Genomic DNA, 56,577 nt, shown 5'->3' on the forward strand with positions numbered 1-56,577 from the left:
AGCCGGCCGTTCCAGGTGCGGGCTGTGCCCGCAGCCCGGCAGCGCCACCTCCCGGTACGCCCCGCCGGCCGCCGCGTAGCGGTCCAGCACCGCGCGGGTCTGACCCACCATCGGCTGCGGTGGGCACTCGTCCGCGCCCGGCCAGCCGGGCACGATCCCGAGCTGACCGAGGTACGCCAGGTCGAACAGCGAGGTGTCCGACACGATCACGTCGGCGTCACCGCGTACCCAGGTCACCGGCGGCTTGACCGGGACGGCGACCAGCTCGTCGGCGAGCCGGAAGTGGGCCGGGGCCAGCGTGTTGAGCACGCCGCGCGGCCCGGCGGCGGTCCCCGGCCAGTGGGCCGAGGCGACCGCCGTGCCGGGATAGTTGTCGTCCCCGGTGGCGGTGGTCAGCATGCTCTCCAGCAGCAGGTCCTCGTGCTCGCCGAGCGACGCCGGATCGGCCACGTACGCGGCCCGCAGCACGTTGCGCGGGCTGGTCGGGCCGTCCGCGCCCCGGTCACCGGCGGCGAGCCGGGCCACGAAGTCGGGGTTCGCGCCGCCCGCACCGGTGCCGGCGAAGTCGGGCGTGGTGGGGGTGCCGTCGAGGTCCCGGGTGCCGCCGAAGCCGTACGGGGAGACCGGCGCCTCCAGCAGCAGCCCGGCCACCCGCTCCGGCTGGTCGACGAGCAACCGCATCGCCACCCCGCCGCCGAGGGAGTGCCCGACCACCACCGGCCGGGCCCCGGGCGCGAACAGCCCGGGTGTGTCGAGCAGGGCGGCCACGTCGTCGGCGAAGTCCCTCAGCCCTCGGGTGGCGTCGACCGGGGCGGTGTCGGTCTCGCCGTATCCGCGCAGGTCGGGGGCGACCACCCGGAGCGTCTCCGGCAGCCGGGACAGCAGCGGCTCCCAGAACGCCGACGACGAGACGTTGCCGTGCACGAGCAGCACCGGCACGCCGTCCGGCGGCCCGGCCACCCGGACCGCCTGGGTGATGCCGTTCGCCTGGACCGTGTGCCGCGTGCTCCGCATCCGCGCACACTGACACACCACCCCCGCCGAGTTCCATGTCCCCACCCCACACACCCCGCCCCACTCCCCTGTTTCACGGGAAAGCGAGCGCGCGGGGCGCGTGCGGTCAGCTCGCGTCGGCGGGCTGCGGGGTGCGCGCCTCGATCGGATGCCTGGGTGCCGGGACCGGCAGCGGCAGCGTGGGCCGCTGGTCGCGGCGCGGGCGGCCGAAGTTCATCCCGACCGGGTCGGTCCGGGCCACGCCCGGGTCGTAGAGACGCAGGTCGGTCCGGCCGAGCCGGATCACGTCCCCGTCGGAGACCGGCACGCTGCCGACGACCCGGGTGTCGTTGAGCCAGGTGCCGTTCGTCGAGCCGAGGTCGGTGAGCAGCACCCCCTCGCCGGTGGCCTGGACGCTTGCGTGCCGCCGGCTCAGGTGCGCGTCGGCGAGCACGACGTCGGCTTCCGGCGCGCGGCCGATCACCTGCACGCCCCGGCCGATCCGGAAACTCAGCCCACGCATCGCCCCGCCGGACACCGTCAGCAACGGCATCAGCTCAGGATGCTCCTCCATCGACAAGTCGACCTCCACCCCACATCGCCCCGCGGTCAGCCTGCCACGTCACCGTAGTGGCTCCCCACCACCGCGTGGTCACCCCCGTGACCCCGGCCGGTCATCTCCCGTTCGCCGTTCGGGTGGGCGGGAAGGGCGCGATCGGCTATCACATGCGTCGATATGACGACCGTCGGTACGCCCTGCTTGCGCGGCCCGCGACACCTACCAGTGAGTAACGTTCGGGTTTACACTGCGGCCATGACCAGTGTGCATGTCCCCGGAACCCCGCTCATCGAGGCCGGTCGACTGGTGTCGACCAGCCCGGCGACCGGCGCGGAGGCCGGGCGGCTCCCGGTGGCGACCGAGGCGGACGTGCGCGCCACCGTCGACCGGGCCCGCGCCGCCGCCGACTGGTGGGCCGGGCTCGGCTTCACCGGCCGCCGGGACCGGCTCCAGCGCTGGCGCGGCGTGCTGGCCCGGCGCATCGAGGAGCTGGCCGACCTGATGCACCTTGAGAGCGGCAAACCGGTCGGCGACGCGGTGGTGGAGGTCCTCACCGCGCTGGAGCACATCGACTGGGCCGCCCGCAACGCGCGGCGGGTGCTCGGGCCCCGGCGGGTCCGCTCCCGGCTGATCCTCGCCGAGTTCACCGGCCACCTCGAATACCAGCCGTACGGGGTGGTCGGCGTGATCGGCCCGTGGAACTATCCGGTGTTCACCCCGATCGGCTCCGCCGCGTACGCGCTGGCCGCCGGCAACGCGGTGGTGTTCAAGCCGAGCGAGTACACCCCGGCCGTGGGCCAGTGGCTTGTCGACCGGTTCGCCGAGGTGGTGCCGGAGCAGCAGGTGTTCCAGGCGGTGCACGGGCTGGGCGACGTCGGCGCGGCGCTGTGCCGCTCCGGGGTGGCGAAGGTGGCCTTCACCGGCTCGACCGCCACCGCGAAGAAGGTCATGGCGGCCTGCGCCGAGACGCTCACCCCGGTGCTGCTGGAGGCCGGCGGCAAGGACGCCATGATCGTGGACGCGGACGCCGACCTGGACGCCGCCGCCGACGCGGCCGTGTGGGGCGGGCTGACCAACGCCGGGCAGACCTGCATCGGCATCGAGCGGGTCTACGCGGTCGACCAGGTCTTCGACGCCTTCGTCGACAGGGTGACGGCGCGGGCCGGCCGGTTGACCGTCGGCGCCGACGGGGCCGACCTCGGCCCGATCACCATGCCGGCCCAGATCGACGTCATCCGCCGGCACATCGACGACGCGGTCGCCCGGGGCGGCCGGGCGGTGCTCGGCGGCCCGGAGGCGGTCCAACCGCCGTACGTGCACCCGACCGTGCTCGTCGACGTGCCGGAGGACTCGACCGCCGTACGCGAGGAGACGTTCGGCCCGACGCTCACCGTCAACCGGGTCCGCGACGTCGACGAGGCCGTCGAGCGCGCCAACGCGCTGCCGTACGGCCTCGGGGGTTCGGTCTTCGGCCGGGCGCGGGCGGTGGCCGTGGCGCGGCGGCTGCGCTCCGGGATGGCCTCGGTCAACTCGGCGCTCACCTTCGCCGGCATGTCGACGCTGCCGTTCGGCGGGACCGGCGAGTCCGGCTTCGGCCGGATCCACGGTGAGGACGGGCTGCGCGAGTTCGGCCGGGCCAAGGCGGTCACCCGACGTCGGGCGCGCTCGCTGCTGCCGGCCATGACGTTCGAGCGCACCCCGGCCGACGTCGCGCGCCTGGTCAGGGTGGCCAAGCTGATGTACGGCCGGGGGCGCTGACCGGTCGGGTCACCGGCGACGCCGAGCGGCCCCGGCTCAGAACAGCGTCAGCTCGTCGCGTTCGATGCCACGCAGCTTGTCGTAGTCGACCACCACGCAGCGGATGCCGCGGTCGGTGGCGAGCACCCGCGCCTGCGGCTTGATCTCCTGCGCCGCGAACACGCCGGTGACCGGCGCGAGCAGCGGATCGCGGTTCATCAGCTCCAGATAGCGGGTGAGCTGCTCCACCCCGTCGATCTCGCCGCGCCGCTTCACCTCGACCGCGACCGCGCCGGCGTTGGCGTCCCGGCAGAGCAGGTCGACCGGGCCGATCGCGGTCATGTACTCCCGCCGGACCAGGGTGAAGCCCTCCCCCAGCGTCGTCGGGTTGGCGGCGAGCAACTCCTGGAGGTGCGCCTCCACGCCGTCCTTGCGCAGGCCGGGGTCGAGGCCCAGCTCGTACGAGGTGTCCTGGAAGATCTCCTCCAGGGTGATGCGCAGCTCCTCGCCGGCCTTGTTGACCACCCGCCACACGCCGGGGGCCTCCTCCAGCCGGCACGGCGGGCTCATCCAGTTCAACGGCTTGTAGGCCCGGTCGTCCGCGTGAATCGACACCGAGCCGTCCGCCTTCACCATGAGCAGCCGGGTGGCCGGCGGCAGGTGGGCCGAGAGTCGTCCGACATAGTCCACCGAGCACTTCGCAATGACCAACCGCACCCGACGAGGGTAGCCGAGCCCTCGGCCGGCGCCGACGAGCGCCACTGGCGTACCGGTGCCATATTGAGATCGTGCTCGAAGTCCTCACCGGTTCCGGCCTGGCCGCCTCGGCGGGCCTCAACGCCTACATCCCGCTGATGCTGATGGGCCTGCTGGCCCGCTACACCGACCTGATCGAGCTGCCGAGCGGCTGGCAGTGGCTCGGCAACGGTTGGGTGCTGCTGATCCTCACCGTCCTGCTCGCGGTCGAGGTGGTCGCCGACAAGGTGCCGGTGGTGGACCATGTGAACGACGTGGTGCAGACGGTGGTCCGGCCGACCGCGGGCGGCCTGGCCTTCGGCGCCGGCTCCGGCGCGGAGACGGTCACGGTCAGCGACCCGGACACGTTCTTCTCCACCCACCAGTGGGTGCCGGTGGTCGTCGGCGTGCTCATCGCGCTCGGCGTGCACCTGCTCAAGGCCGCCGCCCGGCCGGTCGTCAACGCGGCCACGGCCGGCTTCGGCGCACCTGTGGCCAGCACCGCCGAGGACGCCACGAGCGTGGTCATGTCGGTGGCGGCGATCCTGCTGCCGGTGCTGGTGCTGGTGTTCGCGGTCGGCCTGGTGGCCTTCGTGGCGTGGTTGTTCCGCCGCCGCTCCGACCGGCGTCGGGAACGCGCCGCGGCCCGCGCCGCCGGGTTCCGCGTCTGAGCCTGCCCCGGCTTCAGCGACTGCGGTAGGTCATGCAGTCGGCCATGTCCATGTCCGGGCCGACGGTGATGGCGGGGGCGTGGCACTCCAGGTCGGAGTTGTGCTGGCAGTCGGCACGTGAGCAGGCGCCCACCTGGGCGGTCAGCTGCTCGATGCCGCCGCGCACCGGCATGTCCACGTAGGTGTGGCAGTGCGCGTGGTCGCTGCTGCCGATCGTGATGGCGAAGGCGTGGCAGTCGTTCGTGTGGTTGTAGGCGCAGGACCGGACGGCGCACTCCTGGACCCGGGGCATCTCCATCGACGCGGTCATCTTTCCGCCCTTTCGTGGTTTCTTGCCCCCACTTTAGGCTTTTGCACGCGCTGCCGGGGCGGATCCGGTGTTAAGCGGGGGCCCCGCCTCTACCGAATGCGTTAAGCGGGGCCCCCTCCTTACATCCGGTCGCGGATGACGGTGACCAGCTCGTCGATGATGCCGGTGAGCGCGAAGTCCTTCGGCGTGAACACCCGCGCCACCCCGGCGGCGAGCAGCGCCTCCGCGTCGGCCGGCGGGATGATGCCGCCCACCACCACCGGCAGGTCACCCCGCCCGGCGGCGCGCAGCCCGGCCAGCACCGCCGGCACGGCGGCCAGGTGCGAGCCGGAGAGCACGGAGAGGCCGACCAGGTCGACGTCCTCCTCCACGGCGGCGGCCACGATCTGCCCGGCGGTCAGCCGGATGCCCTGGTAGACCACCTCGAAGCCGGCGTCGCGGGCGCGCACCGCGATCTGCTCGGCGCCGTTGGAGTGCCCGTCCAGCCCCGGCTTGCCGACCAGCAGGCGCAGGCGGCCGGTGCCCAGTTCGCGGGCGGTGGCGGCGACCCGCTCGCGGACCGCGGCGAGGCCCGGGTCGCCGCCCGCCCCGGCCGCGCCGGCCAGCCCGGTCGGCGCCCGGTACTCGCCGAAGACCCGGCGCAGCGCGCCCGCCCACTCCCCCGTGGTCACTCCCGCGGCCACGCAGGCGAGCGTCGCCGGCATCAGGTTCGTCGTGGTCGCGGCGTCCGCGCGCAGCCGGTCCAGCGCGGCGTCCACGGCCACCGCGTCCCGGCGGATCCGCCACTCGCGTACGCCGGCCGCGGCGGTCGCCTCGACGGCCGGGTCCACCTGCTCGATCGCCTCGGCGCCGGCCGCGGTCAGCGGGGACGGCTCGGTCTCGGTGAACCGGTTGACGCCGATCACCACGTCCGCGCCGGACTCCATCCGCCGGCGGCGGTCGGCGAGCGAGGCGACGAGTGCGCTCTTGAGGTAGCCGGACTCCACGGCGGTCACCACGCCGCCCATCTCCAGTACCTTGTCCAGCTCGACCCGGGCGCCGGTCACGATGTCGTCGACGAGCGCGGTCATCACGTGCGAGCCGTCGAACAGGTCGGGATAGTCGAGCAGGTCCGACTCGTACGCCAGGACCTGCTGCATGCGCAGCGACCACTGCTGGTCCCACGGGCGGGGCAGGCCGAGCGCCTCGTTCCAGGCGGGCAGCTGCACGGCGCGGGCCCGGGCGTCCCGGGAGAGCGTGACGCCGAGCATCTCCAGCACGATCCGCTGGATGTTGTTCTCCGGCTGCGCCTCGGTCAGGCCCAGCGAGTTGACCTGCACGCCGTAACGGAACCGGCGCTGCTTCGCCTCGGTCACGCCGTACCGGTCGCGGGTGATCTCGTCCCAGAGCGCGCCGAACGCGCGCATCTTGGCGATCTCCTCGACGAAGCGCACCCCGGCGTTGACGAAGAAGGAGATCCGCTGGACCACGTCGCCCATCCGCTCGGCCGGCACCTGGCCGGAGTCGCGCACGGTGTCCAGCACGGCGACGGCGGTGGCGAGCGCGAACCCGACCTCCTGCACCGGCGTCGCGCCGGCCTCCTGGAGGTGGTACGAGCAGATGTTCACCGGGTTCCACCGCGGCATCTCCCGCAGCGTGTACGCGACCACGTCGGCGGTCAGCCGCAGCGACGCGGCCGGCGGGAAGATGTAGGTCCCCCGGGACAGGTATTCCTTGATGATGTCGTTCTGCGTGGTGCCGGCGCAGCGGCGCAGGTCGGCGCCCTGCTCGGCGGCGGCCGTGCCGTAGAGGGCAAGCATCCACATGGCCGGCGCGTTGATCGTCATCGAGGTGTTCATCTCGGCCAGCGGGATGCCGTCGACGAGCGCACGCATGTCGCCGAGGTGCGCCACGGGCACACCGACCCGGCCCACCTCGCCGGCGGCCAGCTCGTGGTCGGGGTCGTATCCGGTCTGGGTGGGCAGGTCGAACGCGACCGACAGCCCGGTCTGCCCCTTCGCCAGGTTGCGGCGGAAGAGCGCGTTGGAGGCCGCGGCGGAGGAGTGCCCGGCGTACGTGCGCATCACCCACGGGCGGTCCCGCTCCGGCAGGCGTCCCGGCATCACGTCGTCCATGGCCGGAGTCTAAGTTACCGTTCAGTAAAAGAGGCTGTGCAAAACCACACAGTTGGATGGCTGCACCGGTGGGCCGACCGGGGCTCCGGGTGTGGTCGGCCCACCTGGCGGATCACTCGCTCCGGGCGGTCTGCGGACCGGTGACGCGTTGCAGCAGCGGCAGCGTGGCGGCGATGACGGCGAGGCAGCCGAGCAGCCCGACGGCCACCACGGCGGCGAACCCGACCCCGGGCAGGCGCAGTTCGTAGTGCATCTGCGCGCGCAGGAACAGGTGCGCGGCGATCAGTCCCATCCCGACCGCGACCGCGGCGACGGTCAGCATCGGCACCGCGCTCTCCAGCACCACCACCCGGCGCAGCAGCCGCACCGGCGCGCCGCTGAGCCGCAGCAGGCTGAACGGCCGCTTCCGCTCGCTGAGACCGGCCGCCACGGCGACCGCCAGGCTGCACCCGGCGAGCGCCAGGCTGGACACCACGACCACGTCGGCCAACCGCTGCCAGCCCCGCATGGTGTCGGCGAAGTCGGCCTCGAAGTCGCCCGGTACGTTCGGGGCCACCACGAAGGCGGGGACCGCGCGTTCGATGACGGTCCGGGCCCGCTCGACGGCCGCCGCGCCGTCCGCGTCCACCGCCACCGAATCCGCCGGCAGCCCCGACAGGGCGGCCGGGTCGACAGTGGACGCCGGCCAGATCCGGTCCGCCGAGGCGGACTCCCGCCAGGGGATCAGGCCCGGTGCCACCTCGGCCACGGCCACCCCCGGCGCACAGCGCCCGTAGGCGGGTGGGATGTCCGCGCAGGCGATCACGCCGGGCTCGTGTCCGAGGTCGCGCACCGGGTTCTGCCGGACCACCACCGGATTGTGCACGCCGGGAACCGTGGCCAGGTCGGTCAGCAGCGCGGCGGGCACCGGCGCGTCGTTCACCAGATTGAACGACAGCCGACCGGCCTCCAGCGAACCTCGGGGGGCCGGGCCGCGCTCGGCGGCGATCGTGCCCATCACACCGACCGCCACGGTCGTCACGAAGAGCGCGAGCATCACCCCGCTGACCGCCCGGAAACCGGCGGCCGGGTTGTCGGCGAGCCGGCGGGCGGCGATCAGCGCCGCCGGCCGGCGCGCCCGGGCGGCCATCGCCCGCGCGCCGACCATGGTCAGCCAGGGCCCGCCGGTGACCAGCCCGGTCATCACCAGCAGCAGGGCGGGCAGGAAGAGCGCGGTCTGGCCGTCGCCGGTCTCGGGCCGGTAGAGCAGGCCGAGGCCCAGCCCGGCGAAACCGAGCACGAGCGGGATCAACCGGTACGCCCGCGGCGGCCTCGGTGTGACCCGCCGGGTGACGCCGAGCGGGGAGATCCGCACCCGGCGCAACGCCACCCGGGCGGCGACCGCCGCGCCCACCGGCACGCCGAGCGCCACCAGCAGCACGTCCGGCGCGCCGAGGGCGAGGTCGTCGGGAAAGTACGGCATGCCGGTGAACGGGATCCCGGCGAGCTGCCGGCGGAACGCGAGGAAGAGCGCGAAGCCGACCGCGACGCCTGCCGCCGCCGCGAGGGTGGCCTCCACGGCCGCGACCACCGAGATCTGTCGTGGGGTGGCGCCGACCAGGCGCATCGCGGCGAAGCGCTGCTCCCGGCGGGCAGCGCCGAGCCGGGTCGCGGTGCCGATGAAGATGAGGACGGGGAAGAGCAGCCCACCGACCACCACACCGAGGATGAGGTCGATCGCGGTCTCCGGTAACGGCGCCTCGTTGCCGTCCACCCGGGTGACCTTCCGGACCCGGTCCAGCGCGCCCACCTGCTCCGGGGTGCCGCCGACGAGGATGAGCAGCGTGTCCGGCGAGGTGAGCGCCGCCGGACCGACGGTCCCGAGGTCGCGGCCGGGATAGCGGTCGGCGAGCTGGTCCGCCGGGGTGGTGGCCAGCAGCTTCCGCAGCGCCGGGGAGGCGTACCACTCGCCGGGGCCGGGCACCCGGGGGACGCCGACCGGGGTGGGCGCGGTCGGACCGGTCGCGGCGACGTCGACGCGGGCGATCTGCGCGCCGTGGAAGTAGTCGGTCCGGGTCGACCAGAGCAGCGGGTCGGCGGCGCCGCCCGCCGTCTCCTGCGGATACATCGCGGCGTACCGGCCGAGCTGGGCGTTCGTGGCGTGCACGCCGGCCACGGTGGTGAGCAGCAGCCCGGTGCCGATCGCGACGGCGGCGGCGACGGCGGCCAGCCGGACGAGCGCCTCCCGGCCGCCCGCGACGGCCAGGCGCAGCGCGAGCGCGATCACGAGGCGACCCCGGCCGGCGCGTTGATCCGGCCGTCGCGCACCACGACCTCCCGGTCGGCGTACGCGGCGACCCGCGGTTCGTGGGTGACCAGGACGACGGTGGTGCCCTGGTCCCGGGCGGTGTCGACGAGCAGGTCCATCACCTCCTCGCCGGTGAGCGAGTCGAGCGCGCCGGTGGGCTCGTCGGCGAAGAGCACCTGCGGCCGGGCGACCAGGCCACGGGCCAGCGCCACGCGTTGGGCCTGCCCACCGGAGAGTTCGCCGGAGCGCCGGTGCTCCAGGCCGCCCAGCCCGAGCCGCTCGAACCAGGCGCGGGCGGACCGTAGCGCCGGGGCGCGTCGGACGCCGCCGAGCAGCAGCGGCAGCGCGACGTTCTCCGCCGCGGTGAGTTCCGGGACGAGCTGGCCGAACTGGAAGACGAACCCGAAGCGGTCGCGGCGCAACGCGCTCCGCTCCGCCTCGCCGAGCGCGTCGAGCCGGACGTCACCGAAGCGGACCTCGCCGGAGTCGGGCACCAGGATGCCGGCCAGGCAGTGCAGCAGCGTCGACTTGCCGGAGCCGCTGGGGCCCATCACGGCGACGATCTCACCGGCCTCGACGGCGAGGCTCGCGCCGCGCAGGGCCGGGGTGTCGCCGAACGAGAACGTGACGTCCCGGGCCTCGATGGTCACGGTCATCGCCGTACCGCCTTCCGTAGCGCGTCCAGTCGGGCGCCGGCCGTCTCGATCCATCGCAGGTCGGCCTCCAGGTGGTAGAGGCCGTGGTCGGCGAGCATCACGTCGACGAGCCCGCCGGCCCGCTTGACCTCGGTCAGCTCGCGCATCCGGCGCAGGTGCGCGGCGCGCTGGGTGTCGAGGTATTCCTCGGCCGGGCGGCCCAGCATGAGGGCGAGCACGACCTTGGCGAACAGCACGGTCTGGAGGTGTGGTTCCGGTTCGACCGGCTCGGTCAGCCAGTGCTCCACCTCGGTGGCGCCCCGGTCGGTGATGACGTAGCGCTTGCGGTCGGGGCCGGCGCCGGGCTCGACGTCGCTGACCACCACCTTTCCGTCCCGGGCCAGCCGGCTGAGCGTCGAGTAGACCTGCCCGTAGGGCAACGGCTTGCCGCGCCCGAAGAAGGTGTCGTAGTCGCGTTTCAGGTCGTAGCCGTGGCTGGGCTCGCGTTCGAGCAGGCCGAGCAGGGTCAGGGGCACCGTCATGGACCGAGACTACACCGGGTGTATACCCCGCGTATATAGTGAACCCGGGACCGCGGCGGGTGGCGGCAGGACGCACACTTGAGGCATGGACCAGCAGCTCGCGATCTCCGTACGGGGACTGCGCAAGACGTACGGCGACAACGTCGCGGTGGCCGGGGTGGACCTGGACGTCCACCGGGGAGAGGTGTTCGCCCTGCTCGGCCCGAACGGCGCGGGCAAGACCACCACGGTGGAGATCCTGGAGGGCTACCGGCACCGCGACGCCGGCGAGGTCCGGGTGCTCGGCGTCGACCCGGCTTCACCGGACGCCACCTGGCGCGCGAAGGTCGGCATCGTGCTCCAGGGCACCGGCGAGTTCGACGAGCTGACCGTCGGCGAGGTGGTCCGGCACTTCTCCGGCTTCTATCCGGACGCCGACGACCCGGCCAAGGTGGTCGAGCGGGTCGGGCTGGGCGCCAAGGCCAAGGCCCGTACGCACACGCTCTCCGGCGGGCAGAAGCGCCGCCTGGACGTGGCGCTGGGCATCGTCGGCCGCCCCGAGCTGCTCTTCCTCGACGAGCCGACCACCGGCTTCGACCCGGAGGCCCGGCGCGAGTTCTGGGAGCTGATCCGGGACCTCTCCGCCGCCGGCACCACGATCGTGCTCACCACGCACTACCTGGACGAGGCCGAGGCGCTCGCCGACCGGGTCGGCGTGATCGCCGCCGGGCGGGTGATCGAGGTCGCGCCGCCGAACGCGCTGGGCAACCGGCAGGAGTCGCTGGCGACCGTCTCCTGGCGTACCCCGGACGGGCTGGCCGAGTCGGCGGAGACCGCGACGCCGACGGCGCTCGTGGCCGAGCTGGCCGCGCGGTTCGGCGGCGAGGTGCCCGGCCTGGCCGTGCGCCGGCCCACCCTGGAAGACGTCTACCTGCGGATGATCGGACACTGATGACCACCACGACGAAGCCGGCGGCCCCGGTCGCCGCCGCGCCGACCCGGCGGCCCGGCGCGGGCGCGCTGGCGCTGCGCCAGGGCCGGCTGGAGATCACCCAGTTCCTGCGCAGCCGGGAGTCCGTCGTCTTCACGATGGGCTTCCCGATCATCATGATCCTGATCTTCGCGGCGATCTTCAGTGACGAGATCGCCCCGGGCGTCAGCTACACGCAATACTTCATCACCGGCATGATCGCGACCGGCCTGATGACGGTGAGCTTCCAGAACCTCGGCATCTGGATCCCGATCGAGCGGGACCGGGGCGTGCTCAAGCGCTACCGGGGCACGCCGATGCCGAAGTGGGTCTGGTTCGCCGGCAAGGTGCTCATGGTGGTGGCGATCGGCATCGCCGAGACCGCGCTGCTGCTCGCCGTGTCGGTGGCGCTGTTCGACCTCGACCTGCCGCAGACCGCCGCCAAGTGGCTGACGTTCGGCTGGGTCGCCGTCCTCGGCGTCACCGCCTGCACGCTCTGCGGCATCGCCATCTCGTCGCTGGCCCGCACCGCCCGCAGCGGCTCGGCCGTGGTCACCCCGGTCGCGCTGGTCCTCCAGTTCATCTCCGGCGTGTTCTTCGTCTTCACCAGCCTGCCGACCTGGATGCAGCAGGTCGCCGCGCTCTTCCCGCTCAAGTGGATGTGCCAGGGGCTGCGCTCGGTGTTCCTGCCGGACAGCTTCGGCGCCCAGGAGCCGGGCGGCTCGTTCGAGCTGGGCCGGGTGGCGCTGGTGCTGGGCGCATGGTGCGTGATCGGCCTGCTGCTGTGCCTGACCACCTTCCGCTGGACGACGCGCCGCGACGGTTGAGGTGGTAAGGCGGGGCCCCTTCTTAACGCCTGGCGTAGAGGAAGGGGCCCCGCTTAACACCCGGGGTGGCACACTGCCCGGCATGGGACGCACGCTGAGCCGGCGGACGCTGCTCACCGCCGCCGGAGGGGTCGCCGGCGCCGGCCTGGTCGGCGGGCTGGCCGCCCGGCAACTGTCCGGGCCCCGCCGCGGGCCGGCCCCCGCCCTGCCGGACGCGCCGGCCGGAGACGAGCGGCTGATCCGCATCGCGTCCGGCGCCCGTGGCCGGGAGGTCGACCTCTGGACGGCGGTGCCCGAGGGGTACGGCGACGGCCGCGGCCTGCCCGTCTGCCTGGTGTTGCACGGCGCGTCGGCCACCCCGCGCGACTACGGCCGGTTCGGGCTGGCCCGCTTCCTCTCCGACGCCGTACGCCGCGGCGCACCGCCGTTCGCGCTCGCCGGCGCGACAGGTGGCCGGCTCTCCTGGCGCCGGAGCGGCGACGACGACCCGCAGCGGATGGTGCGCGAGGAGGTGCCCGCCTGGTGCGCCCGGCGCGGCTTCGACAGCAGCCGGGTGGCCGTCTGGGGCTGGTCGATGGGGGGCTTCGGGGCGCTGCTGCTCGCCGAGGCGTACCCGAAATGGCTGCGGATGGCCGCGGCCTTCTCCCCCGCGGTGCGCCCCGGCGACGCGGTCTTCACCGGCGTCGACAAGCTGCGTGGCACCCCGGTCGGGCTCTGGTGCGGCCGGCAGGACAACTTCCTCAAGGATGTCCGGGCCCTGGACCGGGCGCTGCCCGAGCGCCCGGTACGCGCGGCCTGGACGGACGGGCGGCACAACTTCGGCTACTGGGGCACCGTCATCCCCGACGCGTTCGCGCTGCTCGGCGCCGCGCTCACCCCGCCCCGGACGTGAGTCGTCCGGGGCGGTAGCCGCGCTCAGTACGGATAGAAGCCCTGCCCGGTCTTGCGGCCCAGGTCACCAGCGGTGGCCATGCGCTGGAGCAGCTCCGGCGGGAAGAACTTCTCGTCGGCGGTGTCGGTGTAGATGTTGCGGGTGGCGTTGAGCAGCACGTCCACGCCGGTCAGGTCGACCGTGGCCAGCGGGCCCATGGCGTGCCCGAAACCCAGCTTGCAGGCGGTGTCCAGGTCCTCGGCGGAGATCACGCCGGACTCGACGAGCTTGACCGCCTCCATCGCCAGGGCGCAGATCAGCCGGGTGGTGACGAAGCCGGCGATGTCCCGGTTGACCACCACCACCGTCTTGCCGATCTCCTCGGCGAAACCCCGGGCGGCGTCCATCGTCGCGTCGCTCGTCTTGTAGCCCCGGACCAGCTCGCAGAGCTTCATCATCGGCACCGGGGAGAAGAAGTGGGTGCCGACCACCGACTCCGGACGCTGCGTGGCGGTGGCGATCTGGGTGACCGGGATGGCCGAGGTGTTGGTGGCAAGCACCGCGTCCGCCTTGCAGATCTTGTCCAGCGCGCGGAACACCTCGTGCTTGATCTCGATCTTCTCGAAGACGGCCTCGACCACGATGTCCGCGTCGGCCGCCGCCTCCAGCTCGGTGGTCGGGGTGATCCGGCTCAGCGTCGCCTCGACGTCGGACGCCTCGATCTTGCCCTTCTCGGCGAACTTCGCCAGCGACTTCCGGATGCCGTCGACGCCCCGCTCCGTGGCCGCGTCGTCCACGTCGCGCAGCGTCACCTGCCAGCCCGCCTGCGCCGCGACCTGAGCGATGCCCGAGCCCATCAGCCCGGCACCGACGACCGCCAGTCGACCCGCCATCTGCTTCTCCCTCGCCCGTGGTTCTCCACTGTCCTGGAGAACCCTACTTAACGAGGGATAAGGAGCGTCAGATGGCCAGGTCCGGTTCCTCCGGCGCGGTGCCCCGCTCCACCTCGACGCCGAGCGCCCGCAGGTCCGCCACGAAGTCCGGGTAACCCCGGTCGACGTGGTGCACGTGCGACACCTCGGTGACCCCGTCCGCGCAGAGCCCGGCGATGATCAGGCCGGCGCCGGCCCGGATGTCGGTGGCGCGCACCGGCGCGCCGGAGAGCCGCTCCCGGCCGCACACCAGGGCGTGGTGACCATCGGTACGGATCTCCGCGCCGAGCCGCATCATCTCGTTGGCGAACATGAACCGGCCGTCGAAGATGTTCTCCGTGATCAGGGAACCGCCCTCGCTGACCGCGGCCAGCCCGATCGCCATCGGCAACAGGTCGGTGGCGAACCCCGGGAAGGGCAACGTGACCACGTCCACCGCCGCCGGCCGGTCGTCCATCCGTACCCGGAAGGTGTCGCCGCGCGTCTCCACCAGGCCGCCGGCCGCGACCAGCTTGTCCAGCGCGACCGCCAGGTACGCCGGGTCCAGGCCGGTCACGGTGACGTCGCCCCGGGTCATCGCCGCGGCGAACGCCCAGGTGCCGGCGACGATCCGGTCCCCCACCGTGGCGTGCCGCACCGGGCGCAGGCCGGGCACGCCGACGATGCGCAGCGTCGACGTGCCGGCCCCTTCGATCCGGGCGCCCATCCGGCTCAGCATGGTGCAGATGTCGACGATCTCCGGCTCCCGGGCCGCGTTGTCGATCGTCGTGCCGCCCCGGGCCAGCACGGCCGCCATCACCAGGTTCTCGGTCGCGCCGACGCTCGGGAAGTCCAGCACGATGTCCGCGCCGTGCAGCCCGTCCGGCGCCTCGGCGATGACGAACCCGTGCTCGCCGGAGATCTCCGCGCCCATCCGGGCCAGCCCGGCGATGTGCATGTCCAGGCCGCGCGAGCCGATGGCGTCGCCGCCGGGGTGGGCCACCCGCACGTGCCCGCGGCGGGCCAGCAGCGGGCCGAGCACACAGATCGAGGCACGCAGCCGGCGGACCAACTCGTAGTCGGCCTCCGCGCCGGGCCGCTCCGGCACGTCGATGACGACCGAGCGGGACCGTTCCTTGCCGCCGCGGGCCACCATCGGGTCGACCGGGTCGTCCGGGCCGAAGCGTACGCCGCAGCCGAGCCGCCGCAGCACCTCACCCATGATCGCGATGTCGGTGATCCGGGGCACGTTGGTGATCACGCTCCGGCCGGGCGCGAGCAGCGCGGCGGCCATCAGCTTCAACGCCGAGTTCTTCGCGCCCACCACGTGCACGGTGCCGGCCAGCCGGGCCTCCCCCCGTACCCGGATGACGTCGACGTCGCTGACCGCCGGGTCGCCGGCGTCACCCGGCCCCACCGCGGTCGGCCGGTCCGGCCGCACCGGGATGGTCAGGTCCGGTATCCGTAGGCTGTGCGTCATGGCCGTCCACCTCACGCGCATCTACACCAAGGCCGGCGACGCCGGCATGACCAGGCTGAGCAACAACGAGCAGGTGCCGAAGACCGATCCACGGATCGTCGCGTACGCGGACGTCGACGAGTGCAACGCCTCCATCGGCGTCGCCCTCGCCCTCGGGCAACTCCCCGACGACCTGCGTACCGTGCTGGAAACCGTGCAGAACGACATGTTCGACGTCGGAGCGGACCTGGCGACGCCGGTGGAGCCGGACCCCGCGTACCCGCCGCTGCGGGTCACCGAGGAGTACGTCGAGCGCCTCGAAGGCTGGTGCGACGAATACAACGCGCGCCTGAGCAAGCTCGACTCCTTCATCCTCCCCGGCGGCACCGCGGGCGCGGCACTGCTGCACGTGGCACGGACGACCGCCCGGCGCGCCGAGCGTGCGGCATGGGCGCTCGTCACGGTCGACCCCGACCGGACCAGCACCCTCCCGGCAAAGTATCTCAACCGGCTCTCCGATCTGCTTTTCATCCTGTCAAGAACGGCCAATCCGGGCGGAGACGTGCTATGGGTGCCGGGCGGGAAACGCTGACCGCCGGCGGCCTGCACCACGTGGAGGTCTGGGTACCCGACCTGGCGGCGGCCAGACGTGCCTGGGGCTGGCTTCTCGGCGAGCTGGGCTGGACGCCGTACCAGGACTGGCCGGCCGGCCGGTCCTGGCGGCACGGGCCCACCTACCTGGTGCTGGAGGAGTCGCCGGCGCTCGCCGGCCGCGTCCACGACCGGCTCGCGCCGGGCCTCAACCATTTGGCCTTCCATGCCGGCCCGCCGACGGCCGTCGACCGCCTGGTCGCCGCCGCCCCCGAGCACGGCTGGGCGTTGCTCTTCCCGGACCGGCATCCGCACGCCGGCGGCCCGGACAGCTACGCCGCCTACCTCACCGACAACCAGGGGTACGAGGTCGAGCTGGTCGCCTCGTTCGGTTAAGGAGGGGCCCCCGCTTAACGCCTCCGGTAGAGGAAGGGCCCCGCTTAACACGAGGGTGTGCAAGCACCGACAGGCGCTCTGTGGACGTCTCCGGCCCCCCGAGACGTCCACAGCGCTCCACTCGCGCCCCCGCTCGGCCGATGATGGGTGTGGCGCCGCAGACGGCGGAGTGGGGTGCTATGGGTGTGTTCGGGGGGGGCGACCACACATCACTCGCGTCATCGCCAAGCCGTTTCCACCCGAAGGCGACAGAGCGTGCTGACAACCCGACCGGGCGTCAGGCGGCGGGCCAGTCCTGCGAGGCCATACGCGGCGAGACCGCCCCCGGAGGGGCGGCCTCGAGCCAGGAGAGGAAGCCGGTGACCGTGGATCGCGCCATGGCGATCTCGACCGGGGCGTGGTGACTGGTACAGCGCAGGATCACCCAGTCCGACGGCATCGAGAGGCGCTCCTGCCCCTCCGGCAGCCGGCGTCGCTCCACCGCCAGCCCCTTGCGGGAGAGCACCCGTTTCGGGCGCAGCGCGAAGCTGAACATGCGGTACCACCGGAGCTGGTCACCGACGAAGCGACCGAAGCCGGGCGACCAACCGCGACCGTCGAGCATGGTGGTGACCCGGACGCTCAGCCGGATGATGCCCCCGCTACGGGTGAACAGGGCCCGCCGAATGAAGAGGATCAGGAGCGCGACGACGACTATCGCGACGCCGACTCCGATCCCTTCCACGATCTCCATCGGCGGGTCGGCTCAGCGGGCCGGGGTGGCCGGGGTGGCACTCTCGGCGAGGACTGTCACGCCCTCACCGGTCACCGACAGGAAGCCGCCGGCGACGTCGTACGCGACCTGCTGGCCGCCGGCCTGCTTGATGCGGACCTGGCTGGGCTCCGCGAGCTGGCCGAGCAACGGCGCGTGCCCCGGCAGCACACCGAGCTCACCCTCGGTCGTCCGGGCGACGACCATCTCGGCCTCACCGGTCCAGACCTTCTCCTCGACGGCTACGAGCTCGACGTGAAGCTGCTGTGCCACGCTGTCTCCTTGCTGCGGCGGCGGATTGCCGAAAGTCTAGTCGCGGGCTCACCGCCCGCCCACGGCGGGTGGTGAGAGCCGGACCACGTCGTACCGCACCCGCTCAGGCTAATTGCTCTTCTGCTTGAAGTCGGGGTGCTCCAGCAGGAACGCGTCGAGCTGGTCGGCGCGCAGGGCGGCGAAGAAGTCGTCGGCCGGGTCCAACAGCTGCTCACCCCGGTAGGCGCTGCCGCTTCCGATCGGGGCGCCGGGCAGCTTGATCGTCTCGATCGAGTCGGAGCGGATGTCCTTCAGGGCGAGGCCGAAGTCGACGACGCTGTTGCCCCGGCCGTTGAAGATCAGCGACTGCCCGGCCGCGCGGAGCACCCGGTCCAGCTTGATCGGGTTGGCCACCACGTCGGCGCCGAACGCCTGGCTCACCATTGCCTTGACGAACTGCTGCTGGTGCCGCTGCCGGCCGTAGTCGGCGTCCGGCACGCCGTTCTTCGGGTAGCGCTGCCGGACGTAGTCCAGCGCCTGCCAGCCGTTGAGGTGGGCGTTGCCCTTCTCGTACCGCGCCTGCGGGCCGAGGTAGCCGCCGCCACCGGGCTTGAGCTGGCGGGGCGAGCCATCCGGCTGGAGGTGTTCGGACTTGACGTCGCGTTCGATGTACATGTCGACGCCGCCCATGGCGTCGACGATCTTCTTGAACCCGCTGAAGTTGATGATCGCGCCGGCGTCGAACCGCTTGATGCCGGTGACCTCCTGGACGGTCTTGGCGAGCAGCTCGAAGCCCTGCGCGGCGCTCGGGTCCTTGCCCGGCACGTTGCTGCCGTGCGACATGGCGGCGTTGATCCGGTCGTTGCCACCGCGGTAGTCGGCCTTCGGGAAGGCCGGGATGTCCACCCGCAGGTCACGCGGGAGGGAGAAGAGATAGCCCCGGTCCATGCCGGCCGGCACGTGCAGGACCATGATCGAGTCGGAGAGCGGCCGGGTCCTCGGATTGCGGGGGTCGATGCCGACAAGCAGGATGTTGAGCGGGCCCTTGATGTCGCTCTTCTTCTCGGTGGCACCGGCGGCCTGCTCGCCGAAGAGGTCGCCCTTGCCGACCGCTCCCTCGTAGCGCGCCACGAGTGTGTTGTAGCCCACGAGCACCGAGCCGCTGAGCACCATCATGACGATCCCGACGATCGTGGACAGTCGGGCCCATCGCGGCACGCCACGCCACAGGGACCGCCTGCCGCGATCCGCGCCGCCCTTACCCACGAGCATCTCCAATCGTCGCGCCCACGAAGAGAAGACGGGCGCGGGGGTCCGTTTCGTTGCAGAGATCAACGACCGTGATGCGAATTCGTGTCACGAACGGTACCGCGCCCTCCCGCGAACCGCCCGCCCGCGATCCGGACCTCGGGTAGGTGAACGGCCTGGAACAGGCGAAGGCCGCCCAGACGAAATGTCGGGGCGGCCTCCGTGGTGTGAGCGGGCTCTCAGCCCTCCTCACCCATCAGCTCCTCGGCCTTGGCCTTGAGGTCCTCCAGGCCGCCGCACATGAAGAACGCCTGCTCCGGGAAGTGGTCGAACTCCCCCTCGCTGATCCGGCGGAAGGCGTCGATGGTCTCCGAGATCGGGACCGTCGAGCCGGGGACGCCGGTGAACTGCTCGGCCGCGTACGTGTTCTGCGAGAGGAACCGCTCGATCCGGCGGGCGCGGCCGACGGTGAGCTTGTCCTCCTCGGAGAGCTCCTCGATGCCGAGGATCGCGATGATGTCCTGCAGGTCCTTGTAGCGCTGCAGGATCCGCTTCACCTCGGTGGCGACGGCGAAGTGGTCCTCGCCGACGAACTCCGGGGCGAGGATCCGGGACGAGGACGCCAGCGGGTCCACCGCCGGGTAGATGCCCTTGTCGGAGATCGACCGCTCCAGGTTGGTGGTCGCGTCGAGGTGGGCGAACGTGGTGGCCGGCGCCGGGTCGGTGTAGTCGTCGGCGGGCACGTAGATCGCCTGCATCGAGGTGATGGCCTGACCCCGGACGGAGGTGATCCGCTCCTGGAGCTCGCCCATCTCGTCGGCCAGGGTCGGCTGGTAACCCACGGCGCTCGGCATGCGGCCGAGCAGCGTGGAGACCTCGGAACCGGCCTGGGTGAAGCGGAAGATGTTGTCGATGAAGAGCAGCACCTCCTGCTTCTTCACGTCGCGGAAGTATTCCGCCATGGTGAGCGCGGAGAGCGCCACCCGCAGCCGGGTGCCCGGCGGCTCGTCCATCTGGCCGTAGACGAGCGCGGTCTTGTCGATGACGCCGGACTCGGTCATCTCGGCGATGAGGTCGTTGCCCTCGCGGGTGCGCTCACCCACGCCGGCGAAGACCGAGGTGCCACCGAAGTTCCGTGCCACCCGGGTGATCATCTCCTGGATGAGCACCGTCTTGCCCACGCCCGCGCCGCCGAACAGGCCGATCTTGCCGCCCTTGACGTACGGGGCGAGCAGGTCGATGACCTTGATGCCGGTCTCCAGCATCTCGGTCTTCGGCTCCAGGTCCGCGAAGGCCGGGGCCTTGCGGTGGATGCCCCACCGGTCGTCGGCGTTGATGGTCTCGCCCTCGGTGAGGTTGAGGCACTCGCCGATCGCGTTGAACACGTGGCCCTTCACCGCGTCGCCCACCGGCACGCTGATCGGCGCGCCGGTGTCCCGGACGTCGGCGCCACGGACCAGGCCGTCGGTCGGCTGCATCGAGATGGCGCGGACCAGGTTGTCCCCCAGGTGCTGGGCGACCTCCAGGGTCAGCGTCTTCTCACCGCCGGAGAGCGTCACGTCGACGTGCAGGGCGTTGAACAGCTCCGGCATGGCGTCGCGCGGGAACTCGGCGTCGACGACCGGGCCGATGACCCGGACCACGCGACCCGTGGCCGTCTTGGTCTCCACTGCGGATACAGTCATCACACTTCACTTCCCGACGCGGCCAGCGCGTTCGCGCCGCCGACGATCTCACTGATCTCCTGGGTGATCCCGGCCTGACGGGCCGAGTTCATCTCGCGCGTGTACTTCTCGATCATCTCTTCGGCGTTGTCGGTGGCGCTCTTCATCGCCCGCCGACGCGCGGCCGACTCACTCGCCGCCGACTCCAGCAACGCCGCGTAGATCCGCGTGTTGATGTACTTCGGCAGCAGCGCGTCGAGCAGCGACTCCGGCTCCGGCTCGAACTCGTACGCCGGCAGCAGACCCTCGGACCGCGGCCGGTCCTCGACCTCCATCGGCCCGATGATCCGGGTGACCGGGTTCTGCGTCATCAGGGACTTGAACTCGGTGTAGACGATGTGCAGCTCGTCCACCCCGAGGATCCCGTCCGCGCCGGCGTGACCGTCCGTGTCGTCCGCGCCGGCGGTGAACGCCTTGATCAGCGTGTCACCGACCTCGCGGGCGTCGTCGAACGACGGCTGCTCGGAGAAGCCCGTCCAGCTGCCGGCGATCTCCCGGCTGCGGAACCGGTAGTACGCCACGCCCTTGCGGCCGATGACGTAGAGCACCGGCTCCTTGCCGTCGGCCCGCAGCCGGGCGATCAGCGACTCGGCGGTCCGGATCGCGTTCGAGCTGTACCCGCCGGCCAGGCCGCGGTCGGCGGTGACCAGCAGGACGCCCGCCCGCCGCACCCGCTCACGCGAGGTGAGCAGCGGGTGGTCGATCCGCGCGTTCGAGGCCAGCGCCGTCAGCACGCCGGTGATCGCCTCGGCGTACGGCAGCGACGCCGCCACCTTGGCCTGGGCCTTGGCGATGCGGCTCGTCGCGACGAGCTCCATCGCCTTGGTGATCTTCTTCATCCCCTTGGCGGAGCGGATCCGCTGCCGGAGAACGCGTACCTGGGCGGCCATCGGATCAGCTCTCGGCCGGGCGGTCGGTGTTGCCGTCGCGGAAGCGCGTCACCGTCTCGCGGCTCTGCTCGCCCTCAAGCGCCTCGGCCGGGGCCTCGTTGATCCGGACCTCGTCCTCCTTGCCCAGGAAGACCTGCTTGAACTCGGCGATGGCCGAGTCCAGCGAGGACGTGATGTCGTCGCCCCACTTGTTGTCCGCGATCGAGGCCAGCACGCCCTCGTGCTTGTGCCGCAGGTACTGGAGGAACTCCGACTCGAAGCGGCGGACCTCGCCGACCGGGACGTCGTCGAGCTTGCCCTCGGTGCCGGCCCACACGGAGACGACCTGCTCGTTCACCGGGTACGGCGAGTAGTTCGGCTGCTTGAGCAGCTCGACCAGCCGGGCGCCCCGGTTGAGCTGGTTCTGCGAGGCCCGGTCCAGGTCGGAGGCGAAGGCGGCGAACGCCTCCAGCTCACGGAACTGGGCGAGGTTCAGCCGCAGCGAGCCGGCGACCTTCTTCATCGGCTTCACCTGCGCGGCGCCACCGACCCGGGAGACCGAGGTGCCGACGTTGATCGCCGGCCGGACGCCCTGGTTGAACAGGTCGGTCTCGAGGAAGATCTGACCGTCGGTGATCGAGATGACGTTGGTCGGGATGAACGCCGAGATGTCGTTCGCCTTGGTCTCGATGATCGGCAGGCCGGTCATCGAGCCGCCGCCCAGCTCGTCGGAGAGCTTCGCGCAGCGCTCCAGCAGCCGGGAGTGCAGGTAGAAGACGTCACCCGGGTACGCCTCACGGCCCGGCGGGCGGCGCAGCAGCAGCGACACGGCCCGGTACGCCTCGGCCTGCTTGCTCAGGTCGTCGAAGACGATCAGGACGTGCTTGCCGCCGTACATCCAGTGCTGCCCGATGGACGAGCCGGTGTAGGGCGCGAGGTACTTGAAGCCGGCCGGGTCGGAGGCCGGGGAGGCGACGATGGTGGTGTATTCCATCGCGCCGGCCTCCTCAAGCGTCCCCTTGATGGAGGCGATGGTGGAGGCCTTCTGGCCGATCGCGACGTAGATGCAGCGGACCTGCTTCGTCGGGTCGCCGGAGCGCCAGTTGTCCCGCTGGTTGAGGATGGCGTCGAGCGCGACCGTGGTCTTGCCGGTCTTCCGGTCGCCGATGATCAGCTGGCGCTGGCCGCGGCCGATCGGGGTCATCGCGTCGACGGCCTTGATGCCGGTCTGCAGCGGCTCGGAGACCGACTGCCGGGCCATCACGTTCGGGGCCTGGAGCTCCAGCTCGCGGTAGCCCTCGTTGGCGATGTCGCCGATGGCGTCGATCGGCTCGCCGAGCGCGTTCACCACGCGGCCGAGGAACGCGTCCCCGACCGGCACGGAGAGCACCCGGCCGGTGCGCTTGACGCGCTGGCCCTCTTCGATTCCGCCGAAGTCACCGAGGACGACGACACCGATCTCCCGGACGTCGAGGTTCAGGGCCACGCCGAGCGTGCCGTCCTCGAACTCCAGGAGCTCGTTGGTCATGGTCGAGGGCAGACCCTCGACGTGGGCGATGCCGTCGCCGGCATCGGCGACGGTGCCGACCTCCTCACGGGAGACGTCGGCCGTGTAGGAGGAGACGTAGCGCTCCAGGGCGCCGCGGATCTCCTCCGTCGAGATGGTCAGCTCGGCCATCCTCTGCTTCCTTAAGGTTCAGGGGCCCGGGGATACCTAGTACCGACCGGTCCGATGGCGTCGAATCAGGGCTGCTAAGACGCTGGTCAGCGCTTTGCGAGCGCGTTGCGGGTCTCGTTGAGGCGGCGCAGGACGGTGCCGTCGTACAGGTCGGAACCGACCCGTACGCGCACCCCGCCGAGCACGTCGGGGTCGACCGTCTGCTTGACGGACACCTCCCGACCGTACATCTCGGTGAGGCGGGCACCGAGGCGTCGCTCCTCCTCGTCGGTGAGCGGAGCCGCCACGGTCACGTACGCGACCTGGCGGTCCCGCCGGTCGGCGGCCAGCTCGACCAGCCGGGTGAGCGCACCGGTGAAGGAGCGTCCCCCGAAGCCGGCGAGCGCGGCCTCGACGAGGCGGACGGTGACCGGGCGGGCCTTGCCGTCGAGCAACTGGCCGGTGAGGCCGGCCCGCCGTTCGGCCGGGGCCATCGGGTCGGAGAGCGTGTTCGACAGCTCGGCGGAGCCGGAGACGACCTGCCCGAAGCGGAACAGCTCGTCCTCGACCTCGCCCAGCTCACCGGCCGAGTCGGCGCTCGCCAGGAGCGCCTCCACGCCGAGCCGCTCGACGCCGTCGAGCAACTCCGACGGGGCCGACCAGCGGCCGGAGACAAGCGACGCGAGCAGGTCGAGCGCGTCCGCGCCGACCTTGCCGCTCAGGATCCCGGTGAGCAGCGCGGACCGGTCCGCCCCCGAGCGCGCCGGGTCGGAGAGCGCCCGGCGCAGCCGCGGCTCGCGCCGCAGCAGGTCGGCGACGGAGAGGATGTCGTCGGCGGTGGAGGCCACCGCCGACGGCTCCGCGCCGCGGACGTACGCGTCGAGGCGCTCGACCCCGGCGGAGTACGACTCCCGGCTGGCGGCCTGCATCAGCGGGCCCCCGTGCTCTCGAGACCGTTCAGGAACCGGTCGACGGTGCCCTTGCGACGCGCCTCGTCGGCGAGCGACTCACCGACGATCTTGCTGGCCAGGTCCACCGCGATGGTGCCCATCTCGGTGCGCAGCTCGCGCACGATGGTGGCCCGCTCGGCCTGGAGCTGCTCCTTGCCGGCGGCGATGACCCGGTCGGACTCCTCGCGTGCCTTGGCGAGGATGTCCTGGCGGATGCCCTCGGCGTCGGCCCGCGCGTCGTCCCGGATCCGGGCGGCGTCGGTACGCGCCTCGGCGAGCTGGGCCCGATATTGCTCGAGCAGCTGGTTGGCCTCGGCCTGCGCGGCCTCGGCGCGCTTGATGCCGCCCTCGATCGCGTCGACCCGGGCCTGGAACGTCTGCTCCATGCGCGGGAAGACGAACTTCATCAGCACGATGCAGAGCACGATGAAGGCGATCCCGCCGACCACGATCTCCTGCCAGACAGGGATGATCGGGTTGTGGGTCGTCTCACCACCCTCAGCGGCGAGGAAGAACATGGAAGACCTCCCGGTCATCAGGGATTGGGTCAGCCGGCCCAGATGAAGCCGAAGGCGATGCCCAGCAGTGCCAGCGCCTCGATGACGGCGAAGCCGATCCAGACGTAGGGGAGGGTCATCCGGGACGACTCCGGCTGGCGGGCGGTCGACTGGATGTAGGCCGAGAAGACCAGGCCCACGCCGATGCCCGGGCCGATGGCGGCCAGGCCGTAACCGATGGCAGCGGTGCTGCCCGTTACCTCGGCAAGGATGCTCATTACGGTTCCTCCTGGTTATCACACGTGACGGTCACGCGGGACGACAACGGTTGGTGCGAAAGATCGGATCAGTGCTCGTCGGCGAGGGCGCCCTGCACGTAGCTGGCGGTCAGCACCGTGAAGACGTACGCCTGCAGACAGATCACCAGGAACTCGAGGAAGGTCAGCGCGATCGTCATCACCCAGGACAGCACCGACACCGGCGCGAGCCAGACGTTGGCGCTGATCATCGCGAATCCGCCGAGCGTGAAGACCAGCAGGAGCATGTGGCCGGCGAACATGTTGGCGAAGAGACGGACCGCGAGCGAGAACGGCCGGACCAGGAAGGTCGAGAAGAACTCGATCGGGATCAGCAACGGCAGGATGTACCACGGCGCCGGCGGGACCAGAGAGTTCTTGAAGTACTTCGCGAAGCCGTGGTGCCGGATGCCGACGTAGTTGAACATCACGTAGCTGATCACGGCGAGGAAGGCCGGGAACGCGATGTGCGAGTTCGGCGAGATCTGGAAGAACGGCACGATCGCGAAGAAGTTCGTCAGCAGGATGAAGCAGAAGAGCGTGGTGAAGTAGGGAGCGAACCGCACCCCCGCGTGCCCGATCATGTCCACCGCGATGTTGTTGCGCACGAAGCCGTAGATCGACTCGGCGAACCACTGCTTCTTGGTGGGGACCAGCTGCGGGTTCCGGTAGCTGACCAGGAAGAAAATGATCAAGATGCCGACGGCGACCCACACCATCGCCGTGATCTTGGTGAACCAGTACGAGTTCTCCGCACCCCAGGGCAGGATGCTGGGCAGGTAGAAGTCCCCCACCTTCGGCGGGAATTCCGCCTGGCCCTGAGCCAGGACGTTCGCCTGTCCGAACACCGCGTCCCTTCCTAAGTAGGCGTGCCCAGCCGGCGGACGACCAGGATGATGCCCCCGGCCATGCCGAGCACGACCCCGATGCCGGTGGCGACGCCGCCGGTATCGAGCCAACGGTCGACCAGCCAGCCGATGAAACCCCAGACGAGCATGCCCCCGATGAGGTATGAGAGCGCGGTCCAACCCTGACCGGCACCGGACGGAACGTCGCCCGGGCCGCCAGTGTTGGGGGGTTTCTGGTCACCGGCCATGACGGGGCGAACGATATCAGTCGAGCAGAAGAGGTTGTGCCTCACCCCCCGCACAACCTGGTTGTGTGGGACACGGGCGGGCGAAGTCGTCTGGAGGCACGGTACTCCTCCCCCGCCACTGAGAGAATGACCGATCGCGGACACGTCGGCGCGTCGCCCGAAAAATGGGACGCGTCAGCCCGCCGTCCGTCGCGCGTGGACGGTGGCCAGCCACCAGATGTGCGCCCCGGTCCACACCACCACGCCCGCCGCGATGCCCAGGCAGAACGGGATCAGCCCCGGCCAACCGGTCGAGGCGACGAGCACCATCACCCCGCCGAGCGCGGTCATCTTCGCGATGTAGAGGCCCAGCCCGAACGGCAGCACGAGCTGCGGATCCCGGGCGTCGGCCCAGGCCAGCACCACGGTGGTGAGCGTGTAGCTGGCCGCCGTGACGGCCACCCCGGCCGCCGCGCCGAGCGCACCGTCCGCGCCGCGCCACACCCCGCCGGCCACCGCCGCCACCGCCGCCATGACCGCCACCGCGGCCAGCAGCACGGGCAGATGGCGCAGTCGCCAGCCGCGGTCCGCGGTCGCCTCCGCCGCGCGCGCCGCCGGCTCAGCCACGGGGGTACGCCGGGAACACCGTGATCATTTGCAGCTCCCTCGCGTTCTCCACAGCGAAGGAGTCTACGGAGCCGCACACTGGAGGCCGTGAGATGCCTCGTCACCGGCGCCACCGGCTACATCGGCGGACGCCTCGCGCCCCGGCTGCTGGCCGAGGGGCACACCGTGCGCTGCCTGGCCCGCACGGCCGGGCGGCTGCGCGACGTGCCCTGGGCCGCCGACGCCGAGATCGTCGAGGGCGACCTGCGCCGGCCGGAGACGCTGCCGGCCGCGTTCGAGGGTGTGGAGGTCGCCTACTACCTGGTCCACTCGCTGGGGCAGCGCGACTTCGAGGCGGCCGACCGGGCGGCGGCGACCAACTTCGCCGAGGCGGCGCGCGCCGCGGGCGTACGCCGGATCGTCTACCTCGGTGGGCCGGAGCCGGCGGAACGGGAGGGATTGCCCTCGGCGCACCTGCGCTCCCGGGCGGAGGTGGCCCGGATCCTGCTCGACAGCGGCGTGCCGACCGCCGTGCTGCGCGCCGCGGTGATCATCGGGTCCGGCTCGGCCTCGTTCGAGATGCTGCGCCACCTGACCGAGCGGCTGCCGGCGATGGTCACCCCGCGCTGGGTACGCAACCGGATCCAGCCGATCGCGGTCCGCGACGTGCTGCGCTACCTGGCCGGCGCCGCGCACCTGCCGGCCGAGGTGAATCGCGGGTTCGACATCGCCGGCCCGGACGTGCTGACGTTTGCGCAGATGATGCAGCGCTACGCCCGGGTGGCCGGGCTGCGGCCACGGCTCATCCTGCCGGTGCGCCCGCTCACCCCCGGCCTCTCCTCGCACTGGGTCGGCCTGATCACCCCGGTGCCCAACAAGATCGCCCGGCCGCTGGTGGAGAGCCTGGTGCACGAGGCGGTCGCGCACGAACACGACATCGCCCGCTGGGTGCCCGACCCGCCGGACGGGCTGACCGGCTTCGACCAGGCGGTCGGCCTGGCGTTGGCCAAGGTGCGCGACGCCCAGGTGGAGACGCGCTGGTCGAACGCGAGCGGCCCGGACGCGCCGGCCGACCCGCTGCCGTCGGACCCGGACTGGTCCGGCGGCACCGCCTACACCGACCTGCGGGAACAGGCCGTGAGCGCGCCGCCGGCCGCGTTGTGGCGGGTCATCGAGGGCGTCGGTGGCGAGCACGGCTGGTATTCGTTCCCCCTGGCCTGGTCGGTGCGCGGGTGGCTGGACCGGCTGGTCGGCGGCGTCGGGCTGCGCCGCGGCCGGCGCGACCCGCACCGGCTCCAGGTCGGCGAGGCGCTCGACTTCTGGCGGGTCGAGGAGATCGTCCCCGGTGAGCTGCTGCGGTTGCGCGCCGAGATGCGGCTGCCCGGCCGGGCCTGGCTGGAGATGCGGGCCGAGCCGACCGACGACGGGCACAGCCGCTACGTCCAGCGCGCCGTCTTCCTCCCGCAGGGCCTGCCCGGCCATCTCTACTGGGCCTCGGTCGCCCCGTTCCACGCCGTCGTCTTCGGCGGCATGGCCCGCAACATCGCCCGCGGCGCCGAGCACCCCACCGGTTAGGCGGGGGCCCCTGTTATCGCCCAGGCGATAGGAGGGGGCCCCGCCAATCACCTCAGTTGTTGGTGCGGGGGCTGGTGCGCTGGAAGGCGACGGACTCGCTCGGCGGGACGAAGTCCCGGACCGGCTGGTCGCGCAGCGCCCAGGCGAGGATGCGGCCCACGGCGGCGATCTGCCGCTTCTGCACGCCGCCGCCGACCGCGTCCCGCGGGTCGTCCGGGTTCGCCGCGATTGTCGCCACGGCGAGCTGCGGGGTGAACGCGACCACGGTCTCCGTGGCGTTCCGCTCCGAGCTGCCGGTCTTGCCGGCCAACGGCCGGCGCAGGCCCGGCGCCAGTTCCTCGGCCGTGCCGCCGGCGCACCGCCGGTACATCGACTGGTCGCCCACCGGGCAGCGGCTGGCGTCGGCCGCCGCGCGGGCCACCTCGGTGTCCAGCACCTGCCGGCAGTCGGTGTCGCCGGTGGCCACCCGCCGGCCGCTCGCGTCGGTGATCGAGGTCACCGGGGTCGGCCGGCACCAGATGCCCTCGGCGGCCACCGCGGCGTACGCGTTGGCCAGGTCCAACGGCGTGGTGGCGGAGACCCCGAGGGTGAACGGCCCCCAGCTCGCCGCTCCGTCGCGGGCCATCCGGGCGTCCTGCGGCGCGCGGAACTCGATACCGAGCCGCTCGGCCATCTCGACCACCCGGTCCGCGCCGACCCGCTCGGTCAGCCAGGCGAAGTAGGTGTTCACCGAACGGCCGAACGCGTCCCACATGTCCCGGTCGCCGTCCATCCAGGCCGTGTTCGCGTTCGCCGGGCACCACCGGCCCCCGCAACTGGCCGGGCCGCCGTCGATCGGGTACTTGGTGACGTAGACCCGGGGCGCGTCGAACTCGGTGTCCAGCGGCAGCCCGGCCTCCAGCGCGGCCAGCAGGGCGAACAGCTTGAACGTGGAGCCGGCCTGGTAGCCGACGATGTCACCACCCCCGGCCACGAGTTGGTTCACCGTGTTCGGGTAGTTCTGCTGCCCGGCCGGGTTCGCGGCGGTGCCGAAGCCGCGGTTCACCGCCATGGCCAGCACCCGGCCGGTGCCCGGCTGCACCACCGCCGTCGGGGCGGCCCGCTGGGTCGTCTCCGGATAGATCTCCCGCACCTGCTCGCTCGCCTTGGCCTGCACGTCCGGGTCGAGCGAGGAGACGATCGACCAGCCGCCCCGGCGCAGCGTGCGCTGCCGCTCGTCCGCGGTCTGCCCGAACGCCGGCTGAGCGTTCCACCACTTGGTGAACCAGTCGCAGAAGAAGCCCCAGTCGTTGTGGCCGGCAGGCACCGCGGCGCAGTCGTTCGGGGTGGCGCTCGCGTTCAGAGCCAGCGGTGAGCCCTTGGCCGCCGCCGCGTCCGCGGCGCTCACCCGGCCGGTCTCCGCCATCCGGTCCAGCACGTACGCCCGGCGGTCCAGCGCCGCGTCGGCGTCGCCGTTGATCGGGTCGTCGTGGTCCGGCGCCCGCACCAGGCCGGCGAGCAGGGCGGCCTGAGCCAGCGTCAGCCGGTCCGGGGTGGTGGAGAAGTAACGCTTGCTGGCGGCTGCGATGCCGTACGCGCCGGCGCCGAAGTACGCGATGTTCAGGTAGCGCCCGAGGATCTCGTCCTTGCCGACCTGCCGTTCCAGCGTCAGCGCGTACCGCATCTCGCGGATCTTGCGGCCGGCGGTGATCTCGGTGGCCGCGGCCCGCTCCCGCTCGGTCAGCCGGGGATCACCGGCGAGCGCGTTGCGCACGTACTGCATGGTCAGCGTGGAGGCGCCCTGCCGGGTGCCCTCCTTGCGGTTGGCCGTCAACGCCCGCACCACGCCCCGCACGTCGACGCCGTGGTGCTCGTAGAAACGCACGTCCTCGGCGGCCACGATGGCGTCCCGCATCACCGGCGCCACCTCGCCGACCGGCACGTCCACCCGGTCCTCGACGTAGAACGAGGTGATGAGCGTGTGGCCGTCGTTGGCGTAGAGGTTGGAGCGCTGCGCCGGCTGCGGCGCCCGCAGCGCCTCCGGCAACTCGGTGTACGGCATCAGGTTCTGCACGCCCAGCCCGAAGACCAGCGCGGCCGGCAGCGCGGCGGCGGCCAGGGCCAGTCCGGCGAGCACGCCGGCGAGCAGGACGGTGAACAGCTTGTCGAGATGGGCCCGGTTCATCAGCTCTCCCCGCAGGAGCCGGCCGTACGGACCCGTTCAGAATGGCCGGATTCGCCGTTTTCGCCGCCGTGTTCGGCGAAAGGCGCAGGAAGTTCGCGAGAAAGGATGAATTCTCGGGCCCGTCAGGGCAGCAGCGCGGCGGCCAGCGGCTGGACCGTCTCCTCGATCTCGTCGGCCACCCGGCTGAAACACTGATCGCCCCGGCCCCACGGATCGTCGAGATCATCGGTGGGCAGGGCGGCGCCCTCCCGGGCCGCGTCTGCCGCCGCCACGAGCGCGACGCCCCGGGCGTGCACGGCGTCCGGCGTGGGCGCCGCCGACGGCAGCGCGGACCGGTCCAGCGCACCCAGCAGCCGGCCGAACTCACCGAGCACGAACGTGCGTCCGGCCGCGTCCGGCCGCAGCGCCACCACGTACTCCTGCTGGTCGGCCGTCGCGGTGAGGACCAGATCGGCGCCGTCGATCAGGTCCGAGCGCAACCGGCGCGCGGCGAACCCGGCGACGTCACCACCCCGCGCGATCACCTGCCGCGCGGCCGGCGGGTTCATCTCCTCACCGGCGTGCCACCCGCCGGTGCCGGCGCTGTGGCTGTGCACGAGCGCGTCCGAGTCGGCCGGATCGACGTCGAGCCGGGCCAGCCGCTCCCGGACGGCGAGCAGCAGCAGCCGCTCGGCCATCGGCGACCGGCAGATGTTGCCCATGCAGACGTGCAGAACGGTGAACGGCGGCACTCAGGCCCCCCGCTCGTCGAGAATGTCCGGCACCACGTCACGCAGCTTCGCCAGCGTGACCGCGCCCTGGCGCAGCACCCGCGGCACCTCGCCGGTCAGGTCGACGATGGTGCTTGGCACCGGGTCGACCGCCGGCCCCGCCTCCAGGTAGGCCCGCACGCCGTAGCCGAGCTGGTCCCGGGCCTCCTCGGCGGTGAGCGCGGCGGGCTGGCCGATCTTGTTGGCCGAGGCCACCGCCATCGGCCCGGTCTCCCGCAGCACCTCGAGCGCGACCGGGTGCAACGGCATCCGCACCGCCACCGTGCCGCTGGTGTCGCCCAGGTCCCACGCCAGGCTCGGCGAATGCTCCACCACGATGGTCAACGCGCCCGGCCAGAACGCCTCGACCAGGTCACGTGCCGCGCCCGGCAGCGAGAAGACCAGGCCGTCGAGGGTGTGCCGGGAGCCGATCAGCACCGGGGGCGCCTGCCGTGTGCCACCCTTGGTGTCCGCCAGGGCCTTCACCGCGTACGGGGTGAAGGCGTCCGCCCCGACGCCGTAGACCGTGTCGGTCGGCAGGACGACGAGTTCGCCGTTCTTGACGGCCTCGATGGCAGCGGCGATGCCGCGGTCCCGGTCGGCGGGCGACCGACAGTCGTAGAGCATCACGAGGAGTCAGTCTGCCACGCCGCGCCCCCGTCGGCGTGGGTGCCGTCCGCCCGCCGGGACGCGGTCGCCCACCGGGGCCGCCCGGCGAGGTCCCGGTGCTCCGCCACGCGCTCGTACCGGCCGTCTCGGTCCAGCAGGGCCGGCACCGCCGCCGCGTGCGTGTCGTCGTGCTCCACCCCGATCAGCCCACCCGGGCGCAGCAGCGCCGCCGCCCGGGCCACCACCGGCCGGATCACGTCCAGACCGTCCGCGCCGCCGAACACCGCCTCGTCCGGGTCGTGCCCGGCCACCTCCGGCGGCACCGCCACCGACCGCGGCACGTACGGCGGGTTGCAGAGCAGCACGTCGACCCGGCCGGCCAGGTCGGCCAGCAGCTCCGGGCCGGTGACGTCGGCGGCCACCACCTCGACCGGCCGGTCCCCCGCGGCCACCCGCCCGGCGGCGTTGCGCCGCAGCCAGGCCAGCGCGGCCGGGGACCGTTCCACGGCCACCACCCGCGCCGACGGCACCTCCTGCGCGACCGCGAGCGCGATCGCACCGGAGCCGCTGCACAAATCGACCACGAGCGGCGCGGCGAGCCGCCGGGCCGCGTCGATCCCCCAGCCGGCCAGCAGCTCGGTCTCCGGCCGCGGCACGAACACCCCCGGGCCGACCGCCAGCTCCAGGTGCCGGAAGCCGGCCACGCCGGTGAGGTGCTGCAACGGCTCCCGGGCCGCCCGCCGGTCGACCAGCGCGTCCAGGCGGTCGCGCTGGGTCGCGGTGAACCCGTCGGCCAGCGCCAGCCGCCCGCGCGGCACCTCCAACACGTACGCGGCCAACTGCTCGGCCTCCGCCCGGGGCGCCTCGACACCGGCCGCGGCAAGCGCCCGGGCCACCCGGGCGACGACCAGCGAGACCCGTTCGCGTTCTGTCCCTTCGGACGGGTGTTGCGGGAGTGTGCTCACGCAATAATCATGAGGCGTCGCGGTTCGCCACACGAACGGGTGCGTCCGGGCGCACACGGCAGGGAGGTCGCGAGTGGGCTGGCTCGACCAGGTCGAGGACCAGGTTGACGCCCTCCGAAGCGCGCGGGCGTTGCAGGAGGTCAGCCGTTCCGCTGAGGCATGCGTCCTGCTCGACCGCGTGATCCGCACCACCGACGACCCGTACGCCCGCGCCGACGCCCTCGTGCAGCGCCTGTCCGCGCTGCTCAATCTCGGGCGGACCGCCGAGTTCACCCGGGCCGTCGAGGACGCCTCCGCCGCCGTACGTGACCTGGCCGAGCCCTACCTGCACGGGCACCTCAACGCGCTGGCCGCGCTCGCCGCCCACCACCAGGGCGCGCTCGACAGGTGTGTCACGCACCTGGTCCGGGCCGCCCGCGCGCTGAGCGCCGACGACACCCCCGACCGGGACACCGCCTGGGGCTGGCACGACCTGGCGATGGCCTACTCCTACCTCAGCTTCCACGGCCACGCGCTCGGCGCGATCGAACGGGCCCGCGAGGTCGGGCTCAGCGCGGGCATCCCGGAGGAGACATTCGCCGCGCCGGGCATCCGGCTGCGCAACGCGGTGGCCCTGGACCACAACGGCGACAGCGACGGCTGCCTGCGGGTGCTGCGCGACGTGGCCGGCGACCTGGCCCGGTTCCTGCGCGGCGGGCGGGCCGGCAACCTGCGCCCCAGCAGCCTGGCCGCCTACGGGTACGCCGCCGCCCGGCGGGCCGCGCTCGGCGACCGGGTGGAGTCCGCCGGCGACGCCGACCCGAACCGGCTGCTCGGCCACGGCGGGGACAGCGCCCGCGCCCGCGACCTGCGCCAGCTCGGCCACGTCTGCCTGGCGGTCGCCGCCGGCCGGCCGATCGAGGCGGTCACCCGGCTGGACGCGATCCGGGTCTCCGACGAGACGCTCGGCGCCGCCGAGTCACCCCGGCTGCGCAGCATCGCGTTGGCCCGGGCCGGCGACCACGCCGGCGCGCACCACGCGGACCGGCACGCGTTCCGGCTGGCCGCGCGGCGCAGCGACCGCCTGCGGGACGTCTACATCGACGGCATCGCCGCCCGGATCGACCACGAGGAGATGCGCCGCGAGGCCGCCCGCTACGAGGGCGAGGCGCTCACCGACCCGCTCACCGGGCTGCCCAACCGACGCCGGCTGGAGCGCTACCTCGGCGCGGTGGTGTCCCGGGGCGAGCGGGTGGTGATCGGCGTCTGCGACCTCGACGGGTTCAAGGCGGTCAACACCCGTCACGGCCACCACTCGGGCGACCTGGTGCTGCAACGGGTGGCCGGCGTGATCAACCGGGTGATGCGACGGGGTGACTTCGTGTCGCGCTACGGCGGCGACGAGTTCGTCGTGGTGCTGCCGGACACCGGCATGTCGGAGGCGGTCGAGGTGGCCCGGCGGATCGAGGCGGCCGTCCGCACCGAGGACTGGGACACCCTGGTCCCGGGCACCCCGGTCGGGGTGACCATCGGCTTCGCCGAGGTCGACGGCAGCACCACGATCAGCGTCCGGGAGGCGCTCGGCGCCGCGTTCGAGCTGGCCGACCGGGAGATGCTCCGCGCCAAGGACCGCCTCCGCGCCAGCTGAGGGTGTAAGGCGGGGCCCCCGCTTAACGTTTCCGGTATAGGCGGGGCCCCCGCTTAACACCCCGCAGCGCTCAGCGGCGGGCCAGCTCGGTCTCGCCGGCCAGCCGGGCCGCCCGGTCCGCCTCGGCCAGGGCGTCGAGCACCCCGTCCAGCTCACCGGCGAGCGCCAGGTCGAGGTTGTACGCGGTGTAGCCGATCCGGTGGTCCGTGATCCGGTTCTGCGGGAAGTTGTAGGTGCGGATCCGCTCCGACCGGTCCACCGTGCGGACCTGGGCCTTGCGCGCGTCCGAGGCGGCGGCGTCGGCCTGCTCCTGGGCCGCGGCGAGCAACCGGGCGCGCAGGATCCGCATCGCCTGCTCGCGATTCTGGAGCTGAGACTTCTCGTTCTGACAGGACACCACGATGCCGGTCGGCACATGCGTGATACGGACCGCCGAGTCGGTGGTGTTCACCGACTGGCCGCCGGGGCCGGACGAGCGGAACACGTCGATCCGCAGCTCGTTCGGGTCGATCGTGACGTCCACGTCCTCCGCCTCGGGCAGCACCAGCACGCCGGCCGCGCTGGTGTGGATCCGGCCCTGCGACTCGGTGACCGGGACGCGCTGCACCCGGTGTACGCCGCCCTCCCACTTGAGCCGCGACCAGACGCCGTTGCCGCCGTCGGGCACGCCCTTCGTCTTGATCGCCAGCGAGACGTCCTTCACGCCGCCGAGGTCGGAGTCCTGGGCGTCGATCACCTCGGTGACCCAGCCCCGCCGCTCGGCGTACCTGGTGTACATCCGCAGCAGGTCACCGGCGAACAACGCCGACTCCTCGCCGCCCTCGCCGGCCTTGATCTCGACGATCACGTCCTTGGCGTCGTGCGGGTCGCGCGGGATCAGCAGCTCGGCGAGGCGCTCCTCCAACGCCGGCAGCGAGGCCGCGATGGTGTCCGCCTCGCCGGCGAACGCCGCGTCCTCGGCGGCGAGTTCGCGGGCGGCGACCAGGTCGGCCCGGGCCTGCGCCAACTCGCCGGCCGCCTTGTGCAGCGGGACCAGTTCGGCGTACCGCCGGCCGACCCGCCGGGCGGTGCCCTGGTCGGAGTGCAGGGCCGGGTCGGCGAGCCGCTTCTCCAGCTCGGCGTACTCGTCGAGGAGGGCGGCCAGGCGCTCACTGCTCATGCTGCGGATGCTCCTTCGGACGAACGACGACACCGGCGACATTCGGCGACACCGGCGACAGCCAGCGACACCGGCGGAAAACGGACGAACGCCCGTGCCCGGCCGGAGCCGGACACGGGCGTCGTCGGTGGAGCTACTTGGCCTTCTTGGCCTGAACCTTGGCGTACTTCTGCTGGAACTTCGCGACCCGACCGGCGGTGTCCAGCACGCGCTGCTTACCGGTGTAGAACGGGTGGCAGGCGCTGCAGGTCTCGACGCTGATGGCGCCGCCCTTGGCGGTGCTGCGGGTCGTGAACGTGTTGCCGCAGGAGCAACGGACCTCGGTGGTCGCGTACTCCGGGTGGATGTTGGGCTTCATGTCGCCTCGGTCCTTTCGTGGGTGGTCGCCGGGTCGCCGTCGGTGTTCCCGTCGTCGCGACGGGCTCGGGCGTGAACCGGAACCGGTGGCCGATTGACCAGTGTGCCATGGGCGTCGGCCGGCCGGCACAGCAGGTCCGCCCGCCACAACGCCCGCCCGTACTTCCGCATTCCCACCCCGTCCCCGCCCACTCCCCCACCCGCTGGCCGGTATGTGACGAGGGGCACGGCCGTCGGCCGTGCCCCTCGTCAGCGAACCTGTCAGCTCACTCGCCCGGCGTGGACTTCGCGATCTGCATCAGGAACTCGATGTTGGTACGCGACTGCTTGAGCCGGTCCAGCAGGAGGTCGAGCGCCGCCTGCGAGTCCAGCGAGTGCAGCACCTTGCGGAGCTTGTGGATGATCACCAGCTCCTCCGGCGCCAGGAGGACCTCCTCCTTGCGGGTGCCGGTGGGGTTGATGTCGATCGCCGGGAAGACGCGCTTGTCCGCGATCTTCCGGTCCAACTTCAGCTCCGCGTTGCCGGTGCCCTTGAACTCCTCGAAGATGACCGTGTCCGCCATCGAACCGGTCTCCACGAGCGCGGTGGCGATGATGGTCAGCGAGCCACCGTTCTCGATGTTGCGGGCCGCGCCGAGGAAGCGCTTCGGCGGGTAGAGCGCGGTGGAGTCGATACCACCCGACATGATCCGGCCGCTGGCCGGTGCCGCCAGGTTGTACGACCGCCCGAGCCGCGTCACCGAGTCGAGCAGGACGACCACGTCGTGCCCCAGCTCGACCAGCCGCTTCGCCCGCTCGATGGCCAGCTCGGCCACCGTGGTGTGGTCCTGCGGCGGACGGTCGAACGTGGCCGCGATGACCTCGCCCTTGATCGACCGCTGCATGTCGGTGACCTCTTCGGGCCGCTCGTCCACCAGCACCACCATCAGGTGGCACTCCGGGTTGTTGCGGGTGATCGCGTTCGCGATCGCCTGCAACACCATCGTCTTACCCGCCTTCGGCGGCGACTGGATGAGCGCCCGCTGCCCCTTGCCGATCGGCATCACCAGGTCGATGACCCGGGTGGTCAGGATGTGCGGCTCGGTCTCCAGGCGCAGTCGCTCCTGCGGATAGAGCGGGGTGAGCTTGTAGAACTCCGGCCGGCGCTTCGCCTCGTCCGGCTCCATGCCGTTGATGGTGTCCAGCCGGACCAGCGGGTTGTACTTGTCCCGCCGCTGCTCGCCGTCGCGGGCCGCCCGCACCGCGCCGGTGATGGCGTCACCGCGGCGCAGGCCGTACTTCTTGATCTGGGACATCGAGACGTACACGTCGTTCGGGCCGGCCAGGTAGCCGGTGGTCCGGACGAAGGCATAGTTGTCGAGCACGTCGATGATGCCGGCGACCGGGACGAGCACGTCGTCCTCACTCACCTGCGGCTCGCGGCCACCGCCACCGCCGTCGCCGTCGCCCCGCTCGCCCCGGCCACGCCGACGGTCCCGGAACCGGCTGCGCCGCCCCCGCCGGCCGCCGCCCTCGTCGTCGTCATCGTCACGGTTGTCACGCTCGGCGCGCGGACCCCGGTCGTTGCGGTCGCCCCGGTCGTTGCGGTCGCCCCGGTCGTTACGGTCCCCGCGATCGTTGCGGTCGCCCCGGTCGTTGCGGTCCCCGCGGTCGTTCCGGTCGTTGCGGTCGCCCCGCTCGGCGCGCTCGCCCCGGTCGTTACGCTCGCCCCGGTCACCCCGGTCGTTGCGGTCACCCCGGTCGTTGCGGTCACCGCGGTCGCCCCGCTCGGCGCGCTCGCTCCGGTCGTTGCGGTCGCCGCCGCGCTCGGCACGCTCGCGGCCCCGGCCGTCGTTGCGCTCGCCGCGCTCAGCACGGTCGCCGCCGCCTTCGGCACGCTCGCCGCCGCGCTCAGCACGGTCACCGCCGCGCTCAGCACGCTCGCCGCCGCGCTCAGCACGCTCGCCGCCGCGCTCGACCCGGTCACGCTCGACCCGGTCGCCGGTCTCGACGGGAGCCTCCTCGGCCCGCGTCTCGGCCGGCCGCGGCGCCTCGGCGGTCACGGCGGTGGCCCGGCTCCGGCGGCCCCGGGTACGACCCTCGGCCGCCTCGGCGACCGGCGCCTGCTCGGCGGGACGACGCTCGCCCTCGGCCCGCTCCTGGTGGACCTCGGCGTGCACCTCCTCGCGGGCGGGGGCGGTCGCGGCCGCGACCTCGGCCCGTGGTCGAGGGGTTCCGGCGGCGGCGCCGCCCTGCCGCTCGGTGATCGCACTGATCAGCTCGCCCTTGCGCATGCGAGCCGTACCGGAGATGCCGAGCGACGCGGCCAGGCTCTGGAGCTCCGGCAGCAGCATCGCCGACAGGCCGGTGCCGCTACGCCGACGGCGCGTGGGAGCGGCGGTGGTGGCATCGCCAGCGACGTTGGAAACATCCGACGTCACGTCGGTGGTGTCGCTCAATGGATTCCTTCCCTCGATAGGCCGGGGCTGCCCGGAGTCGTGGAACCAGGTGGCCGGGCGGCCTCGGTGCACCCGCCTCGCATGGACGCGTCGCGGGAGTCTGTAACACAGCAGCCGGTCGGTTTCCCGACTCACCACCATCGGTGAGCAGGTCTCGCCGCCTGCGGCGACCTGTGGAAACTGCGGTGCGGCGTGGGCCTTGGGCAGGGGTGACGGGCTGACCGCCGAGAGCTTCGGGGGTGCGCCGAACCGCAGGAAGATCGCATGCTTCGCGGCTGTGCTCGGTCTAGAGCGTAATCAACTCTTCCGACCTGCGGCAACAGGGTCCCGCTCGGCGTGTCAAAGTGTACCCCGGAAAACCCGGGCTCCGCTGACATCTGTCGGCAACTCCCAACGGCGCCAATCTGTTCCCGCCTCGAACCCGGCCGGCACGTCGGAGAGCGCCAACACGGTCGGACCGGCCCCACTGACCACCGCCGCCACACCGGCCCCACGCAGCTCAGCGACCAGTCGGGCGGTGTCGGGCATGCCCGGCGCCCGCTGCTCCTGGTGCAGACGGTCGACGGTGGCCGGCAGCAACAGCGCCGGATCGGTGGTCAGCGCGTGCACAAGCAACGCGGCCCGGCCCGCGTTGGACGCCGCGTCGGCGTGCGGCACGGTGGCCGGCAGGGCGGCCCGGGCCACCGAGGTCAGCCCCCGCTCCGCCGGCACGAAGACGGTGGGGCGGACGGCCGGCGCCACCGGCAACGACACCGCGCGGGCCCCGGTCGGCTCCGTCCAGGCGATCGTGAAGCCGCCGAGCAGGCACGGCGCCACATTGTCCGGATGACCCTCCAACTCCGCCGCCAGCCGCAGCACGGCCTCGTCGTCCAGCCGCCGCCCGCCGTCGACCACGAGCGCGCGGGCCGCCAGCACCCCGGCCACGATCGCCGCCGAGGACGAACCGAGACCTCGGGCCTGCGGGATCCGGTTGACGCACTCCAGGGCCAGGCCGGCGGGCTGCGCGCCGAGCACGTCGAACGTGGCCCGCATGGCGGTCACGACCAGGTGCCGGTCGTCCGCCGGCAGCTCACCGGCGCCCTCGCCGGTGACCACCACCCGTACGCCGTCATCGGTCACCTCGGCCGTCACGTCGTCGTGACGGCCGAGAGCCAGCCCGAGCGCGTCGAAGCCGGGGCCGAGATTGGCGCTCGTCGCGGGCACCCGGACCCGGACCGGGCCGGGGGCGAAAGTCGTCGGCACCGGCTCATGCTAGGGCCTGACCCCGACAACACCCGCCGGACCGCCCGCAGCGTGGGACCGGCCGGTCAGCCGGCCCGGTCCAGGGCCGGGTCGGTGAGCGAGAGGCGTCGGGTGGCGAACCGCCAACCGACCGCGTAGACGACCGTGACGAGCCCGCAGCCGGCCAGCACGGTGCGCTCGTCCACCCGGTCCACCACGAGCGCCACCACAAGTTGGCTGACCGCGATGGCGAGCGTCGCCAGCATCATGTCGGTCGCGAAGACCCGCCCGCGCAGCCGGTCCGGAACCTCACCCTGAAGGGCGTAGTTGGACAGCACCCAGTTGCTGCCGCCACCCAGGTGGGCCAGGAAAACCAGGACCAGCACCAGCGGAAACCAGGACACCACCGAGGCGCCGAGGTAGGCCAGGCCGTACATCGACATGGACAGCGCCAGGCCGGTGAGCAGCCAGGCCCGGTTGCTGAGCACCCGGCGCATCAGGATCGGGCCGACGAGCGCCCCGGCCCCCCGCGCGGCGAACAGCAGGCCGGCCCCGGCCGGGCCGACCCCGTACACGGCGGCGAGCAGCGGGAACACGGTGAGCACACCGTTGCCCAGACCGACCGCCGACTTCACCGTCACCAGCGCGAGCACACGCGGCCGGTGGGCGATGTAGCCGAGCGCCTCCCGGATCGCCGCCGCGGCACGCGGCGCCGTCGCCGCCGGGTCCCTGGGCGCCTGGAGGGGACGGCGGATCAGCGCGGCCAGCACCGCCGCCCCGACCAGGCCCACGGCGGCCACCCAGAAGCTGGCGTACGGGCCGGCCGCGGCGCTCAGGATGCCGCCGAGCGAGGCGCCGACCACGGTCATCGTGCCCCAGGCCGAGCCGGCGACCGCGTTGGCCGACGCCAGGTCGGCCGGATCGACCACATTGGGCAGGGCGGCCTGGGCGGCCGGCGAGTAGAACGCCTTCGCCACCGCCACGATCGCGATCGACACCAGCGCCAGCCACGCCGTACCGGCGCTCCGGACGCCGAGCAGCAGCAGGATGCCGGCGAGCGCGGCCACATTGGCCGCCATCATGACCCGGCGGCGGTCGAACCGGTCGGCCACGGTGCCGGCGTACGGAAGAAGCAGCGCGGTGGTGCCGGTGTCCACGGCCAGCACCAGCGCTCCCCAGACCCCGCTGCCGGTCAGGGCCGGCAGGAGCACCAGCAGCGGCACCATGACGAACCAGTCGGCGCCGAAGACCACCAGCTCGGCGAGGAACAGGTGCCGGAAGTCACGGTTGCGGACGAGGACCGAGAGGGTGGGTGGCACGCCGGCACCCTACCGGGCCGCCCCCGGGGCCGGTGCTCGGCGCAGCAGGTCGGAGACCGTGACGAAGGTGTAGCCCTGGGCGCGCAGCCCGGCGATCATGTCGGGCAGGCCGCGGAGCGCGACCAGCCGCCGCTCGTCGCCGACGTCGTGGCCGAGCAGGATGGTGCCGGGCCGGACGTCGCCGACGATCCGCCGGGCGTGTCCGGCCGGGTCGTGCGGGAACTCGCCCTCGACCATCTGCAGCGTCCAGAGCACCACCCGGTAGTCCAGTTGGGCCGCCGTGTACAGCACCGCCCCGCCCAGGTGCCCCCAGGGCGGGCGGAGCAGCCGGGGCGCCGCCCCGGTGGCCGCGGTGATCGCGTCGTGGCTGCGACTCAGGTCGTCGTGCACGGCGGCGGCGTCCATCCGGGCGAGGTCGTGGTGCGCCCAGCTGTGGTTGCCCACCTCGTGCCCGCCCATCCGGCCCCGCACCAGCGCGGCGTGCCGGCGGGCCCGCTCGCCGACCAGGAAGAAGGTGGCCGGCACCCGGTGCTCGGCCAAGGTGTCCAACACCATCGGCGTCCACTGTGGCCGGGGCCCGTCGTCGAACGTCAACGCCACCAGCGGCGTGCTGGTCCGGACGCCCCAGACCACCTGCACGCCGCCGGCACCGACGTTCTGGCGACGACTGCCGAGGGTGGCGCTGGCCGGGCCGCCGGCCAACGGGAGCCGACGGTCGGCCACCCAGGTGCTCTCCAGCGTGGCGGCCGAGCCCAGGGCGGCACCGCCGAGCAGCAGCGCGGACCGGCGCAGCAGCGTCCGCCGACCCCATCGGCCCGCGCCGTCCACCATCGCGCCCCCGCACCCCGAGTAGGCACCAGCTCACCGAGCGTACCGTCCGGGTGCGGCTCGGCGTGGCCCCGAGCGGGGGGAGGTTGTTAAGCGGGGGCCCCGCCTATACCGGAAGCGTTAAGCGGGCCCCCTCCTTTCACTCGGTCGGGGGGAGGGGGGACCGGCGGCTCTTGGGGAGGCGGAGCACCTCGAACTGGTCCGTACCGTCGATCAACGCCCCGGACGGGCGGGCCGGCGGCGCGGCCGGCTCGACCGGGCCGTCTCCGCCACCGACGGTCACCGGTTCCGGCGCCGGGGCCTCGACCGGGGCCTCGGGCTCGGCCGGCTCGACCGGGGCCACGCCGCCGCGACGGCGGTCCCGCAGCGACCCCTTCGTGTGCTCCACCATCGTGTAGAGCGTCGGCACCAGCACCAGCGTCAACAGCGTCGAGCTGAGCAGGCCGCCGATCACCACGACGGCCAGCGGCTTGGAGATGAAGCCGCCCTCGCCGGTCAGCCCGAACGCCATCGGCAGCAGCGCGAACACGGTCGCCACCGCGGTCATCAGGATCGGCCGCAGCCGACGTCGACCGCCCTCGACCACGGCCTCGGTCACGCTCATGCCTCGCGCCCGGTACTGGTTGATCAGGTCGAGCAGCACGATCGCGTTCGTCACCACGATGCCGACGAGCATGAGCACACCGATCAGCGCCGGCACGCCCAGCGGCGTCCCGGTGGCCAGCAGCAGCGCGATCGCCCCGGTCGCCGCGAACGGCACCGAGATCAGCAGGATCAGCGCCTGCGTCAGGCTGCGGAACGTGGCCACCATGATCAGGAAGACGATCGCGATGGCGGCCAGCACGGCCAGCCCGAGGTCCGCGAACGCGTCCGCCTGGTCGGCGCTCACCCCGCCGATCACGTACGTGGCGCCCGGCACGTCCAGCGCGTCCAGCTTCTTCTGCAACTCCTGGGTGGTGGCCCCGAGGTTCGAGCCGGTGGCCGTGCCGGTCACCGAGACGCTGCGCTCACCGTCGATCCGGGTCACCTGCTGCGGTCCGTCGACCTGGTTGACGTCCGCGATCGCGTCCAGCGGCACCGCGCCCACCCGCAGCGCCCGCAGCTCGTCCACGCTCACCGGCGGCCGGGCCCCGCTGCTCAACACCACGTTCTGCGCCGTACCGTCGAGCGTCACCTGGCCGAGCGGCGCCCCCCGGTAGGTCTGCGCGACGAGCTGCCCCACGGCCGCCTCGGTGAGACCCGCGCGGGCCGCGGCCACCCGGTCCACCGTCACCTCGACCCGGGGCACCCGGGTGGCCAGGCCGGTGGTGACGTCCTCGACGCCGGCGGTGCCGGCCATCGCGGCCCGCACCTGCTCCGCCGCCCGGGCCAGCGTCTCCTGGTCGGCGGCCTGCACCACCACCTCGACCTGGTTGGCGGAGGCGTTCTGCCCGCCGCCGAAGGTCAGCTCGCCGACGTCCGGGCCGAGCCCGTCGAACTCCTTGCGCAGCACCTCACGCACGGCCGCGGCGTCGGTGTCGTCGGAGAGCGCCAGCGACCAGGACGCCTGGTCGCTGCCGCCGCCGGCGAACGGGTTGTCCCCACCGCCGGCGCTGACCTGGTAGGTCTCCACCCCGGGCGTACGTCGCAGCACCTCCTCGACTCGGGCGGCGGCCCGGTCGGTGCCGGCGAGCCCGGTGCCGGCCGGCATCTCCTGCCGGATCGCGAGGGTGTCCTGGCCGGAGTCGTCCAGGAAGTTGGTCTCCAGCTTCTGGGCCAGGCCGAACGTGCCCAGCAGCACCAGCAGGCCGAGCGCCACGGTGGCCCACCGGCTCTTCCGGGAGCGGGTGGCGAAGCCGATCACCGGCAGGTACGCCCGCTGGAGCGGGCTGCGCAGCTCCTTCTCCTCGGCGGCCCGGTGGGCGGCCTCGTCGCCCGCGCCGCGACCCGGCCGCAGGAACCAGTAGGCGAGCACCGGGATCACCGTCAGCGACACCAGCAGCGAGGCGAGCAGGGCCACCGTCACGGTGATCGCGAACGGCGCGAAGAGCTGCCCGACGAACCCGCCCACCAGAGCGATCGGCGCGAACACGGCGACCGTGGTGAGCGTGGACGCGGTCACCGCACCGGCCACCTCACGGACCGCGGTGAGGATCGCCTCCCGTTTCGGCTCGCCGTACTCCAGGTGCCGCTTGATGTTCTCCAGCACCACGATGGAGTCGTCGACCACCCGGCCGACCGCGATGGTCAACGCGCCCAACGTGAGCAGGTTCAGCGAGTAGTCGCCGGCCCAGAGCACGATCAGCGCGACCAGCACCGACAGCGGGATCGAGACGGCGGTGACCACGGTGGACCGGATCGAGAGCAGGAAGACCAGGATCACCACCACGGCCATCAGCAGCCCGAGCAGGCCCTCGGTGGTGAGACTCTCGATGGACCGCTCGACGAACGGGGCCTGGTCGAAGACCACGGTCAGCTCCGCGCCGGAGGCGGCCTTCAGCTCGTCCAGGCGGTCGCGGATGTCGTGCGAGATGCCGACCGCGTTGCCGTCCGGGCTCGCGGTGACCGCGATACCGAGGCTCGGCTTGCCGTTGGTGCGGGTGAACGACGTCGCCGGGGCGAGCTGCTGCTCCACCCGGGCCACGTCGCCGAGGCGTACCGGGGTCGCCGGCGCGGTGGTGAGCACGATGCCGCGCAGGTCGTCCAGGGTGCGGATCGGCGTGCCGACCTGCACCGGCAGCGAGCGGTCGCCGTCGGCGAGCGCGCCGGCCGGCACCGCCACCCCGTTGGTCTTCAACGCCGCCGCGATCGCGGTCGGCGCCACCTGGGCGGCGGCCAGCTTCGCCGGGTCAGGCGTGACCGTGACCACCTGGTCCCGGGCGCCGGTGACGTCCACCGAGCGGACCCCGTCCAACCCCTCCAGCTCCGGTACGACGGTGGCGCGCAGCTTCTCCGCCAGCGCCCGCTCGTCGCCGTCGCCGGTCGCGGCGACCACCACGGCGGGCAGGTCGTCCGTGCTGCCGGCGATCACCTGCGGGTCGACGCCCTCCGGGAGCTGGGCCCGGTTGAGCGCGGTCTCCATCTTGTTGACCACGTCGCCCAGGTCGGTGCCGAACTCGTACTGCACCTGGACGGTGGCCGCGCCCTCACGGGAGGTGGACGTCACCTTCTCCAGCCCCGGAATGCCCTGGAGGCTGTTCTCGATCGGCTCGGCGACCTGGGACTCGACGATCTCCGGCGCCGCACCCGGGTACGGCGCCACGATGAACGCGGCGGGGAACTCAAGCGACGGCAGCAGCTGCTGTTTCAGCGACGGCACGGCGAACGCCCCGAACGCCGCGGTCACCAACGCGATCAGGGCGATCAGGCCCCGGTTGGCAAGACTGAATCTGGCGAGCAGCGACATGGGAGTTACTCAACTCCTGAGGAGGGGTCCAACGGGTGTGCTCAGAGTCTGCCGCACGCGATCGCGCTCCCGGCACGCACCCCGGCACACCGGGCGCCGCTCCCGCTTTCGCGCCGCGTGACCGTTCCACGCCCGGGCACGACGGCCCGGTGGCCTCAGGCCAGGTCGAGCGAACGGGCGGCGGCGAGGGCGTCGTTGGCGATGGTCAGCGGCGCCGGAGCCGTCGAGATGGCCCACTCCGGGTCCTTCAGGCCGTGCCCGGTGACCGTGCACACCACCCGGGAGCCGGCCGGCACCCGGCCGTCGGCGGCCTGCTGGAGCAGGCCGGCCACGCTTGCCGCGCTGCCCAGCTCGACGAAGACCCCCACCTCGCGAGCCAGCAGCCGGTAGGCGGCGAGGATCTCCCGGTCGGTGACCGCCGAGATCAGCCCGTCCGAGGCGTCCCGCGCGTCGAGAGCCTTGGTCCAGCTCGCCGGGTTGCCGATCCGGATGGCGGTGGCGATGGTCGACGGCTCGGGCACCATCTGACCGGTGACGATCGGAGCCGCGCCGGCCGCCTGGAAGCCGTACATCCGGGGGGTCTTCGTGGCGTTGCCGTCGCGCAGGTCCTCCGAGTAGCCCATCCAGTACGCGGAGATGTTGCCGGCGTTGCCGACCGGCAGGCAGTGGATGTCGGGCGCGTCGCCGAGCGCCTCGACGATCTCGAAGGCGGCCGTCTTCTGCCCGTGCAGCCGGTAGATGTTCACGGAGTTGACGAGCGCGACCGGGTAGTCCTGGGCGAGCTTGCCGGCCAGCGCCAGGCAGTCGTCGAAGTTGCCCTGCACCTGGAGCAGCTTCGCGCCGTGCACGAGCGCCTGGGCCAGCTTGCCCAACGCGATCTTGCCCTGCGGCACCAGCACCGCGCAGGTGATCCCGGCGCGGGCGGCGTACGCGGCGGCCGAGGCGCTGGTGTTGCCGGTGGAGGCACAGATGATCGCCTTGTCGCCGCCCTCGACGGCCTTGGAGACGGCGACGGTCATGCCGCGGTCCTTGAACGAGCCGGTCGGGTTCGCCCCCTCGACCTTGAGCCACACGTCCGCGCCGACCCGGGCGGAGAGCACCGGCGCCGGCAGCAGCGGCGTGTTCCCCTCGTGCAGGGTGACGACGGGAGTGGCGTCGGTGACCGGCAGCCGGTCCCGGTACGCCTCGATCAGCCCTCGCCACATGTCGCGCTCCTCGCCTCCGTCGCCCCGGTCGCGGGGTCTGCCAACAGCGTGGACCAGCCTTCCCGACCGGCCACCGGTACACCCTGCCCTAACCATCAGGCGGGACGCCGTGGTTACGCGCCGCCCTCGACCCGCAGCACGCTCGTGACCGAGCGGACGGTGTCCAGCCCGCGCAGCTCCCGCACGGTGGCGGCGAGCGCGGCGTCCGGCGCGACGTGGGTGACGATGACCAGCTCGGCGTCGCCGCCGGCCGGGCCCTGCCGCACGGTGGCGATGGAGACCTCGTGCCGGGCGAACACCCCCGCCACCGCCGCCAGCACGCCCGGCCGGTCGGCCACGTCGAGGCTGATGTGATAGCGGGTGAGCGCCTCCCCCATCGGCCGCACCGACAGGTCGGCGTACGCCGACTCGCTTGCCTGGCGCACCCCGGCGAGGCGGTTGCGGGCGACCGCCACCACGTCACCGAGGACCGCGCTGGCGGTGGGCGCGCCGCCCGCCCCCCGGCCGTAGAACATGAGCTGCCCGGCGGCGTCGGCCTCGACGAAGACCGCGTTGAACGCGTCGCCCACCCGGGCCAGCGGATGGGTGAGCGGGATCATCGCGGGGTGCACCCGCACGTTCACGGTCTCCCGGCCGGCCGCGTCGACGCCCCGGGCGGCGATGCACAGCAGCTTGATCGTGCAACCCATCGCCTTGGCGCTCGCGACGTCCGCCGCGGTCACCTCGGTGATGCCCTCGCGGTGCACGTCGGCGGCGGTGACCCGGGTGTGGAACGCCAACGAGGCGAGGATGGCGGCCTTCGCGGCGGCGTCGAAGCCCTCCACGTCGGCCGTCGGGTCGGCTTCCGCGTACCCCAGCTCGGTGGCCTCCTCGAGCGCCTCGGCGAAGCCGGCGCCGGTGGCGTCCATGGCGGAGAGGATGAAGTTGGTGGTGCCGTTCACGATGCCGGTGACCCGGGTGATCCGGTCGCCGTGCAGCGACTCGCGCAGCGGGCGCAGCAGCGGGATGGCCCCGGCGACGCTCGCCTCGTAGTAGAGGTCGGCGCCGCCCTCGGCGGCGGCGTCGTGCAACGTGGCGCCGTCCTCGGCGAGCAGCGCCTTGTTGGCGGTGACCACGCTCTTGCCCGCGCGCAGCGCCTCGACCAGCCAGCCGCGGGCCGGCTCGATGCCGCCGACCACCTCCACCACCACGTCCACGTCGTCCCGCTTGATCAGCCCCAGCGGGTCGGTGGTGAACAGGCTCTCCTCGACCGGCAGGTCGCCGCGGTCCCGGCCGAGCCGGCGTACGGCGATGCCGGCGATCTCCAGCGGGGCGCCGATCCGGGCGGCGAGGTCGGCCGACTGCTCGTGCAGCAGGCGAACCACGTCGCTGCCGACCGTGCCGCAGCCGAGAAGTGCCAGGCGAACAGGTGAGGTCATTCGACATCCAATGCGAGCAGGTCGTCTTCCGTCTCCCGGCGAACGATCACCCGGGCTTGTCCGTCCCGGACGGCGATGACCGGGGGACGCGGCACATGGTTGTAGTTGCTGGCCATGCTCCGGCAGTAGGCCCCGGTGCCGGGCACCGCGACAAGATCTCCGGGCTGCACGTCGGCGGGCAGGAATTCATCCTTCACCACGATGTCCCCGGACTCACAATGCTTTCCCACCACCCGGGCGAGCATGGGCGCCGCGTCCGACGCGCGGTTGGCCACCGTCGCCGAGTAGGAGGCATCGTAGAGCGCGGTGCGGATGTTGTCGCTCATCCCGCCGTCGACGCTGACGTAGGCGCGACCGCCGGCCGCTTCGCCGAGCGCCACGCACTTGACGGTCCCGACCTCGTAGAGCGTGAACACGGCCGGGCCGACGACGGCCCGCCCCGGCTCGACCGAGAGGTGCGGCACGGCCAGGTTCTCCGCCGCGCACTCCCCGTCGACGATCTTGCGGAGCCGCTTGGCCAGGTCGTGCGGCGAGGCCGGGTCGTCCTGCGTGGTGTACGCGATGCCGAAGCCGCCGCCCAGGTCCAGCTCGGGCAGCTCCACGCCGCGGGCGTCGCGGATCTGCGCCTGGAGGGCGAGCACCCGGCGGGCGGAGACCTCGAAGCCGCTGGCGTCGAAGATCTGCGAGCCGATGTGCGAGTGCAGCCCGCGCAGCTCCAGCACGTCCTCGTCGAGGATCCGGAAGGCCGCCGCCGCGGCGTCGCCACCGGCAAGCGAGAAGCCGAACTTCTGGTCCTCGTGCGCGGTGGCGATGAACTCGTGGGTGTGCGCCTCCACGCCGACGGTGACCCGCAGCAGCACCCGGGGGCGCACGCCGCGCTCCCGGGCCAGCGCGGTCAGCCGGTCGATCTCGGTGGACGAGTCGACGATGATCCGCCCGACCCCGGCGTCCACCGCCCGCGTCAGCTCCGCCACCGACTTGTTGTTGCCGTGGAAGCCGATCCGCGCCGGATCCATCCCGGCGGAGAGCGCGGTGGCCAGCTCACCACCGGTGCAGACGTCGAGGAACATGCCCTCCTCGGCGATCATCCGCACCACGGCGCGGCAGAGGAACGCCTTGCCGGCGTAGTAGACGTCCGCGTCCGGGAAGGCGGCCCGGAACTCCCGGCAGCGTTCGCGCAGGTCGTCCTCGTCCAGCACGTACGCCGCGGTGCCGAACTCGGCGGCCAGGTCGCGGACGTCCAGGCCGGCGACGGTGAGCGCGCCGGCCGGGCCGCGCGCCACGTGGCGCGGCCAGAGCGCCGGCACCAGGGCGTTGACGTCGGCCGGGGTACGCAGCCAGCCCGGCCCTCGGTTGCCGATGTCCCCGTGCAGGGCACCGGCCTCGTGCGCGCGCATCGGTCGTCACATCCTCTCGGGCGCGGAGACGCCGAGCAGGTGCAGGCCGTTGGCGATGACCACCCGGGTGGCGTCGTTGAGCCAGAGCCGGGCCCGGTGGGTGTCGGTGATCTCCTCGTCGCCCTGCGGGGCGATCCGACAGTTGTCGTAGAACCGGTGGTAGGACTGCGCGACGCTCTCCTCCAGATAGCGGGCGACCCGGTGCGGCTCGCGCAGCTCGGCGGCGGTGGCCACCACGGCGGGGAACTCGGCGAGCGCCTTGAGCAGCTCGTTCTCCTTGTCGTGACCGAGCAGCTCGGGGCGGAACGCGGCGGCGTCGCCCCGGCTCAGGCCGATCTCGGCGGCGTTGCGGGCCGCCCCGGCCGTTCGGGCGGCCACATATTGCACGTAGTAGACCGGGTTGTCGTTCTTGGCCCGCGTCCACAGCTCCACGTCGATGTCGATCGGCGAGTCGGCCGAGTAGCGGGCCAGCGCGTAGCGCGAGGCGTCCACGCCGATGGCGTCGACCAGGTCCTCGAGCGTGACCACGGTGCCGGCCCGCTTGCTCATCCGCACCGGGGCGCCGTCGCGGACCAGGTTGACCAGCTGGCCGATGAGGATCTCCAGGGTGCGCTCCGGGTCGTCGCCGAAGCACGCGGCCATCGCCCGCATCCGGCCGAGGTAGCCGTGGTGGTCGGCGCCCAGCATGATCACGACCCGGTCGAAGCCGCGTTCCCGCTTGTCCAGGTAGTAGGCGCAGTCGGCGGCGAAGTAGGTCCACTCGCCGTTGGACTTGCGCAGCACCCGGTCCTTGTCGTCGCCGAAGTCGGTGGTGCGCAGCCAGGTCGCGCCCTCGGACTCGAAGACGTGCCCCTGCTCGCGCAGCCGGGTCAGCGCCGCCTCCAGCTCGCCCCGGTCGTGCAGGTCCTTCTCGTTGAAGTAGGTGTCGAACTCGACGCCGAAGTCGCGCAGCGATGACTTGATCTCGGCGAACATGAGCTGGACGCCCTCGACCCGGAACACCTCCTGGGCGGCGGCGTCCGGCAGCTCCCGCACCTCCGGCCGGCGCGTGACGACCTCGGTGGCGATCTCCGCGAGGTAGGCCCCGCCGTAGCCGTCCTCCGGGGCGGGCTCGCCCTTGGCGGCGGCCAGCAGCGACCGGGCGAACCGGTCGATCTGGGAGCCGGCGTCGTTGAAGTAGTATTCCGTGCCCACGTCGGCCCCGGTGGCACGGAGCAGGCGGCTGAGCGCGTCGCCGACGGCGGCCCAGCGAACGCCGCCGATGTGCACCGGACCGGTCGGGTTCGCCGAGACGAACTCCAGGTTGATCCGCTGCCCGGCCAGGGTGTCGCTGCGCCCGTACGCCGGACCGGACTCGACGATGACCTTGGCGAGCTGGCCGGCGGCGGCCGGGTCGAGCCGGATGTTCAGGAAACCCGGGCCGGCGATCTCCACCGACTTGACCCCCGGCGCCCGGCCGAGCTGCTCGGCCAGCGCGGCGGCCAGCTCCCGCGGAGGCACCCCGACCTTCTTGCTGAGCTGGAGCGCCAGCGTGGAGGCGTAGTCACCGTGATCGGGGTTGCGGGGTCGCTCGACGGTGGTCTGCGCGGGCAGCGCGGCGCGGTCCAGACCCCGTTCGTCGAAGACGGCGTGGGCTGCGGCGAGGACGACCTCGGCGAGTTCTGCGGGAGTCACTGAACCATGTTATCGGGGGTAGACTCGGGCACCGCGGCGGCGACCCAGCATGTGAACCGGCACCCCCGCTCCCCTGACCGACCGACCTGACGAGGCACGATGAGCATCAGCACCCCGGGCGGCCCGGAACGCCGTCCCACCGTGGTCAGCACCGGCAAGAAGCCGGCCGCCGGCCGACCCGCGGCCGGCGACAAGCCCGCCGCCAAGGCCGGCGCGGGCAAGGCCGGGGGCGGCAAGGGCACGCCACGGCAGGGCACCGGGGGCAAGGGCCGCAAGCCGGTGACCCCGGTGAAGGTGAGCCAGGGTCGCTCGTGGGGCCCGATCGCGCTCTTCGTCGCGGTCGGTGTGCTCGCCGTCGGCATCATCGGCATCGGCGCGTGGGCGGTCTACCAGGGCGCCCAGCCCTGGGAGAAACGGGCCGACGCGATCGACGGCGTGGTCGACTTCCGCAAGACGGACAAGGACCTGCTCAAGGGCGGCAACCACCAGCCGGGCACGCTGAAGTACGAGCAGTCCCCGCCGGTCGGCGGCCCGCACAACCAGGCCTGGCAGAACTGCATGGGCGACGTCTACGACGCCCCGATCGCCAACGAGCACGCGGTGCACAGCCTGGAGCACGGCACCGTCTGGATCACCTACCGCCCCGACCTGCCCGCCGACCAGGTGACGAAGCTCAAGAGCAAGGTGCAGGGCCAGGAGAAGCTGATGCTCAGCCCGTACGAGGGGCTGGACAAGCCGATCTCGCTCCAGGCGTGGGGCTTCCAGCTCAAGGTCGACGATGCCGACGACGGCCGGATCGACGACTTCATCAAGACGCTGCGGGTGAACGCCTCGATCGAGGGCCCGAACGCGCTCTGCGACCAGGGCGTCACCGCCACCGGGACCACCCCTCGGGACAACCTCCAGCCGAACATGCCCGAGCAGCCGACCCAGTGAGGACGCCACGATGACCGCTCCGGTGACGACCGACAGCGAGTTCGACGAGGTCCCGGCCACCGACGACGAGGGTGGCCGGGCGCCGGCCCGCCGCTACGGCCTGCTGGTCGTGGCCGCCGCCGTCGTGGTCGGGCTCCTCCTCGGGTACGCCGGTGGCCTGCTCACCCCGGCGCTCACCCGCCCGGGCGACAACTCGGCCGAGGCCGGTTTCGCCCGGGACATGACCACCCACCACAACCAGGCCGTGGCCATGGGGCTGCTGGCGTTCGGCCAGGGCCAGGACGCGGAGGTACGTCAGGTCGGCGTCGACATCGCCACCGGGCAGCAGGGCGAGATCGGCACCATGCAGACCTGGCTGCGTTCCTGGAACCTGGACCCGACCGGCGGGCAGCCGCCGATGGCGTGGATGCCGGGCGGCGCCGAGCTGGTGAAGGACGGCCTGATGCCCGGCATGGCCACGCCGGAGGAGATGGCGAAGCTCAAGGCGGCGAGCGGTCGCGAGTTCGACGTGATGTTCCTGAACATGATGATCCGCCACCACATCGGCGGCGTGCACATGATCGACGGCATCCTCGACGAGGGGCACGACGACGACGTGCGGGCGGTCGCCCAGGTCATGAAGAACACCCAGCAGAACGACCTGGCCAACCTCAACGCGGCGCTGAAGCGCCTGGGCGTCACGCCCTGACGCCCCACTTGTCCGTTTAGACCGATTAAGGCGTTTCAGGGTTAACGACCCATTGCCCGGCTTCGGGAGTTTTCTCCATACATATCGTGACCGGTTACGGTTCGGGCTCGTTGCGCAGGACGTGGGGGTTGCACTCAGAGACGCAGGGCGGTCGGTGACCAGCTGGTGCCGACGCCACACCATCGGCGGTGACGGAGCGGTGGCAGCCGTCCGTCGCGGACTGCGGCAGGGCGAGCCGGGAACGCTCAGTCGCGAACAGGAACTCGAACTCATCGACGTGCTGCGGGGCGTCCACCCCGACGAGTTCGGCCTCGACGAGGAGCTGTGGACGCGGCAGAGCCTGAGCACGCTCATCGAACGCCGCTTCGGGCTGGCCATGGACGCCGGCACCGTCGGGGCGTACCTGCGGGCCTGGGGGCTCGGGCCGCGCGAGCCGCGCGAGCGGGCCTGCGGGCTCTGCGTCGGCGCGGTCGAGCGGTGGGTGCGCAGCGAATACCCGACGATCACGCGGGCGGCCCAGGAGCACGCCGCGGAGGTCTACTGGATCGGCCGGGTCCGGCTGCGCGGCACCATGCCGACCGCCGAGGTGGTCTCGGCGGTCTCGTCCCGGGGGCGGGTGCGGTTCATGGTCACCACGCCCTCGGTGGACCCGCCGCTGCCCCGGGACTTCGTCCTGCGGCTCAGCGGCGCCGAGGAACGCACCGTGCACCTGATCGTGGACGGCTCCTGGCCGCGCAACGAGTGGCCCCGGCGGCTGCCCCGGCGCATCGCGCTGCACCCGCTGCCGAGCTGCGGTCGCACGCTCGCCGCCGCCTGACCCGCCGCACGGGCGATACCGATTCGGTGATCCGGGAACGGGTTTGCTACGCTTCCCGGGTCGCTGAGCCCCCGTAGCTCAGGGGATAGAGCACCGCCCTCCGGAGGCGGGGGCGCAGGTTCGAATCCTGCCGGGGGCACCGAGAACAGACCACAGGTGACGTCCACCGGGTGCTCAGAGCAGGTCGCGGACCTTGCTGGCGAACGCCCTCGGATGGGTCAGGTTGCCGTTGTGTCCACCCGGGAACCGTTCTGCCACGGCACCGAGATGCTCCGCCAGGGCGAGCCCGGCCAGATAGTCGAACCCGTCCGGCGGACTGCTCCGCCCGACCGCCGGGATGATGCGCGCGTCCGGCGCGACGTCGGCCAGGGTCAGTGTGTCGTCGAGAACGGCGGCGAGGTCGTTCGCGAGGAAGAACTCGAAGTTGGCGGCTCGCTGGTCGGTGAACGGGAACGCGGTGATCCCCGGCTCGACCTGCTGGTCGTGCGGGTTGATCCCGAGCACCCGCGCGACCTGTGCGGCGGCGGCACGCCACCCGCTGTCCCGGTGCACCTCGACGATGCCGGCCAGTTCCTGACGGGCGGTGTCCGCGTCGCGGGCGTCGAGGAACCCCAGCGCGATCGGCTCGTGGGCGATAAGCGTGCCGACCACGCCCGGGTGCTCGGCCAGGATGTGCAGACCGATCGCCGCGCCCAGGCTGAGCCCCAGCATCGTCGCCGGCTGGTCGGTGACCTGCCGTAGGACCGCGACCGCGTCGGCCGCGTGTTGCCGCAGGGACACCGGCGCGGTGGGCTCGTCGAGAATGCTGCGTGAGAGCCCTCGCCGGTCGTAGGTGATGACCGTGAACCGGTCGTCGAGATGTCCGGCGAGGTCGACCGTGCGGTTCGCGTCGCCCTCCCCGCTCTGCGAGATGAACAGCACCGGTCCGGATCCTCGGACCTGGTAGTGGATGCGGGCGCGGTCGACCGGAATGAAGTGATCCATGGCACGACCGTAATGCATCACTTCTGATGCATCAAGAAAGATGTATTGTGGAGCGCATGGGTCCCGTCGAACTGATCCTGCTGGGCCGCACGCTCATGAAGATCGGCGAGCAGGCGCTGCCGGCTCCCGACTCGGGTGCGCCCCTGGGCGGCGAGCGCACGGTGGTGATCGTCATGGCCGACATCTACGAACACGCCGACACGACGGTCACCGAGGTCTCCCGCCGCACCGGCCTGCCGCAGAGCGCCGTGTCCGGTGCGGTGGCCCGGCTTCGAGAGGTCGGCTCCGTGCTGGCCGTGGCGGACCCCGCCGACCGTCGCCGGCAACTGCTGCGCCGCGATCCGCAGGTGACCCCGCGGCGCCGGAAGGTCGCCGAGGCGGCGATCGGCGACGCGGTCGCCGCCGCGCTCGGCGCAGACGCACAACCGGCGTTGGACCAGGTGATGGCGGCGTTGGAACTGCTCAACGGTCACCTCAACCCGGAATCCGTCACCCGGTTGCGAGCCCAGGCTGACGGGTGATGCCGCGGCGCGGAGCGTCGGCTCAGCCGGCCTCCCGGCGAGCCCGGGCGCGGCGCTTGCCCTCGTGCATGGCCTGGACCCGGGCCACCGGAATGGTCCGCCCCTCGTCCACCAGCTCCGCCGGCAGCGGCTGCGGCGCGGGCAACGCCTCCGCCCACGGATCCCGGTCCCCGAGCAGCGCGGGCACCGTCCGCACGGTGAAGTCGGCAGGCGTCGCCGACTCCAGGTCGTCCCAGCCGATCGGGTACGACACCGGCGTGCCCGATCGGATCCGGGGGCTGTACGCGGCCACCACCGTCGCCCCGTACGCCCGGGTGGAGTCGACGAAGACCCGACCCCCGCGGTCGGCCACGACGAACGCGGTGGTGGCACGCGCCGGGTCGAGCCGTTCGGTGTGGACGGCGAGCGCCCGGGTCGCGGCGGCAGCCTCCTCGGCCGTGGTCGTCGGCGCCACCGGCACGATCACGTGCAGGCCCTTCGCCCCGCTGGTCTTGACCGCGCCGGCCAGCCCGGCGTCGGTGAGCGTCTGCCGCACCAGCAGCGCCACCCGCACCACCGCGCCGAAGTCGGCGCCCTCCGGCGGATCCAGGTCGAGCACCAGGTGGGTGGGGTGCTCGGCCTGCCCGGCCCGGGCCAGCGTCGGGTGATATTCCACCGCCCGCTGGTTGGCGAACCAGAGCAGCGTGCGCCGGTCGTCGCAGAGGCCGTACGAGATGCGCCGGTGCGACGCCTCGGCCCAGACCTCGGTGCGGCGCACCCAGTCCGGCGTGTACTTCGGCAGGTTCTTCTGCATGAACGGCTCCTGGCCGGGCCGGACCCGCAGCACCGACAGCGGCCGGTCGCGCAGCTCCGGCAGGATCCGCCCATACACCGCGTCGAGATAGTCGACCAGGTCGCGTTTGGTCGCGCCGGCGGCGTCGAACAGCGGCTGGTCCAGGTTGGTCAGCGACACCCCGTCGCGGGTCTCGTCAGCGGCGCCCATCCGCCCACCTTCCCGGGCCGCGCCCGCCCCGGCAACCCCGACACGGCGGCGGCCCGCCGCGCCTCGTGGCGCATGATGGTTCCCGAGACCACCGTCGGGGTCGAGCGGAGGGGGTGCGGTGACGTCCGAGGACGACAGGTGCGCGTCCGACTCGGCGGACCAGGCCCGGGTTTGCACGGTGCGGGAGGCGCTGGACCGGGTCGGCGGCAAGTGGAGCATCGGCATCCTGATCGCCGCCTCGACCGGCCCGGTCCGCTTCACCGAGTTGGAGCGGCGGGTGGCGGGCATCAGCCGGCGGATGCTCACGCTGACCCTGCGCAACCTGGAGCGCGACGGCCTGCTCGTCCGACACGTGCACGCCACCGTTCCGCCGAGGGTGGAGTACACCGCGACCCCGATGGCCCGGGAGCTGTACGAGTCGCTGGTCGCCCTCACCCACTGGGCGGAGCGGCACCGGGCGGCGATCGGCGCGGCCCGGGCGGCGTACGACCGGGAGCACGGCACGCCGGCGGGCTGACTCAGACCTGGACCCGCTCCGCCCAGTCGATGTGGTGGTCGAAGAGCCAGGACTGCGCGGCGCCGTCGTCGCGCGCCATCAGGCGGGCGACCAGCGGCATGCCCAGATCCCGGGCCAACCGCCCGACCGGGCCGGCCACCTTGACGGTGCTGGTCCGCCGTCCCTGCGCGACTACCCGCTCCACCCGGGCACGGCGCAGGCGCTCGTACGCCGCGAACGCCGCCGGCACGTCCGGCACGTCGCGCAGGCAACGGGCGAGCTGGACGGCGTCCTCGAACGCCATCGCCGCGCCCTGGCCGGACGAGGGGGCGGCGGTGTGCGCGGCGTCCCCGAGGACGATCATGCGGGCCCGGTGCCAGACCGGCACCGACGGCAGGTCGTACGTGGGCCAGCCGTACTCGATCCGGGTGGTGTGGTCCAGGATCGCCCTCGCCGGGCTCGGGTCGCCGTCGAGCAGCGCGCGCAGCCGGGCGCGGGCCTCGTCCGGGCCGATCGCGGCGAGCTGCTCCCGGCTGAGTTCGAGCGGCTGC

Annotated in this window: 53 protein-coding genes, 1 tRNA gene and 1 pseudogene (2 of these 55 only partly in view); 15 read left to right on the top strand and 40 right to left on the bottom strand. The window is 72.7% G+C overall.

The window, feature by feature from the left end; translation table 11 throughout:
• Together O7613_RS19845 and O7613_RS19850 are read right to left on the bottom strand one after the other, a co-directional pair.
• On the bottom strand, positions 1-1,014 hold the 5' portion of the coding sequence (locus tag O7613_RS19845) for an alpha/beta hydrolase (RefSeq protein ID WP_282289560.1). The gene continues 51 nt to the left of window position 1, outside the view; only the first 1,014 of its 1,065 coding nucleotides appear in the window; it begins with the start codon at positions 1,012-1,014; the stop codon falls past the left edge of the window.
• Between the two features lie 106 nt (positions 1,015-1,120).
• A complete protein-coding gene (locus O7613_RS19850; protein ID WP_282289561.1) occupies positions 1,121-1,546 on the bottom strand; it encodes an FHA domain-containing protein in 426 nt (141 codons plus the stop codon).
• 261 nt (positions 1,547-1,807) lie between these two features.
• Here O7613_RS19850 and O7613_RS19855 point away from each other — a divergent pair, with 261 nt between their 5' ends.
• Positions 1,808-3,310 (top strand): aldehyde dehydrogenase family protein, encoded by a 1,503-nt coding sequence (locus O7613_RS19855; protein WP_281586938.1) that lies wholly within the window; start codon positions 1,808-1,810, stop codon positions 3,308-3,310.
• A gap of 36 nt (positions 3,311-3,346) precedes the next feature.
• Here O7613_RS19855 and nucS read toward each other — a convergent pair whose 3' ends face one another.
• Positions 3,347-4,006, bottom strand: coding sequence for an endonuclease NucS (gene nucS / locus O7613_RS19860; protein ID WP_281586937.1), 660 nt, complete (start codon positions 4,004-4,006; stop codon positions 3,347-3,349).
• 71 nt (positions 4,007-4,077) lie between these two features.
• Here nucS and O7613_RS19865 point away from each other — a divergent pair, with 71 nt between their 5' ends.
• Positions 4,078-4,695 carry a DUF4126 domain-containing protein gene (locus tag O7613_RS19865; protein WP_282289562.1) on the top strand — a complete coding sequence of 206 codons (618 nt, stop codon included), beginning with the start codon at positions 4,078-4,080 and terminating at the stop codon, positions 4,693-4,695.
• 13 nt (positions 4,696-4,708) lie between these two features.
• On the opposite strand, the gene O7613_RS19870 is transcribed toward O7613_RS19865, so the two are convergent.
• From O7613_RS19870 to O7613_RS19890, 5 genes are all read right to left on the bottom strand, one after another.
• The gene (locus tag O7613_RS19870) at positions 4,709-5,005 is read right to left on the bottom strand and encodes a DUF1540 domain-containing protein (RefSeq protein WP_281586935.1); all 297 of its coding nucleotides are present in this window, start codon (positions 5,003-5,005) and stop codon (positions 4,709-4,711) included.
• A gap of 119 nt (positions 5,006-5,124) precedes the next feature.
• Entirely contained in the window at positions 5,125-7,119 is a 1,995-nt protein-coding gene (locus tag O7613_RS19875; RefSeq protein ID WP_282289563.1) for a protein meaA, read from the bottom strand.
• 112 nt (positions 7,120-7,231) lie between these two features.
• Positions 7,232-9,385 carry an FtsX-like permease family protein gene (locus O7613_RS19880; protein WP_281586933.1) on the bottom strand — a complete coding sequence of 718 codons (2,154 nt, stop codon included), beginning with the start codon at positions 9,383-9,385 and terminating at the stop codon, positions 7,232-7,234.
• On the bottom strand, positions 9,382-10,062 hold the full coding sequence (locus O7613_RS19885; protein ID WP_282289564.1) for an ABC transporter ATP-binding protein: 681 nt from the start codon (positions 10,060-10,062) through the stop codon (positions 9,382-9,384). The genes O7613_RS19880 and O7613_RS19885 overlap by 4 nt, the downstream gene beginning before the upstream one ends.
• Positions 10,059-10,583 (bottom strand): PadR family transcriptional regulator, encoded by a 525-nt coding sequence (locus tag O7613_RS19890; RefSeq protein WP_282289565.1) that lies wholly within the window; start codon positions 10,581-10,583, stop codon positions 10,059-10,061. Before O7613_RS19890 ends, O7613_RS19885 begins: the two co-directional genes overlap by 4 nt.
• 85 nt (positions 10,584-10,668) lie before the next feature.
• On the opposite strand from O7613_RS19890, the gene O7613_RS19895 reads away from it, so the two are divergent.
• The 3 genes from O7613_RS19895 to O7613_RS19905 all read left to right on the top strand — a co-directional run bounded on the left by O7613_RS19895 (position 10,669) and on the right by O7613_RS19905 (position 13,251).
• Positions 10,669-11,514 carry an ABC transporter ATP-binding protein gene (locus O7613_RS19895; RefSeq protein ID WP_281586930.1) on the top strand — a complete coding sequence of 282 codons (846 nt, stop codon included), beginning with the start codon at positions 10,669-10,671 and terminating at the stop codon, positions 11,512-11,514.
• The gene (locus tag O7613_RS19900) at positions 11,514-12,359 is read left to right on the top strand and encodes an ABC transporter permease (RefSeq protein ID WP_282289566.1); all 846 of its coding nucleotides are present in this window, start codon (positions 11,514-11,516) and stop codon (positions 12,357-12,359) included. Before O7613_RS19895 ends, O7613_RS19900 begins: the two co-directional genes overlap by 1 nt.
• An 82-nt stretch (positions 12,360-12,441) precedes the next feature.
• Complete coding sequence (locus O7613_RS19905) at positions 12,442-13,251, top strand: alpha/beta hydrolase-fold protein (RefSeq protein WP_282289567.1); 810 nt, start codon at positions 12,442-12,444, stop codon at positions 13,249-13,251.
• A 23-nt stretch (positions 13,252-13,274) separates the two neighbouring features.
• Here the strand turns inward: O7613_RS19905 and O7613_RS19910 are convergent, their stop codons facing one another.
• The gene (locus O7613_RS19910; RefSeq protein WP_281586927.1) at positions 13,275-14,123 is read right to left on the bottom strand and encodes a 3-hydroxyacyl-CoA dehydrogenase family protein; all 849 of its coding nucleotides are present in this window, start codon (positions 14,121-14,123) and stop codon (positions 13,275-13,277) included.
• Between the two features lie 67 nt (positions 14,124-14,190).
• Positions 14,191-15,621, bottom strand: coding sequence for a UDP-N-acetylglucosamine 1-carboxyvinyltransferase (gene murA, locus O7613_RS19915; RefSeq protein ID WP_281586926.1), 1,431 nt, complete (start codon positions 15,619-15,621; stop codon positions 14,191-14,193).
• Here murA and O7613_RS19920 point away from each other — a divergent pair.
• Complete coding sequence (locus O7613_RS19920) at positions 15,620-16,192, top strand: cob(I)yrinic acid a,c-diamide adenosyltransferase (protein WP_281586925.1); 573 nt, start codon at positions 15,620-15,622, stop codon at positions 16,190-16,192. The two genes, murA and O7613_RS19920, sit on opposite strands and share 2 nt — an antisense overlap.
• A complete protein-coding gene (locus O7613_RS19925; protein WP_282289568.1) occupies positions 16,168-16,587 on the top strand; it encodes a VOC family protein in 420 nt (139 codons plus the stop codon). Before O7613_RS19920 ends, O7613_RS19925 begins: the two co-directional genes overlap by 25 nt.
• A 277-nt stretch (positions 16,588-16,864) precedes the next feature.
• On the opposite strand, the gene O7613_RS19930 is transcribed toward O7613_RS19925, so the two are convergent.
• The 12 genes from O7613_RS19930 to O7613_RS19985 all read right to left on the bottom strand — a co-directional run bounded on the left by O7613_RS19930 (position 16,865) and on the right by O7613_RS19985 (position 26,533).
• A complete protein-coding gene (locus tag O7613_RS19930) occupies positions 16,865-17,320 on the bottom strand; it encodes a DUF2550 domain-containing protein (RefSeq protein WP_281586923.1) in 456 nt (151 codons plus the stop codon).
• A 12-nt stretch (positions 17,321-17,332) separates the two neighbouring features.
• Positions 17,333-17,611: a F0F1 ATP synthase subunit epsilon gene (locus O7613_RS19935; protein WP_047893558.1), complete on the bottom strand. Its 279-nt coding sequence runs from the start codon at positions 17,609-17,611 to the stop codon at positions 17,333-17,335.
• A 108-nt stretch (positions 17,612-17,719) separates the two neighbouring features.
• Positions 17,720-18,862: an LCP family protein gene (locus O7613_RS19940; protein WP_282289569.1), complete on the bottom strand. Its 1,143-nt coding sequence runs from the start codon at positions 18,860-18,862 to the stop codon at positions 17,720-17,722.
• Positions 18,863-19,077: 215 nt separating this feature from the next.
• On the bottom strand, positions 19,078-20,523 hold the full coding sequence (gene atpD, locus O7613_RS19945) for a F0F1 ATP synthase subunit beta (protein WP_282289570.1): 1,446 nt from the start codon (positions 20,521-20,523) through the stop codon (positions 19,078-19,080).
• Positions 20,523-21,452, bottom strand: coding sequence for a F0F1 ATP synthase subunit gamma (locus O7613_RS19950; RefSeq protein ID WP_281586920.1), 930 nt, complete (start codon positions 21,450-21,452; stop codon positions 20,523-20,525). The genes atpD and O7613_RS19950 overlap by 1 nt, the downstream gene beginning before the upstream one ends.
• A gap of 4 nt (positions 21,453-21,456) precedes the next feature.
• Positions 21,457-23,109, bottom strand: a complete 1,653-nt coding sequence (gene atpA, locus O7613_RS19955; protein ID WP_281586919.1) for a F0F1 ATP synthase subunit alpha — start codon at positions 23,107-23,109, stop codon at positions 21,457-21,459.
• 86 nt (positions 23,110-23,195) lie between these two features.
• Complete coding sequence (locus tag O7613_RS19960) at positions 23,196-24,017, bottom strand: F0F1 ATP synthase subunit delta (protein WP_281586918.1); 822 nt, start codon at positions 24,015-24,017, stop codon at positions 23,196-23,198.
• On the bottom strand, positions 24,017-24,556 hold the full coding sequence (locus tag O7613_RS19965) for a F0F1 ATP synthase subunit B (RefSeq protein ID WP_281590114.1): 540 nt from the start codon (positions 24,554-24,556) through the stop codon (positions 24,017-24,019). Before O7613_RS19965 ends, O7613_RS19960 begins: the two co-directional genes overlap by 1 nt.
• 29 nt (positions 24,557-24,585) lie before the next feature.
• The gene (locus O7613_RS19970; RefSeq protein WP_091318740.1) at positions 24,586-24,813 is read right to left on the bottom strand and encodes a F0F1 ATP synthase subunit C; all 228 of its coding nucleotides are present in this window, start codon (positions 24,811-24,813) and stop codon (positions 24,586-24,588) included.
• 68 nt (positions 24,814-24,881) lie between these two features.
• A complete protein-coding gene (atpB, locus tag O7613_RS19975) occupies positions 24,882-25,679 on the bottom strand; it encodes a F0F1 ATP synthase subunit A (protein WP_281586917.1) in 798 nt (265 codons plus the stop codon).
• 11 nt (positions 25,680-25,690) lie between these two features.
• A complete protein-coding gene (locus tag O7613_RS19980) occupies positions 25,691-25,927 on the bottom strand; it encodes an AtpZ/AtpI family protein (RefSeq protein WP_181570036.1) in 237 nt (78 codons plus the stop codon).
• A gap of 174 nt (positions 25,928-26,101) precedes the next feature.
• Positions 26,102-26,533: a hypothetical protein gene (locus O7613_RS19985; RefSeq protein WP_281586916.1), complete on the bottom strand. Its 432-nt coding sequence runs from the start codon at positions 26,531-26,533 to the stop codon at positions 26,102-26,104.
• An 87-nt stretch (positions 26,534-26,620) separates the two neighbouring features.
• Between O7613_RS19985 and O7613_RS19990 the strand changes: the two genes are divergently transcribed.
• The gene (locus tag O7613_RS19990) at positions 26,621-28,087 is read left to right on the top strand and encodes an SDR family oxidoreductase (protein ID WP_282289571.1); all 1,467 of its coding nucleotides are present in this window, start codon (positions 26,621-26,623) and stop codon (positions 28,085-28,087) included.
• Positions 28,088-28,139: 52 nt separating this feature from the next.
• On the opposite strand, the gene O7613_RS19995 is transcribed toward O7613_RS19990, so the two are convergent.
• From O7613_RS19995 to prmC, 4 genes and pseudogenes are all read right to left on the bottom strand, one after another.
• The gene (locus O7613_RS19995) at positions 28,140-30,251 is read right to left on the bottom strand and encodes a transglycosylase domain-containing protein (protein ID WP_282289572.1); all 2,112 of its coding nucleotides are present in this window, start codon (positions 30,249-30,251) and stop codon (positions 28,140-28,142) included.
• Between the two features lie 122 nt (positions 30,252-30,373).
• Positions 30,374-30,982, bottom strand: a complete 609-nt coding sequence (locus O7613_RS20000; protein WP_281586913.1) for a phosphotyrosine protein phosphatase — start codon at positions 30,980-30,982, stop codon at positions 30,374-30,376.
• Positions 30,983-31,636: pseudogene (locus tag O7613_RS20005) on the bottom strand (L-threonylcarbamoyladenylate synthase); the annotation flags it as partial.
• On the bottom strand, positions 31,627-32,574 hold the full coding sequence (prmC, locus tag O7613_RS20010; protein WP_282289574.1) for a peptide chain release factor N(5)-glutamine methyltransferase: 948 nt from the start codon (positions 32,572-32,574) through the stop codon (positions 31,627-31,629). The gene prmC and the pseudogene O7613_RS20005, both read right to left, overlap by 10 nt.
• Before the next feature lie 73 nt (positions 32,575-32,647).
• Between prmC and O7613_RS20015 the strand changes: the two genes are divergently transcribed.
• Positions 32,648-34,201, top strand: a complete 1,554-nt coding sequence (locus tag O7613_RS20015) for a GGDEF domain-containing protein (RefSeq protein ID WP_282289575.1) — start codon at positions 32,648-32,650, stop codon at positions 34,199-34,201.
• A gap of 70 nt (positions 34,202-34,271) precedes the next feature.
• On the opposite strand, the gene prfA is transcribed toward O7613_RS20015, so the two are convergent.
• From prfA to argS, 11 genes are all read right to left on the bottom strand, one after another.
• Positions 34,272-35,360, bottom strand: a complete 1,089-nt coding sequence (gene prfA / locus O7613_RS20020; RefSeq protein ID WP_281586910.1) for a peptide chain release factor 1 — start codon at positions 35,358-35,360, stop codon at positions 34,272-34,274.
• Between the two features lie 133 nt (positions 35,361-35,493).
• Complete coding sequence (rpmE, locus tag O7613_RS20025) at positions 35,494-35,718, bottom strand: 50S ribosomal protein L31 (protein WP_073828674.1); 225 nt, start codon at positions 35,716-35,718, stop codon at positions 35,494-35,496.
• Positions 35,719-35,983: 265 nt separating this feature from the next.
• Complete coding sequence (gene rho, locus O7613_RS20030; protein ID WP_282289576.1) at positions 35,984-38,155, bottom strand: transcription termination factor Rho; 2,172 nt, start codon at positions 38,153-38,155, stop codon at positions 35,984-35,986.
• Positions 38,156-38,494: 339 nt separating this feature from the next.
• Positions 38,495-39,397, bottom strand: coding sequence for a homoserine kinase (gene thrB / locus O7613_RS20035; RefSeq protein ID WP_281586908.1), 903 nt, complete (start codon positions 39,395-39,397; stop codon positions 38,495-38,497).
• A 65-nt stretch (positions 39,398-39,462) separates the two neighbouring features.
• The gene (locus O7613_RS20040; RefSeq protein ID WP_281586907.1) at positions 39,463-40,695 is read right to left on the bottom strand and encodes an MFS transporter; all 1,233 of its coding nucleotides are present in this window, start codon (positions 40,693-40,695) and stop codon (positions 39,463-39,465) included.
• Between the two features lie 9 nt (positions 40,696-40,704).
• Positions 40,705-41,526, bottom strand: a complete 822-nt coding sequence (locus tag O7613_RS20045; RefSeq protein WP_281586906.1) for a polysaccharide deacetylase family protein — start codon at positions 41,524-41,526, stop codon at positions 40,705-40,707.
• A 136-nt stretch (positions 41,527-41,662) separates the two neighbouring features.
• On the bottom strand, positions 41,663-44,908 hold the full coding sequence (locus O7613_RS20050) for an efflux RND transporter permease subunit (RefSeq protein ID WP_282289577.1): 3,246 nt from the start codon (positions 44,906-44,908) through the stop codon (positions 41,663-41,665).
• Between the two features lie 155 nt (positions 44,909-45,063).
• Complete coding sequence (gene thrC / locus O7613_RS20055) at positions 45,064-46,113, bottom strand: threonine synthase (RefSeq protein ID WP_282289578.1); 1,050 nt, start codon at positions 46,111-46,113, stop codon at positions 45,064-45,066.
• A 113-nt stretch (positions 46,114-46,226) separates the two neighbouring features.
• Positions 46,227-47,531 (bottom strand): homoserine dehydrogenase, encoded by a 1,305-nt coding sequence (locus O7613_RS20060; protein WP_282289579.1) that lies wholly within the window; start codon positions 47,529-47,531, stop codon positions 46,227-46,229.
• On the bottom strand, positions 47,528-48,928 hold the full coding sequence (gene lysA, locus O7613_RS20065) for a diaminopimelate decarboxylase (RefSeq protein ID WP_282289580.1): 1,401 nt from the start codon (positions 48,926-48,928) through the stop codon (positions 47,528-47,530). The genes O7613_RS20060 and lysA overlap by 4 nt, the downstream gene beginning before the upstream one ends.
• 6 nt (positions 48,929-48,934) lie before the next feature.
• Positions 48,935-50,602 (bottom strand): arginine--tRNA ligase, encoded by a 1,668-nt coding sequence (gene argS / locus O7613_RS20070; protein WP_281586901.1) that lies wholly within the window; start codon positions 50,600-50,602, stop codon positions 48,935-48,937.
• A 99-nt stretch (positions 50,603-50,701) separates the two neighbouring features.
• On the opposite strand from argS, the gene O7613_RS20075 reads away from it, so the two are divergent.
• The 4 genes from O7613_RS20075 to O7613_RS20090 all read left to right on the top strand — a co-directional run bounded on the left by O7613_RS20075 (position 50,702) and on the right by O7613_RS20090 (position 53,182).
• Positions 50,702-51,538, top strand: a complete 837-nt coding sequence (locus O7613_RS20075; protein ID WP_281586900.1) for a DUF3105 domain-containing protein — start codon at positions 50,702-50,704, stop codon at positions 51,536-51,538.
• A 10-nt stretch (positions 51,539-51,548) separates the two neighbouring features.
• A complete protein-coding gene (locus O7613_RS20080) occupies positions 51,549-52,226 on the top strand; it encodes a DUF305 domain-containing protein (protein ID WP_282289581.1) in 678 nt (225 codons plus the stop codon).
• Positions 52,227-52,347: 121 nt separating this feature from the next.
• Positions 52,348-53,043, top strand: a complete 696-nt coding sequence (locus O7613_RS20085; protein ID WP_282289582.1) for a winged helix-turn-helix domain-containing protein — start codon at positions 52,348-52,350, stop codon at positions 53,041-53,043.
• A 67-nt stretch (positions 53,044-53,110) separates the two neighbouring features.
• A tRNA-Arg gene (locus O7613_RS20090) sits at positions 53,111-53,182 on the top strand.
• A gap of 35 nt (positions 53,183-53,217) precedes the next feature.
• Here the strand turns inward: O7613_RS20090 and O7613_RS20095 are convergent.
• On the bottom strand, positions 53,218-54,027 hold the full coding sequence (locus O7613_RS20095; RefSeq protein ID WP_282289583.1) for an alpha/beta hydrolase: 810 nt from the start codon (positions 54,025-54,027) through the stop codon (positions 53,218-53,220).
• Between the two features lie 56 nt (positions 54,028-54,083).
• On the opposite strand from O7613_RS20095, the gene O7613_RS20100 reads away from it, so the two are divergent.
• Positions 54,084-54,548: a helix-turn-helix domain-containing protein gene (locus tag O7613_RS20100; protein ID WP_282289584.1), complete on the top strand. Its 465-nt coding sequence runs from the start codon at positions 54,084-54,086 to the stop codon at positions 54,546-54,548.
• 22 nt (positions 54,549-54,570) lie between these two features.
• On the opposite strand, the gene ligD is transcribed toward O7613_RS20100, so the two are convergent.
• Positions 54,571-55,530: a non-homologous end-joining DNA ligase gene (gene ligD / locus O7613_RS20105; protein ID WP_282289585.1), complete on the bottom strand. Its 960-nt coding sequence runs from the start codon at positions 55,528-55,530 to the stop codon at positions 54,571-54,573.
• A 118-nt stretch (positions 55,531-55,648) separates the two neighbouring features.
• On the opposite strand from ligD, the gene O7613_RS20110 reads away from it, so the two are divergent.
• Positions 55,649-56,047, top strand: a complete 399-nt coding sequence (locus O7613_RS20110; protein WP_282289586.1) for a helix-turn-helix domain-containing protein — start codon at positions 55,649-55,651, stop codon at positions 56,045-56,047.
• A gap of 1 nt (position 56,048) precedes the next feature.
• Here the strand turns inward: O7613_RS20110 and O7613_RS20115 are convergent, their stop codons facing one another.
• Positions 56,049-56,577 carry the final stretch of an NAD(P)/FAD-dependent oxidoreductase gene (locus O7613_RS20115; RefSeq protein WP_282289587.1) on the bottom strand. Its footprint extends 650 nt past the window's final position, so 529 of the gene's 1,179 nt are visible here — the last part of the coding sequence; its start codon lies off the right edge, out of view; the stop codon is at positions 56,049-56,051.

Source organism: Micromonospora sp. WMMD975, assembly GCF_029581215.1.
GTDB lineage: Bacteria > Actinomycetota > Actinomycetes > Mycobacteriales > Micromonosporaceae > Micromonospora.

Excerpts from the sequence above, each read along its gene's own strand:
- O7613_RS19850 (WP_282289561.1), bottom strand. The coding sequence starts at position 1,546 with ATGCCGTTGCTGACGGTGTCCGGCGGGGCGATGCGTGGGCTGAGTTTC.
- O7613_RS19855 (WP_281586938.1), top strand. The coding sequence starts at position 1,808 with ATGACCAGTGTGCATGTCCCCGGAACCCCGCTCATCGAGGCCGGTCGA.
- O7613_RS19870 (WP_281586935.1), bottom strand. The coding sequence starts at position 5,005 with ATGACCGCGTCGATGGAGATGCCCCGGGTCCAGGAGTGCGCCGTCCGG.
- O7613_RS19875 (WP_282289563.1), bottom strand. The coding sequence starts at position 7,119 with ATGGACGACGTGATGCCGGGACGCCTGCCGGAGCGGGACCGCCCGTGG.
- O7613_RS19885 (WP_282289564.1), bottom strand. The coding sequence starts at position 10,062 with ATGACCGTGACCATCGAGGCCCGGGACGTCACGTTCTCGTTCGGCGAC.
- O7613_RS19890 (WP_282289565.1), bottom strand. The coding sequence starts at position 10,583 with ATGACGGTGCCCCTGACCCTGCTCGGCCTGCTCGAACGCGAGCCCAGC.
- O7613_RS19895 (WP_281586930.1), top strand. The coding sequence starts at position 10,669 with ATGGACCAGCAGCTCGCGATCTCCGTACGGGGACTGCGCAAGACGTAC.
- O7613_RS19900 (WP_282289566.1), top strand. The coding sequence starts at position 11,514 with ATGACCACCACGACGAAGCCGGCGGCCCCGGTCGCCGCCGCGCCGACC.
- O7613_RS19905 (WP_282289567.1), top strand. The coding sequence starts at position 12,442 with ATGGGACGCACGCTGAGCCGGCGGACGCTGCTCACCGCCGCCGGAGGG.
- O7613_RS19910 (WP_281586927.1), bottom strand. The coding sequence starts at position 14,123 with ATGGCGGGTCGACTGGCGGTCGTCGGTGCCGGGCTGATGGGCTCGGGC.
- O7613_RS19920 (WP_281586925.1), top strand. The coding sequence starts at position 15,620 with ATGGCCGTCCACCTCACGCGCATCTACACCAAGGCCGGCGACGCCGGC.
- murA (WP_281586926.1), bottom strand. The coding sequence starts at position 15,621 with ATGACGCACAGCCTACGGATACCGGACCTGACCATCCCGGTGCGGCCG.
- O7613_RS19925 (WP_282289568.1), top strand. The coding sequence starts at position 16,168 with ATGGGTGCCGGGCGGGAAACGCTGACCGCCGGCGGCCTGCACCACGTG.
- O7613_RS19930 (WP_281586923.1), bottom strand. The coding sequence starts at position 17,320 with ATGGAGATCGTGGAAGGGATCGGAGTCGGCGTCGCGATAGTCGTCGTC.
- O7613_RS19940 (WP_282289569.1), bottom strand. The coding sequence starts at position 18,862 with ATGCTCGTGGGTAAGGGCGGCGCGGATCGCGGCAGGCGGTCCCTGTGG.
- atpD (WP_282289570.1), bottom strand. The coding sequence starts at position 20,523 with ATGACTGTATCCGCAGTGGAGACCAAGACGGCCACGGGTCGCGTGGTC.
- O7613_RS19950 (WP_281586920.1), bottom strand. The coding sequence starts at position 21,452 with ATGGCCGCCCAGGTACGCGTTCTCCGGCAGCGGATCCGCTCCGCCAAG.
- atpA (WP_281586919.1), bottom strand. The coding sequence starts at position 23,109 with ATGGCCGAGCTGACCATCTCGACGGAGGAGATCCGCGGCGCCCTGGAG.
- O7613_RS19960 (WP_281586918.1), bottom strand. The coding sequence starts at position 24,017 with ATGCAGGCCGCCAGCCGGGAGTCGTACTCCGCCGGGGTCGAGCGCCTC.
- O7613_RS19965 (WP_281590114.1), bottom strand. The coding sequence starts at position 24,556 with ATGTTCTTCCTCGCCGCTGAGGGTGGTGAGACGACCCACAACCCGATC.
- O7613_RS19970 (WP_091318740.1), bottom strand. The coding sequence starts at position 24,813 with ATGAGCATCCTTGCCGAGGTAACGGGCAGCACCGCTGCCATCGGTTAC.
- O7613_RS19980 (WP_181570036.1), bottom strand. The coding sequence starts at position 25,927 with ATGGCCGGTGACCAGAAACCCCCCAACACTGGCGGCCCGGGCGACGTT.
- O7613_RS19995 (WP_282289572.1), bottom strand. The coding sequence starts at position 30,251 with ATGAACCGGGCCCATCTCGACAAGCTGTTCACCGTCCTGCTCGCCGGC.
- prfA (WP_281586910.1), bottom strand. The coding sequence starts at position 35,360 with ATGAGCAGTGAGCGCCTGGCCGCCCTCCTCGACGAGTACGCCGAGCTG.
- rpmE (WP_073828674.1), bottom strand. The coding sequence starts at position 35,718 with ATGAAGCCCAACATCCACCCGGAGTACGCGACCACCGAGGTCCGTTGC.
- O7613_RS20045 (WP_281586906.1), bottom strand. The coding sequence starts at position 41,526 with ATGGTGGACGGCGCGGGCCGATGGGGTCGGCGGACGCTGCTGCGCCGG.
- O7613_RS20050 (WP_282289577.1), bottom strand. The coding sequence starts at position 44,908 with ATGTCGCTGCTCGCCAGATTCAGTCTTGCCAACCGGGGCCTGATCGCC.
- thrC (WP_282289578.1), bottom strand. The coding sequence starts at position 46,113 with ATGTGGCGAGGGCTGATCGAGGCGTACCGGGACCGGCTGCCGGTCACC.
- O7613_RS20060 (WP_282289579.1), bottom strand. The coding sequence starts at position 47,531 with ATGACCTCACCTGTTCGCCTGGCACTTCTCGGCTGCGGCACGGTCGGC.
- lysA (WP_282289580.1), bottom strand. The coding sequence starts at position 48,928 with ATGCGCGCGCACGAGGCCGGTGCCCTGCACGGGGACATCGGCAACCGA.
- O7613_RS20075 (WP_281586900.1), top strand. The coding sequence starts at position 50,702 with ATGAGCATCAGCACCCCGGGCGGCCCGGAACGCCGTCCCACCGTGGTC.
- O7613_RS20080 (WP_282289581.1), top strand. The coding sequence starts at position 51,549 with ATGACCGCTCCGGTGACGACCGACAGCGAGTTCGACGAGGTCCCGGCC.
- O7613_RS20095 (WP_282289583.1), bottom strand. The coding sequence starts at position 54,027 with ATGGATCACTTCATTCCGGTCGACCGCGCCCGCATCCACTACCAGGTC.
- O7613_RS20100 (WP_282289584.1), top strand. The coding sequence starts at position 54,084 with ATGGGTCCCGTCGAACTGATCCTGCTGGGCCGCACGCTCATGAAGATC.
- ligD (WP_282289585.1), bottom strand. The coding sequence starts at position 55,530 with ATGGGCGCCGCTGACGAGACCCGCGACGGGGTGTCGCTGACCAACCTG.